Origin of the sequence: Methylophaga sp. UBA3603, assembly GCF_002375335.1 — a bacterium.
Lineage (GTDB): Bacteria > Pseudomonadota > Gammaproteobacteria > Nitrosococcales > Methylophagaceae > Methylophaga.
This window is the reverse complement of sequence record NZ_DFMC01000009.1, coordinates 1-57,671: the sequence shown is the minus strand read 5'-3', so window position 1 is coordinate 57,671 and position 57,671 is coordinate 1. Positions and strand designations below refer to the sequence as shown.

Below are 57,671 nucleotides of genomic sequence, written 5' to 3'. Positions count from 1 at the left end.
GAGTAAACGGGTTTGAATGGCCACTGTTTGCTGCGCATTATGTAAATTGAATTGCAAGCCATTAGTTGTCGCCTGAATATCACTGGCAAACACATTTGCTTTGGAATTACTGCAGCTATACTCCACACTGTTAATCTGATTTTTTTTAAGTAAAGACAATATCTGCTGACCAAAGTCATCGTCAGCATTGACTACTGCAGCCTCTAGCGATGCAAAATCAAATAAACGTTGTTTTGCCGCCGCGTACTCCAACATACTCTGGTGATAATCAAGATGATCCCGACTTAAATTGGTCAATACGGCATAGTTAATATCAACAAAATTCAGCCGTCCCTGTTCCAAAGCATGTGAAGATGCTTCCAGAGCGACGTACTGGATTCCGTTGTCACGCATTTCTGCAAGCATTGCTTGTAAACGCACGGGGTCCGGCGTTGTCATGCCGTGATCTTTTATCTCAGTTAGTCTTCCACTGCCCAATGTTCCTATAACACCACAAGGTTGACCGGCGTTTTCCAGTGCCTGAGCGATAAACTGGGTGACAGAAGTTTTACCATTGGTACCGGTGACCGCTATGACCGTCATTGTTGCCGAAGGATATTGATAGAATGCCGCAGCCAGGCGAGCGGTTTGCTCCTTCAAATCATTAACAGCAACCATTTCAATTTGCCGTTGTTGCAGATGTTTTCTCAGCTCTGGTTTCAAAGGTGCTTCTGCTGAATAGCAAACAGCTGCAATTTCGGCTTTAGCTGCCTGCTTAATATGTTGGTCTCGGATTTCCAGATCTGTAGCTAAGGCAAAAAACAAATCTCCTGATTTGAGCCGACGGCTATCCAGACTCAGACCGCTAACCACTGTTGTCGACACCGTGTCACTATCAACCAGTTGCATTAAATCAATAAGACGCATTTGATAGTTCATTGATGCGCCACCTGTAATTGCGTTTGGGGAAGTGCATCAGGCGCAATATTCAGTAAACGCATGGCACCCACCATAACATCAGCAAATACTGGTGCGGCTACTGCACCACCGTAATACTCTTCGCCTGTTGGTTCATCAATCACCACCACCATTGCCAAGCGGGGATTTTTGGCCGGTATCAAACCAGCAAACAGCGATTGATACTCACTCTCGGTATACCCTCCCGCCATAGCTTTTTTAACCGTGCCGGTTTTTGCGGCTACACTGTAATTTGGTACCGCCGCCCGTTGGGCAGTCCCACCTGGAAGCACAACCAATTCCATCAAACCGCGTACGGTTTCCATTAAATCTTTGGAAAAAACTCGACGTCCCTTGGGTGTTTTATCCTGTTTGATAAACGTGACATTGCGCATAATGCCGCCATTACCAATGATGGTATAAGCTCTGGCGAGTTGTAACGTATTTGTTGCCAATCCATAACCGTAAGCCAGCGTGGCCCGATCCAAGGTTCGCCATGTCCGCGGATCAGGTAAAGTTCCCATGGCTTCCCCCGGGAAATAGGCGCCACTTTCAGCGCCCATGCCAAAACTGGCAAAATCCTGCCACAATTCCATTGGTTCAAGTTCCAACGCAATTTTGCTGGCCGCAACATTACTCGACTTTTGAATTGATGTGGCCAAATTAATGATGCCGTAATCGCGGAAATCACGGATAGTATGCCCACTGACCCGCATCGTACCTGGATGTGTATTGATCATCGTGTTGAGATCAAATTTGCCTGATTTCAAACCACTGGCAACGGTAAAAGGTTTTACTGTTGAACCTGGTTCAAACAGATCGGTCACAGCACGATTACGTAAGTCAGCCGACTGCACACCATAACGATTATTTGGATTAAAAGCTGGTTGATTAACCATCGCTAAGACTTCACCAGTCTGAACATCCAGAATCACCGCAGAGCCTGATTTCGCACCATGCTTATCAACCGCGTTTTTAAGCGCGTTATAACTCAGATACTGCAAACGCAAATCGATACTTAACTGGATGTTTTCACCAGCTTTTGCCGGGCGAATAGGATCGCCACCACCAACAAAATTACCTTTACTGTCTCGCACCATGCGACGCAGTCCAGGTACACCGGTCAGTAATGGCTCGTAGGTAAGTTCCAGTCCTTCCTGACCAACATCATCAATATTGGTAAAGCCCACCACATGGGCTGTTACTTCACCTGTTGGATAATAGCGTTTGTATTCGCGTTGCAACGCAACGCCACCAATTTTTAATTGTTTTACCTGATCCGAGATTTCCGGCTTGACCCGACGTTTTAAATAAAGAAATTCACGTTCAGGGTTCTGATAAATCCGTTGACGAATATTATTGGCATCAATGCCCAGAATAGAAGCTAATTTGGTCAGCTTTGGATCTTCTGCATCTGTTACCTGAGGGTTTAACCAAACAGAATGGACTGGGGTACTTATCGCCAAAGGTTCGCCATGACGATCCAGAATCATTCCCCGATGGGCCACAATTGGAACATTACGCAGATGCCGGGCATCGCCTTGGTTACGCAGAAAATCAGGGTTTAACACCTGAATATCCACCAGTCGCCATAACAGACCCAGACCAATCAGGATAAAGGACAGTCTGACCAGATTCAGCCGCCAGCTGCCGGTTTGCTGATATCCGTTTTGCTTGCGCCGACTCATGGTTTGACCACCACGGTTTGTTCATTACTGGGTACCTGCATATTCAGGCGGGTACGGGACTGCTGTTCAACTCTGGCTGGACTGGCCCATGTGCTCTGTTCCAGTAACAATTTGCCCCACTCTTCATTCAATTGATCACGTCTGTTTTCCAATTGCTGCAACGCGACAAATTCGCTACGACCCGCATGCTTGGTATAGATCACTGCAACTGATGAGACCAGCACCAATAAAGTCATGACTAGCACAGGCAAATCAATACGGATATGTTCGAAAAACGTAGGCCAGATCATGCAAGTTTCTCCGCCACACGTAAGACCGCACTGCGAGAGCGAACATTCACCGATAACTCAGCTTCATCCGCTTTGATGGCCTTGCCGATAATTCTAAGACGAGGATTTAATTGGTCTGCTGTCACCGGAAAATGCGCGGGCAAATCATCACCTTTCGCCTGGTCGCGGAAAAAACGTTTGACGATGCGATCTTCCAGCGAATGAAAACTGATAACGACCAATCTACCGCCCACAGCCAGGATCTCTAAAGCCTGTTCCAGTGCACTGGTTAATTCTTCCAGTTCACTATTGATGAAAATACGAATGGCCTGGAAAGTACGCGTCGCCGGATGTTTGAATTTATCGCGGGTTGGACTCGCTTTATCCACCAAATCAGCCAACTGTTTTGTTGTGGTGATAGGGGTATGTTCACGTGTTTCCACAATGGCGGAAGCAATACGTTTACCGTAACGTTCTTCACCCAGCGTTTTAATCACAGTAGCAATTTCGCTCATTTCAGCACTGGCAAGCCATTCGGCCGCACTCATGCCGGATGTCGGATCCATCCGCATATCCAATGGGCCATCATGTTGAAAACTGAATCCACGTTCAGCCTCATCAAGTTGTGGTGAAGACACACCGATATCCATCAAAATACCGTTTACCTTCCCTTGCCAGAGCCGGGAATGGATAACCGTTGAAAGTTCAGAGAAAGCACAATGTTCAATCGCAAAGCGCGTATCCATTTTCGCCAATGCCTGACCTGCTTCCACTGCAGTTGGATCACGATCCAATCCTAATAAACGACCGTTTGCTGAAAGTTGTTGGAGAATGGCACGAGAGTGACCACCACGACCAAAAGTCGCATCCACATAGATACCGTCAGGCTGAATAAACAGTCCCTCGACGGTCTCTTTCAAAAGGACCGGTTGATGTGTTGGGAGTTGGTTTGTCATGACTCCGCCCTATATCGACAGCGTTTCGAGTTCGGCTGGCAGTATTGCGTCAAAGTCTTCCTGAAGACATGCGTCCATCAATGTATTCCAGCTTTGTTCATCCCACAGCTCAAACTTGTTTCCCTGACCAATCATCACGATATTTTTATCTAAACCTGCGAATTCACGTAGTTTTGCCGGCAACAAGATGCGACCGTTGCTATCCATTTCACACTCGGTGGCATAGCCGAGCAGCATGCGTTTGAGGCGACGAACCTGAGGATTCAAACTTGGTAGCGCAGATAGTTTTTGTTCAACCGTTTCCCATTCTGGCAGTGGATAAACCTGTAGACAGTGGTCTGAGTGATCGATGGTGATCACCAAACGGCCCTCGCAGCAGACATCAAGATGCTTACGGAACTTGGCTGGAATGGCCATCCGTCCTTTTGCATCCAGATTGAAAGTTGCTACGCCTCGAAACACTGTTAGTCCTCAAATTGAAGGATCCACAAAGATCCACTTTTCCCCACTTTCCGACACTATAGGAGTGCAACATAACGAAGTCAAGCATCAAAATTAAGAAAATCCTCTTTTTACGACAAGGACTTAGCGCAATTTCATGAAAGTGGGGAGAAAGTGGATCAAGGTGAAAACGAGGACTTATTTCTTATCAAAAAACTGGCATCGGAAGTTAAAGTAGATTCTAGAATAAAGGCAGAATTTGACTCGCAGAAAAAATATTTTCAGATGGGTGAAACAGAAAAAGTTTGAGATGGCCGATAAGCCGGGTTCTGTCGTGGACAATCATTCATCTGGGACAGATGTCACCATCTGCCTCAAGCAACCTACCCGGGAACCATGCGGGCCGCATGTCATGCCGAAGCATTTGTTCCTCTATTTGGTCTTGCTCCTGGTGGGGTTTACCATGCCACTTCTGTTACCAGAAGCGCGGTGCGCTCTTACCGCACCCTTTCACCCTTACCTGAACTTACATTCAGGCGGTTTACTCTCTGTTGCACTGGCCGTGGACTTACGTCCCCCAGGCGTTACCTGGCACCTTACCCTTTGGAGCCCGGACTTTCCTCACTTTTGCAAGCGCGATTGTCTGGCCATCTCAACGCACTATTTTACCGGAGCAGCATTATTTTTGCTGAAGTTTCAACGCCATTTCATAGGCTTTGTTTTTCTTGATACCGAGAATGGAGGCTGTAATGGCAGCAGCCTGTTTTAAAGACACCTCATCTAGCAGGATTTGTAACACTCTGACCTCTTCCGCCTCATCGCTATCGACAACTGCCGCCTGCCCCTCAACCAGCAACACAATCTCGCCTTTTTGGTGATTAGCATCATTGATAACAACGTCCACTAACTCTGCCAAAGGCAAGGTGACAATGGTTTCAAACATTTTGGTCAGCTCACGTGCCAGACAGGCTTTTCGATCGCCACCAAAGACTGTCAACATATCCTGCAAACTGGCTACCATGCGTTTAGGGCTTTCATAAAAAATCAGCGTACGGGGCTCATTTGCCAGACTTTTTAGGGCCTGGAGGCGTGCGGTCGATTTTGGTGGTAAAAAGCCTTCAAAGGCAAAGCGTTCTGCAGATAATCCTGAAGCGGATAACGCAGCGATAACGGCACACGCGCCCGGAATAGGAATTACTTTAATTCCCTGTTCACGCGCCATATTGACCAATCTATAACCAGGATCACTGATTAAGGGTGTGCCGGCATCCGAAATCAGAGCAATTGATTCACCTGCGGCAATGCGTGATAACAATAATTCACTGCGTTGCTGTTCATTGTGTTCATGCAATGAAATAGTGGAGGTTTCAATTCCATGATGCTGCAACAGATATTTGCTATGGCGGGTATCTTCAGCGGCAATCACATCTACTGAGGACAGAACTTCAATAGCGCGCGCTGAAATATCCGCCAGATTTCCAATTGGGGTGGCAACGATATAAAGTGCGGCTGTTGTATCTTTCACGGTAACTATCCTGAAAAAAAATATTGATTCTGGTCGTAATATACGCGAACAGGTAAGATGATGCCTTCTCCGAACTAAATTTGATGTAGCTTATGACGCAACGATTTTCCGCCCTGTTTATGTTGTTGGTATTACTGGCTTTAACCGCCTGCCAACCGATATCAATGGATACCAAACCATCAGCCCCAGAGATGACGTCGTTAATTTCTGAAGCAGAAAAACAGGGGGATTATGCGGTTGCTGCAGAAGATTATCTTGCCCAAGCAGCGGAATCTGAAGGTGCACTCAAATCGGCATTTCAATATCGCGCGGCAATGATGCAGTATGAGTTAGGTGAACTGGCTGAAGCAGATGCACTGCTCGCTGAAACCAACCTCGAACAACTTTCCTCACGTGAACAACTCACAGCCAATATGCTGCGCGCAGATATCGCCTTATTGAATCTGGATGGTCAGCAAGCACTAACCCATTTGGACAAGATTGATTTTGACAGTGCCAATGAAGCACAACAAAAACGCATTCTGGAACTGAGAATCACCGCTTACGATTTGACTGAAAACATGCTGGAAAAGGCTCTGGCTCATATCAAGTTAGATCCAATGCTGCCTGAGAGCGAACGGGAAAATAACCATCTCGCGTTGTGGCAGACATTACTGAAAATGACTCCACAGGCATTGGATTTATACAATCCTGGCCAACCACCCGCTGAAGATAGTGGTTGGTTTGCTCTGGCGTATGCCTTTAAGGCTTATGAAAATAATCCCGAAGCCATGGAAGTTGCGATTGAAGACTGGCAATACAGTTATCCAAATCACCCGGCTGATATTGAACAATTAAAAAAATCTATCAAAACGCCTCTTCGCCTTCCTCAACAACTGGATTTGATTGGTATCCTGTTACCTGATTCCGGCCCGGCGGCAAACGCTGCTCAAGCTATTCGTCAGGGCATCATTGCTGCCCATTTCAACGCTCGTTCCAATGTACGTTTGCAATTTTACGATGTTCAAACCGATAACAATGCTAATTCCAATAACGTGATATCACAATACGATAAAGCCGTTGCTGATGGTGCAAATATCGTTATTGGGCCGCTGGATAAAACCTCCGTTGAGTTGCTTGCGGCACATGACACATTAACGATTCCTGTGCTGGCTCTTAACCGAATCAATGAAGATATTGAGCAGAATAATTTTTTCCAGTTTGCTCTGGCGCCTGAAGATGATGCACGAAACCAGGCGGAATATGCCAATAAAATGGGATATAAACGGGCAATTGTCTTAAGTCCCCGCAGTGATTGGGGGGACAGGGTTGCTGAAGCATTTACCAATGAATGGCGCGATTCAGGCGGGCAACTTGTCACTCGTGCTAAATATGATGAAGCAGAAAATGACTATTCTCATATTCTGACACCAATATTGGGAGTAGACAGCAGTGTTCAGCGTTACCAAAACCTGCGTCGCACACTGGGGAAATCCCTGGAATTCGAACCAAGAAGACGTCAGGATGTAGATTTTCTGTTTATGGTGGGCAGGCCTTTAAAAGCACGCCAGCTATTAACCCAGTTACGTTTTCACCGCTCAGGTAAATTGCCAATTCTCGCTACATCCCATGCCTATGGTGGTGAGGCTAATGCACAACAGGATATTGATCTGAATGGGTTAATTTTTACCGATATTCCCTGGATGTTTACCGAGCAATCACAACAGGATCCTGCCTATACTGCTGTGCGTCGACAGGCCTCTGGTGATGTCGGCAGCTTTATCCGTTTAGCAGCATTGGGGGTTGATGCCTATCGCATGATTCCTTTCCTGACAGCGATGAGTGGTTCAGAAGATGAAAAATATAATGGAGCCACAGGGATACTGACTATTAATGAACAGGGTCAGATTGAACGTACTATGTCCTTTGCCACCATACGTAATGGATTGATTGAACCATTAAACATTGAATAAAGCCTATGGCAGAACATCTCCAGTCTGGTAAGCAGGCAGAACAATTAGCCTGTAACTACCTGGAAAAGCAGGGTTTAAAGCTTGTGCAGCGAAATTTTTATTGTCGTCGGGGTGAGATTGATTTGATCATGCAGGATGGACAAACCTTAGTCTTTATTGAGGTGCGTTATCGTCGTAATGGTTATCATGGAAGCGCTCTGGAAAGTATTACAAGCCGTAAACAATCACGTATCATCACCACAGCCCAACATTATCTGATGCAATCGGGATGGGCACACAACTGTCGATTTGATGCCATCGCCATCACCGCAAATCAACCCGATCAAATATTATGGATTCGCGATGCTTTTCAACTAAACTAACAGCATTTTTCAGCACCCACCCAACGAGGAAAATATTCATGTACCAATTCAGACTGGTTTTCTTACTGATACCCATTTTATTGTTGCAAGCCTGTGCAGCAGCAGTTGTGGGCGGTGCAGCTACCACGGCTGCGGTTGCCTATGACCGTCGGACAGCAGGCGCCATCCTTGACGACCAAAGCATCGAAATCAAAGCCAAATATGCCATTTTCCAGGATAAAGATCTCTATAACCAGAGCAATATTAATGTGACCAGTTATAACGGCTTCGTATTGCTCTCCGGCGAAACACCTACTGAATCACTTAAACAAAAAGCTACTACTTTGGTTAAAGATATTCCTAAAGTACGCAAAGTCTACAATGAGCTGGCGATTTCAGGCCCTAGCGCTTTAACTTCCCGTAGCAGCGACAGCTGGATCACCACCAAGTTAAAAACAAAAATGACCCAGGACGAAAATGTTGACCCTTTTTATGTGAAAGTAGTGACAGAAAGAGGCATCGTTTATCTTATGGGTAAACTCACCAAGGCTGAGGCAGATCAGGCTGTAGCCGTTGCTCGCTCTACCAAGGGTGTATTACGCGTAGTAAAAATATTCGAATATATAGATTGATTAATCTGTGTCATCAAAGCCCCTCTCCGAGGGGCTTTTTTTTAAAACGGTTTCACTACGGCCAGGATCATTACAGCAATTAAAATCAGTACAGGCATTTCGTTAAACCAGCGATAAAACACGTGACTGTGTTGATTTTTATCCGCGGCAAACTGTTTAAGCATTCGTCCACACATACCATGATATGCAAACAGTAATACCACCAGCGTCAGTTTGGCATGCAACCAGTGCATGGATTTTAATTGCTCCAGCGTGTAATAACTCATCAGCCAGATCCCCAGAACCAAAGCAACAATGGCACTTGGTGTCATGATGCCCCGGTAGAGTTTGCGCTCCATAATTTTAAAACGATCCCTGCCTTCCTGGTCTTCACACATGGCGTGGTACACATACAGCCTTGGTAAATAAAACAATGCGGCAAACCAGGTGACAACCGCCATTAAATGGAACGCTTTTACCCATAACATCTGCTATGACTCCTTATCAAAAAGAATGATAGTATCAGTCATATTAAACTGGAGATCACCGATGTCGGATGAACGAAGATATTTTAGTCGAATCCCTTTTACGGCGAATGCTCATATTTTAACGACTGAGGGTGATATGTATCTGAATTGTCGGGTCATTGATGTGTCACTTAATGGGCTGTTGATTGGCCGGCCAGAAAACTGGGCAGGCAAACTGACAGATCATTTTACCGTTGATTTGTTGCTCGACGAGGCACAGGTGGTGATTAAAATGCAGGCAGAAATGGCGCATATGGATGCCAACAGCATCGGTTTTCATTGCAAACTAATCGACCTTGACAGCATTACCCACCTGAAAAAACTGGTGGAATTAAATCTCGCTGACGAAGGCTTACTGCATCGCGAACTCTCGGCCTTAGTGGATATGCCCGAAAACTGAAGCCGTAATTACAACCAGCCATCTTTCAGTGCGTCAATGGCCTGTTGCAAATGATGTACAGCAATAACTTTAAGCCCTGGAATTGCTTTTCTTGGCGCATTGGCTGCAGGAACAAGTGCCACTTTAAAGCCATGTTTTCCTGCATCACGGATCCGTTCTTCCCCGGCCTGAACTGGCCGAATTTCTCCGGTTAGCCCCACTTCACCAAACACCACCCAGTCCTGCGGTATGGCTTTATTTCGTAAACTGGAAATCACCGCTGTCAGCACTGCCAGATCGGCACCGGTTTCGCTTAATTTCACGCCACCCACAACATTGATAAATACATCCTGATCATGGCAGGTAATACCACCATGTCTGTGTAGAATTGCCAATAACATGGCCAGACGATTTTGTTCCAGGCCGACTGAAACACGTCGTGGATTGCCCAACGGACTTTCATCAACCAGAGCCTGGACTTCAACCAGCATTGGCCGGCTGCCTTCTCGAATCACTGTAATCATACTGCCAGGAACGGCTTTTTCGCCTCGCGACAGAAATATCGCTGAAGGATTACTGACTTCTTTCAGGCCCAGCTCGGTCATGGCAAATACGCCGAGTTCATTGACCGCGCCAAAGCGGTTTTTGACAGCACGTAAAATACGGAACCGTGTCGAACTGTCACCTTCAAAATACAATACGGTATCAACCATATGCTCCAAAACCCTTGGCCCGGCTAAAGCTCCTTGCTTGGTAACATGTCCCACCAGAATCATCGTGATGCCACTGGATTTGGCAAACCTTACCAACTGGGCTGCACTTTCACGCACCTGTGCCACTGTTCCGGGCGCCGATTGCAACAATTCGGTAAATACCGTTTGAATCGAATCAATAACCATCACCTGCGGTTGACGCTGATGAGCAATAGCCATCATTTGTTCGGCATGAGTCTCTGCCAGTAAATCAACCGGGGTTTCCTGCAACTGTAAGCGTTCAGCACGCAAACGAATTTGCTGTAACGATTCTTCCCCACTGATATAAAGCGGATTAATACCACTAAGCTCGGCCATACTAGCCATAGCTTGCAGTAATAGAGTTGACTTACCAATCCCGGGATCGCCACCAATAAGCACGACAGAACCGGTTACCAGCCCTCCACCCAGAACCCGATCCAATTCCGGCAGTCCGGTAGACCAACGCACTGCCTGTTCAGAAGTAATGCTTTTTAATGCCTGTACAGTATTTTGTTGCTGGCCGGCATAACCCGTATGTTTGTTCATTGCCGTGGAAGGTTTGGCGCTACTCTGCACGGATTCTTCAAGACTGTTCCATGCACCGCAATCTGCACAGCGCCCAGCCCATTGTGGGGTCTGAGCGCCACACTCACGGCAGACATACACTCGCTTGGCTTTAGCCATTCAAATATTCCCTTTGAACTCTCGGTGTCACACAGGTTAATAATTCATAGGGTATGGTTCCGGCTTTATCGGCTAACCATTCAACCGCCAACTCGTTGGCCCCCCAGATAATCACCTCATCATCCAGTTGCGCCTGGGGACAATCATTCAGATTGACGCAGACGGTATCCATCGAGACGCGACCAATAATCGGCACATCTTTACCTCGAATCAAGACTTTGCCAAGATTGGATAAATGACGACTGTAGCCATCACCGTAACCAATACTGACCACGCCCATACGCACGGGTTTATCAGCGGTCCACTGACCGCCATAGCCGACTTCATCCCCAGCTTTTAATTGCTGCGTCGCAATCAATTTGGAGATCAATTGCATGACCGGCTTGAGTCCAACATCAGCCCCTGATTTATTGGCAAATGGTGAGGCGCCATACAACATCAGACCGGGCCTTATCCAGTCATAATGCGATTCAGGCAAACTTATAATCGCTGCTGAATTAGCCATACACACTGGCAAGCCTGTTGTTTCAGCCAGATTTTTCATAACCGTTAATTGTTGGATATTACGTGCATCATTTAATACATCCGAGTTGGCAAAATGACTCATTAAACCAAGCTTGCTCACCAGATCTGAACGTTGTTCAAGTGCATCAATAATCTTTATTACGTCCTGTTGCGGTAAACCTAGACGGTGCATACCGGTTTCCAACATCAGCCATAAAAAAGGTAATGGCTGATGGATTTGCGCTTTTAATAAAAACTCAAGATGCTGTTGCTGATGCAAGACCGGCGTCAACTCAAATTCAGCAGCCAACTGCCATTCTTCTAGGGTGCTGACACCTTCAAAAATGGTAATCGGCTGGACAAATCCATGTTTTCGTAACGTTAATGCTTCACTAAATCGGGCCACTGCAAATGCATCACTTTGCATGAGCGCCTGAGCAACCTGAATGACGCCGTGCCCGTAAGCATCAGCTTTAATGACCGACATCACTTTACTGTTTGGGGCGAAATGACGAACTTGTTGCAGATTATGTTTCAGTGCTGCCAGATCGATTCGGGCAAACGGATAGCGACTCACGATTCATTATCACCGTAATCTTGGTAGTACGCAGGGGCAAAGTTTTCAAACCGGGTGTATTTGCCCTGAAAGGTTAATGCCACGGTGCCAATAGGACCGTTACGCTGTTTACTGATGATGATTTCAGCTTTGCCTTTTTCTGCAGAATCTTCGTTATACACTTCATCACGATAGATAAACACAATGATATCGGCATCCTGCTCAATCGCACCTGACTCACGTAGATCCGACATAACCGGACGTTTATTTGGTCGCTGCTCCAGTGAACGGTTTAACTGGGATAACGCAATCACCGGCACATTGAGCTCTTTGGCCAGTGCTTTTAATGAACGGGAAATTTCTGAAATCTCATTGGTACGATTTTCTGCCTGACGACCGTTGGCACTGCCACTCATTAGCTGCAGGTAATCGACAATGATCAAACTCAGGCCATGCTCACGTTTTAAACGTCTCGCCCGGGCTCTCAGTTCAGAGGGAGTCAAACCACCGGTATCATCAATAAACAGCGGAGCTTCATTTAATAACGCTATGGCTGAGGTTAAGCGTGGCCAGTCATCATCGTTTAATCGACCAGTACGTAAACGATGCTGATCGATTCGACCTAGCGAAGACAACATCCGCATTGCTAATGAGTCAGCAGGCATTTCCATACTGAATACGGCAACGGGCTGTTTGCTGTGAATCGCGGCATTTTCAGCAATATTCATTGCAAAGGTGGTTTTACCCATCGACGGTCGACCAGCGATAATGACCAGATCGGCAGGCTGTAAACCAGATGTCTGATCATCAAAATCAATAAAGCCGGTTGGTAAACCGGTGATACCGCTATCCTGTTCAAACAGCGTATCAATTTTATCGACGACCTTACTCAGAACATCTTTGACCTGAATAAAACCCCCGCCACGTTTGGCACCTTTTTCTGCGATTTCAAAAACGCGTCGCTCAGCAGTATCGAGCATTTCTTCGCTATTACGGCCTTCAGGCGTAAATGCCATATTAGCAATATTATTACCAATCTGGATAAGCTGACGCAGAATCGAACGTTCACGAACGATCGAGGCGTAGGCTTTGATATTTGCAGCACTGGGAGTATTGCGCGCTAAGGCACCGAGATAAGCCAATTCACCGACTTTATCCAGTTCACCGCGCTGATTGTGCCATTCTGCCAACGTGATCACGTCTACAGGATTGGCTTGTTCCATTAATTCGGCTATGCCACGGAAAATAAGTTGATGGTCGTGACGATAGAAGTCCTGCTCAACCAGGAGATCAGATACCTGTTCCCAGGCACTGTTATCAAGCATCAAGCCGCCTAAGACCGATTGTTCAGCTTCAACTGAATGCGGCGGGACCTTCAGGGCCTGAGTTGCGCTGTCTTGATAGCTTTCTGGATAAGTTATCTGTTCCACAGCATTCGTCCAAGCTGGTTAAACAAGCATTTGATTCCATATTAGCGAATCACAAAATTACTGGGACATGGAACACCATGTCCCAATTTTTAACTAATTTTTACTGCTCTTGCTCTTTGGCAATCGCTTCTGCTTCTTCACGTGCAGCATCACGTGCTTTACGAGCTTCTTCAGCAGCAGCAATGGCAGCCAGCTCAGCTTCAGAAGTGATATTGACTTTCACACTCACAACAACATCAGCATGCAATTGCACATCAATGTTGTATTCACCAGTGTGGCGTAAAGGTCCTGTTGGTAAACGGACTTCATTACGGTCTACATCAGCGCCTTTTGCATTGACCGCATCAGCGATTTCTGCAGCAGTAACCGAACCGAATAATTTACCTTCAACACCAGCGTTAGCCATGATATCGACTTCACCAGCTGCAACCAGCTTTTTCTCACGTTCCTGAGCTGCAGTAAGTAATTTGGCAGCAGCCGCTTCAAGTTCAGCGCGACGAGCTTCAAATTTTTCTCTGTTGTTTTTGTTGGCAGGCAAAGCCTTACCCGCAGGAACCAGGAAGTTACGACCATAGCCAGCTTTTACACTAACTTCATCACCCAGATTACCCAGCTTTTGAACTTTTTCCAGCAAAATTACTTGCATCGTTCTAACCCTCATTCGCAGTCTCAGACTGCTTATAAAATAACCGCGTTACGCGATTGCGCGTTTGCGAAAATTAAACCATTGTTCCAATATGCCCAGTGTGGCAGTTAAAATCATCATTTGTGGCAGCATTAACACCATCAGCACATACATTACGACTAACCAGGCGACTGACTTTTGTTTCAATCGAACGATTGCATGTGCAACCGCAATACCTTGTAATGCAAAAAGCACTAACAGCACCGGTAAACAATCAACCAGCAACGTCAAAGACCCCGCCATTCCAGTCAGGGAAAGCCCCATCAAGACGGCTGTCACAGTCGCCAGTGTTTTACCCAGAGTAATTTGAGTAAACTCACTGCCAAATGCACCCTCGTTATATAACGAGGCTTGCCATGCACGGCCAATCAAAATGCCCAGAATAATATTGACACTTACTGCTGCGGCAATCAGACCGGTCATCATGCTGGCCATTTGTACCAGAAAGTTTTGCGTTTCTGTGGCGTTCATCTGCCAACCGGATTGTTCAGATAGTAATTGAACAAATGGTGTCAGCATTTCCTGCCACCACAATGCCGGATTAGGCAAAAAGATATGTGATATCAGTACCACCAGAATACCGACTCCGGCCGCAGCCAGAAGCGCCCGTTCCAAAGAACGACTGTATCCCAGCACCAGGGTCACCAGATAAGCCGGTAACCAACTGGTCAGCAATAACGCCAATGCAATCCAGAGTTGTCCGAATAACAGTCCGGCGACGGCAGCAAACACTACCAAGGTTGCGGCCATTACCCGGAGGCCTTCTTGAGGGCCTACACGTAATGTGGCCAGCACAATTACCCCGCTAGCGAGATAATTGAGTGGTGGGAGCAACATTGCAGCGACCGATAGCAAAGCAGCTGCCAAAGCAGCCTGCCAGCGACCTTTCATTGCAAAATCAGCGATTCCCCGCAACATAATATTTTGATCTTAACCTTACAACTGAAAAGCTAAATTACTTGTGCATGTCACAGTAAGGCAGCAATGCCAGAAACCGTGCACGTTTGACACAAGTTGACAGCTGACGCTGGAAACGAGCTTTAGTACCGGTAATACGACTTGGAACGATCTTGCCTGTTTCAGTAACGAAATTCTTAAGCAGGTTTACGTCTTTATAATCGATTTGTTTCACACCTTCAGCGGTGAAACGACAAAATTTTCTACGTCTGAAAAAACGTGCCATCGTGATATCTCCTGATTAGGCTTTTGAAGCGGGTTTTTCGTCGTCTTTGCGCATCATAGGAGAAGCTTCTGTAACAGCTTCGTCCATGCTGACAACAAGGTGACGGATAACGGCATCATTAAAACGGAAAGCAGTTGTGACTTCGTTCAATTGCTCAACATCACATTCAACATTCATCAACACATAATGTGCTTTGTGAACTTTGTTGATTGGATAGGCCAATTGACGGCGGCCCCAGTCTTCCAGACGGTGAACCTGACCACCAGCAGCGGTCAAAGTTTGGGTATAGCGCTCGATCATACCGGGCACTTGTTCGCTCTGATCAGGGTGGACCAGAAACACGATTTCGTAATGTCTCAATTTGAGCTCCTCACGGTTTATACAGCTTGCTGAAAAATTTCAGAAAGCAAGGAGTTTTACCTATCAAAGGCAATCTGGCATTTTACTTTATTTTACTACCTGCTCACAAGCGGCGTTGACGATCCGCTTCAAATAAGCAGACGCCTGCAGCAACAGATACGTTGAGACTCTCGGCGGCTCCCTGCATCGGGATATACATAACCTGATCACAATGATCTCTGGTCAACCTGCGAATACCCTGCCCTTCAGCTCCCAAGATGATCGCTAACGGCCCCTTGAGATCGGCTTGGTAAAGACTTAACTCGCTCTCCCCAGATGTGCCGACCAGCCAGATCCCTCTTTGCTGCAGATCCCTTAATACCCGCGCAAGATTGGTCACCTGAATAAACGGCAGGCGCTCAGCAGCACCACTGGAAATTTTGATTGCTGTCGGCGTTAACCCTGAGGCACGATCTTTGGGTGCAATCACGGCATGCGCTCCGGCCGCCTCCGCGGTACGCAGACATGCGCCCAGATTATGAGGATCCTGGACACCATCCAGAATCAACAAAAACGGTGTTTGCTGTAAATTATCCAGTATTGTGTCTAGATCCGTTTCATCCAACACAGCTAATGGATGACAGCGGGCAACACAGCCCTGATGACGACTTTCCGGCACCATATCATCCAGTTGATGACGTTGGGTTTTATGTAAACGAATCCCCTGATCGCCAGCCAGCTTGTAAATGGTCTCCACACGTTGATCATGGCGTTCGTCAGCCACCCAGATTTCGGCCACACGTGAAACAGGCGACTCAAGAGCCGCCTGTACCGCATGTAAACCAAAAATCAAATCCTGAGATGGTGCCTGATTTCTTTCTGATGTGCCTTTACGGCGTTTGGTAGGCTTCAGCTTCCTGTCCCTCAACAATAGGTTTAACAATAATTTCTACACGACGATTCAACTGTCGCCCGGCTTCGGTATCATTTGTGGCTCGCGGCTCAAGTTCACCACGGCCCATTGGTACCAGACGTTCTTTCAGCACACCTCGTGACGCAAAGTAGTTTGTTACCGATTGCGCCCGGCGTTCAGAAAGTTGCTGATTATAACTTTCTGAACCTTTGCTGTCGGTATGTCCAATGACATGAATTATCGTTTTCGGATAACGCTGCAACACATCAGCGACTTTATTCAGAGTCGGTTCAAAGGCAGGTTTGATGGCTGAGCTGTCAAAGTCAAAAGAGACTTCATTAGAAATATCAATTTTTAAGGATTCATCCTGCAATTGTTGAATTTGCAATTCATTGCGCGCCTGTTCATCGGCCAGCGCCTGATTCATTTCACGCTGCTGATTATCCATATATCGACCAACACCTGCACCTGCCAGAGTACCTACTGCGGCACCGGCAATAACACCACCAGCTCCATCATCAATCGCGTACCCGATTATTGATCCTGCAGCTGCGCCAATGGCAGCGCCACGCTTAGTTCGCATGTTAGGATCATCTGCGGCACAACCAGACATCATGATTGCGGTTGAGATTGCTGAGACTAATAAAACTTTTTTCATTGTTATGACTCCTCACTATTGCGTTGCATTCTAGACCCTACGTCATATGGTGACTATACTTGTTTTTAATCTTTACATACGAGAACCACTGCTCATGGACCGTGACTTTATTGCTGTCAGAATTGCCATCCTAACGGTTTCAGATACCCGGACTGAATCCGATGATGTATCAGGAAAAACCTTAAAAGACCGTTTGCTTGCTGCAGGCCATGAGCTGGCTGACAAAAAGATTGTTACAGATGATATTTATCAGATACGTTCTGTTATTTCGCAATGGATATGTGACGAAAAGGTGGACGTTATTATCACCACTGGTGGCACAGGACTAACGGGTAGAGATGGCACACCGGAAGCTGTCAGTGTTTTATTTGATAAAGAAATCACCGGTTTTGGTGAGCTGTTCCGGCAGATTTCCTATGACATTATTCGCACATCGACTGTGCAATCCAGAGCAATAGCCGGCGTGGCAAATGGCACGTTTATTTTTTGTCTGCCTGGTTCTTCAGGCGCTTGTAAAAACGCTTGGGATGATATTTTACAATACCAACTGGATGTTCGGCATCGTCCCTGCAATTTTGTTGAACTCATCCCACGATTGCGTGAGACATGATTCAACTGCAATTATTTTCTACCGCTGGTTGTCATTTATGCGAATTAGCGGTGGAGCAAGTTCATAACTTACCAGCTGCTGACAACATTCAATTGCAGATTATCGAAATTGGTGATGATGATCAGCTGGTAGAGCAATATGGCATCCGCATCCCGGTGATTAAATTTTCTGACGATAGTGAATTGAACTGGCCCTTCACACAGCAAGATATTCTGCAGAAAATTGCTGCTGCAGATCTGGAACTTTAAGTCGACTCACCGCTCTTAACTTTACTGTAAGTTAATCGCTCCGGAGTCACTTGATGAAAGCGTTAGTCTGGCCTCTTTTGGTTTTCTGGTCTGTTTCGACACCAATAATTGCCGCCGAATTTCCGGCTATCCCGGGCCAACGTTATGACGTGGGAGGTTACCAGTTACACATCAATTGCACTGGCTCAGGAAGTCCAACCGTTCTGGTGGATGTAGGGCTTGGCGATGATTCTACTGACTGGCTGCCAATTCAGCAGGCAATTTCTCAAAATTCCCGGATTTGTATATTTGATCGTGCCGGCTATGGCTGGAGTGATTTTGGTCCTGCGCCCAGAACCAGCAATAGAATTGCACAAGAACTGGAAATCTTATTAGAGGAAGCCGATATACCTGCTCCATATATTCTGGTTGGACATTCATTTGGTGGATACAATATTCGTATCTTTGCCGCTAACAATCCGGATATGGTTGCCGGCATGGTATTGGTTGACGCATCGCATGAAGATCAATACAACCAGTTTAAAATTAAACTGCCTAATAATTTCAATCGCCGCGGTACGATTATGATTTTGCCCAAATCGACTGACAGCATGGCGCATGCCAATAAGCCACCAATGTTACGTGAACGAGCATTTCATGCTGCCCGAGCAGAAATTTCTGCTCTCGAACAAAGCGCAGTTCAAGTTCAACAGAATTCTGCTATGCCTGTCGTGCCGCTGATTGTCATCAGTCGCGGTAAACCTGAATGGTATGGGGATCTGGTAATGCAGCAACGCGAAAAAACCTGGATTAATCTGCAGCAGGATCTCACGCATTTATCGCCCATCAGCCAACATATGTTTGCCCATCAGAGTGGTCATGCGATTCCCCATGAACAACCCGAAATCATCATTGAAGCCATAGAAAAGGTGCTGACCCAGGCGAACGCCCGCAATATCCTTTAAAAACAGTTATACTGAGCGCTTTTTTTAGCTGGATAACATGACTGTTCTTTACATTGATTCGGATGCTGCGTTAACACAATTTTGCTCGGAAATTCAGCACAGCAAATGGCTGGCCATTGACACGGAATTCCTTCGCGAAAAAACCTATTATCCCCAGTTGTGCCTGATCCAGATTGCCAATGACGATACCATTGCCTGTGTTGATCCCATCGCTATAAAAGATCTCACTCCTTTGCTGGATTTACTTTATCAACCGGATATAACACTGGTTTTTCATGCAGCCCGGCAGGATCTGGAACTGCTGTATCTGTTAAAAAATTCCCTTCCACCAAATCTGTTTGATACCCAGCTGGCCGCGACTATCCTGGGGGATGGCGATCAGATTGGTTATGGCAACCTGGTTAAACAACGTCTTGACGTCAGCCTTGATAAAGCCCATTCCAGAGCCGACTGGACACAGCGTCCATTAAGTCCTGAACAATTGGAATATGCAGCAGATGATGTACGTTATCTGCGCGAGCTTTATCATCAAATGTCTGCCGATCTGGAAAAACAACAGCGTACGGAATGGCTTAAAGAAGATTTTGCCGCCCTGTCCAATGCAGATAATTACGTTGCTGATCCTGAAACAATCTGGCGCAAAATTCGTGGCGCGGGTAAATTAAAAGGTGTTCAACTGGCCATATTACAGCAACTGGCAGCATGGCGTGAACAGCGCGCAATGGAGCGGGATCGCCCAAGGCGTTGGATTCTCAAAGATGAAGTGATGCTGGATCTGGCAAGATTTGCCCCTGAAAAACCGGAAAAACTCAGTCAAATCCGTGGGCTTGAAGCGCGTGATATTGAACGCAGTGGTCGAGCTATTATTGACGTTATCAGCAAAGCCAAACAAACTCCGCCCGAACAATGGCCAATATTGCTTAAACCTGAACCACTGAGCAATCAGCAGGAAGCTCTGATTGATGCATTGATGGCATTATTACGCAAATTCTGTGATGAGCAATCGATCACTCCAATTGCCGTGGCCAGCCGTAAAGACATTGAAAAGCTGGTACGTGGGGATAAAGATCTTACTTTATTAAATGGCTGGCGATATCAAATCGTTGGCCATCACCTGACTGATTTTATCAGTGGTCATCTGTCAGTTACTGCTGATGCACAACAGATTCATACAAAAGAGGTATAGCAACATGTCGGTACTTATCTGTGGCTCATTTGCCTACGACAATATTATGGTTTTTCCAGACCAATTTAAAAATCACATTCTGCCTGATAAAGTGCATATGTTGAATGTGGCGTTTCTTGTACCTGAATTACGCCGTGAATTTGGTGGTTGTGCCGGTAATATTGCTTTCAATATGAAACTGTTGGGTGATGAGCCAGTACCGATGGGAACAGTGGGCAGCGACTTCGCTACCTATGCGGCCTGGATGGATAAATTTTCGATTATCCGTCGTCATGTGCATGTTAAAGACGATCATTTCACTGCACAGGCTTATATCACTACCGATATTGATGATAATCAGATCACTGCTTTTCATCCCGGGGCAATGAACCTGGCTCATGAAACCAAAATCACCGAAGCGCAAAATATCAAGCTGGGCATTATCGCTCCAGATGGTCGTGATGGCATGATTCAACATGCCCAGCAATTTGCGGATGCCGGCATTCCATTTATTTTTGATCCGGGTCAGGGTTTACCGATGTTTGATGGTGAAGATCTGCTGCAATTTGCCAGACAGGCAACGTATATTGCTTTGAATGATTATGAAGCCCAGTTATTTGAAGATAGAACTGGTCTGCCACCCGAAGAAATAGCCAAACTTGTTGAAGCATTAATCATTACCCGTGGCGCTCAGGGCTCACACATCTACACAGAAGGTAAACGTATAGATATCCCATGTGCTAAAGCTGAAAAAGTTGTAGACCCAACTGGTTGTGGGGATGCTTATCGTGCAGGATTATTACACGGTATTTTGCATGGCAAGGATTGGGAAATGACTGGGCGTATCGCCTCGTTATTGGGCGCCATTAAAATTGAACAACATGGCACGCAGAATCATCAATTTACTAGTCAGAGTTTTGCTGAACGGTTTGAACAGAACTTTGGTATGCAATTAAGTTAAATACATTGTAGCTCTGAGACTGCAATCTGGCAGTTTCAGAGCAAATAATAGCTAAGCTGTAATATAAACGCGGCTAACACGCCAGCGATTACATCATCCAGCATAATGCCAAAACCACCATGTAATTTACGGTCGGCCCATGATATTGGCCATGGCTTCCAGATATCAAAGAATCTGAACAATACAAAGCCCAAAAGCATCCACTGCCAACCTGCTGGCGCGGCAATCATCGTCACCAGATAACCAACAATTTCATCCCATACCACAGCAGAAGGATCGTCCTTTTCAAGCCAATTTACTGCTTGCTGACAAATCCAGATCCCGGCGATAAAAGCAACTACCGTAATGAGTAAATAACTTAACAGCCCGACATCTTGTATCAACCAGTAGATGGGTAATGCGACTAATGTACCCATGGTGCCCGGTGCTTTGGGGGATAATCCCGAACCAAAGCCATAGGCCAGCAAACAGGCTGGTCTTTTGAGCAACTGTGAAAAAGTGACCTTATTATGCGAAGTGGTCATAGCCTGCCTTTATTTCTGAGAATGCCTGCCATTCACCTTGGGCATTCTGATAAAACATACCTACATCTTCAGTGATTTCACCAATCACTTGAATCATCTCAGGAAACTGTTGTTTAAGTTTCGCCACATTGCCCGCCGTCGCGGTAAAGCATAATTCGTAATCATCACCACCCGTCAAAGCCAGTTGCGTTGCCATTTCTGTGGGCAATTTTTTTAAGGCATCAGAAAATGGTAAAGCAGATATATCCAGCTTTGCCCCTTTTCCACTCGCATTAAGTATATGATTCAAATCAGCCAATAAACCATCTGAAATATCAATCGCCGCATGTGCTTTGCCGACCAGTTGCTGACCTATTTGATTACGCGGTGTCGGCATTTCCAACCGTTGTAATAGATATTCAAAATCTGTATCAGTTAACAATCCTGTTTCTAGTTGCCCCAATCTAAACTGCAGCCCTGCGGCGGCATCCCCCAGACATCCGGTTACACAAATCAAATCGGTTGATTCAGCAGCACTACGCTGCAATATATTTTGCTTGGCTACATGCCCATGCACCTGAATGGTAATGGTTAATGGACCACGGGTGGTATCCCCGCCCACCAGCTGGATTTGATATTTTTTAGCGATATATGCCAAGCCGGCTGAAAACTGTTTTAACCAGTCATCATTGATTTCAGGCAAGGTTAAGGCCAGAGTGAACCAGGCAGGTTGAGCACCCATAGCGGCCAGATCACTGAGATTGACAGCCAGAGCTTTGATACCCAGACGATACGGATCAACATCGGCAAAAAAATGTATGCCTTGTACCAAGGTATCAATTGAAACTGCCGTATAGGTATCCTGAGGATTGTTTAAAACGGCACAATCATCACCGATCCCCACAATCACATCTTCGCGATGAGTCGTTAACGCATGGAAATACTGCTGAATCAGTGAAAATTCGGGAGAAGGTTTCATTCAAAAAAAGCCCCGTCTGGATGATTTTATCTTTTCGGGGCAGTTAATCAATTCGCTTTTTTCTGAGCGCGAGCGGCTTTGGCAGCCTGATATTCTGGCTGGCGTAAACGGGCGCCCATTTTATCGAGAACCCCGTTAACGTATTTATGGCCCTGTTCACCCCCAAATGATTTGGCCAGTTCAACGGCTTCATTCAAGACCACGCGATACGGAATATCCGGACGGTGCATATATTCAAAAACGGCCAGACGTAATACTGAAATCTCAACAGGGTCAACAGTGGCTAAACTTCTGTCTACCGCATGGGTCAGTTCGGCATCAATGGTATCGATTTCTTTAGTAACACCTTCCACCAGAAGTTGAAAATAGTTTTTGTCGATTTTATTGGCGTATTCCGCCATGACAAAATCCATCGTGTCTTTTTCAGGAGCCTGATTATTGACCAAAGATTGATAAAGCGCTTGCACGGCAGCACGTCGAGCCTGAGTCCGGGGCAGTCCACCAGCCATTTACTTGGCAGCTCCGATTTGGCGCAACACGTTAACCATTTCAATCATGCCCATCGCTGCTTCAGCACCTTTATTACCGGCTTTAGTGCCAGCACGTTCAATCGCCTGTTCGATGGTATCAACAGTCAACACACCAAAAGCAATTGGAATATCCAATTGCAACGTCAGTTGGCCCAGCCCTTTTGAACATTCCCCAGCGACATATTCAAAATGCGGAGTACCACCACGAATCACCGCACCTAATGCAATGATTGCATCATACTTGCCTGTTTTACCCATACGTTGCACAGCCAGCGGGATTTCAACGGCTCCAGGAACGCGGGCAATTTCAATATCTTTTTCCGCAGCACCATGACGTAATAATGTATCTACTGCACCGGCAATCAGATTATCAACAATAAAATCATTGAAACGGCCTGCAACGATACCTACTCGTATGCCTTTTGCGGAAAAGTCACCTGAAAAGGTTTTGATATTGCTCATATTTCAGAAATGTCCAAAAGAAAAAAAAAGATATTGTACTGTGTTTAAAAATGAATGCCTAACAGTCAGTTACAGCCAGCGCTGTTTTTCAGCAGCCGTTTTATTGCCAGTATGCGGTAATCCATCGGCATCAGCTTCAACAACCGTCCATTGATAAGGCGTTTGATCAATTCGCACAGCCGTTAATTGCTCGCCCCAGACCGCGCCACTATCCAATGAAAACAGATTGTCATACTGACCGGTGCCCAGTTGTGACCAATGGCCAAAGACTATTTTGTCATTGACGCTGGCGCGATTGGGCATCATAAACCAAGGCTTCTGATCCTCTGGTTTATCCTTGGGCGCGCCTTTGAATTTCAGCGCCAGGCTGCCGTCTTCATTGCAGTATCGCAGACGTGTAAAACAATTGGTAATGAAGCGTAATCTATCCCAGCCGGTTAACTCAGCAGACCAGCGCTTGGGTTTGTTGCCATACATATGTTTAAAAAATTCACGCCAGTCGTCTGATTGAAGCACCGATTCGACTTCAGCGGCTCTTTCCAATGCCTCATCGATGCTCCACTCAGGAGGTAAGCCAGCATGCACCATTGAAAACTGTAATTCCCTATCATGATAAAACAAGGGTTGTTGGCGTAACCAGTTAATCAATTCATCACTGTCTTCAGCGGTCAAAACCGGTTCAATGGTATCCAGCCGATGAGTGAATTCATTATTTCCCGCAGCGTGGGCCAGCATATGCAAATCATGGTTGCCCAATACGACTTTTGCTGACTGCTCACCTAACTGTCGCACAAACCTGAGGGTGTCTAACGATTTTGGACCACGATTAACCAGGTCACCAGCTAACCAGATTTGATCCTGCTGCGGATCAAATCTCACAACCTCAAGTAATTTGATCAGCTCATCAAAACATCCCTGAACATCACCAATTGCATAGACAGCCATAGGATTAACGAATTAACGGCGACGGTATAACGGAACAGGTCTGAGCACTGTTGCCTGATAACTGTCACTGAAATCATCGAATGCCGCCAGGGCTTGCGTCAGATGGTCAGGGTTGGCCAGTTCAAAACTGTTGATACCGCATTGCGACATATAAAACAGCTGGTCGTATAGCACATCACCCTGGGCACGGATTTCACCTTTAAACTGGTACCTGTCACGCAACAGACGGGCGTAGGAATAGCAACGTCCATCAGTAAATGCTGGAAATAACAGTACAATCAGTTGAAAACGAGCCAAATCCGGCACAATTTCCTCAAGTGGGTCGTCGCCGGAAAGCCGAATGCCCAGACCACCTTCATGCTGGCTCAACGTTTCGTGCTGTTCCTGCCAACGGGTTATTGAAACCGTAATGTTGCCAGCAACCAATGCAGCTTCATCATCAAGATGCTGCCAATTGTCGTCAACGATCTCGCGATCTTTAATGATCTTCTGCATAAACACGCTCCTTGAAAGGATCTACGCCAACACGTCGTACCGTCGCGAGGAAGCTCTCATCTTCATGGCGCAGATCGATATAAGCATCCAATAAATGGGCAACAGTATCGACCACATCCGCTTTTGGAATCGCCCGGCCCAGACGCTCACCAAGTGACGCATCTGCTTCTGAACTTCCACCCAGAGTAAACTGATACCACTCTTCGCCTTTCTTATCGACGCCCAGAATACCTATATGCCCCACGCTTTGATGGGCACAGCCATTCATGCAGCCAGAAAACTTGATTTTGATATCACCCAGATCATGCAGATAATCCAAATCATCAAACCGTTGAGCAATCCCTTTGGATAACGGGATTGAAGTCGCATTGGCCAGACCACAATAATCCAGTCCTGGACAGCAGATAATATCGGTCAGAGTATTAATATTTGGTGTAGCCAAATCCTCTGCATTGAGGCGCAGCCATAAGGCATACAAATCCGCTTGTTTCACATCGGCAAACACCAGGTTTTGAGTGTGAGTGGAACGCACTTCACTAAAGCTGAATTCATCCGCTAAATCTGCTACTACTTCAAGTTGTTCGGAAGTAATATCACCTGGAGCCTGGCCCGGTTTTTTCAATGAAACATAGACCGCACTGTAACCTGGAACTTTATGGTCGGCAGTATTTTGTTTAACCCAAAGGGCAAATTCTTTATCTTGCGCGACTAAATCAGCAAAACTGCTATCAGAATCAGCCGCATCCCGTTCATAAGCCGGCTCAGTAAAATACTGTTTTACCCGTTCAATTTCTTTTGTATCCAGTTTTAACTGATCGCGAATATGTACCCACTCAGCCTCGACCAATTCGCGGATGTGGTTAATACCATGTTCCCGAACCGTGATCTTGATACGGGCTTTATATTTATTATCACGACGACCTAGGCGGTTATAAACACGCACTATGGCTTCGAGATATGACAATAGATCCTGTTTTTCCAGGAAAGGACGAATCTGTTCACCAATGATTGGTGTACGACCTAAACCACCGCCTACAAGGACTTCGAAGCCAACGTCGCCTTCGTGATTTTTTACCAGATGCAAACCGATATCATGCAACTTGGTTGCTGCACGATCTTCTTTTGAGCCTACAACAGCAATTTTAAATTTGCGCGGTAAATAAGCAAACTCAGGGTGGAAGGTAGACCATTGGCGAATCATCTCAGCCCATGGGCGTGGATCTTCTATTTCATTGGCATTCACCCCGGCGAGCTGATCCGAAGTGGTATTACGAATACAATTACCACTGCTTTGAATGGCATGCATCTGGACTGTCGCCAGCTCCGCCAGAATATCTGGCACATCTTCCAGTTTGGGCCAGTTCATTTGAAAATTCTGTCGTGTAGTGAAATGCACAAAGCCTTTATCATAACGGCGTGCAACTTCTGCAATTTTACGAACCTGACGGGATGACATCATGCCGTAAGGAACAGCGACTCGCAGCATCGGAGCATGGATTTGAATATACAAACCATTCATCAGGCGTAACGGACGGAATTGCTCTTCAGTCAATTCACCGGCAAGAAAACGACGGGTCTGATCGCGAAATTGAGCTACCCGCTGATCTATCATCGTTTGATCATACTTATCGTACTGATACATTTATGGTCTCTAAACGGTTTCAATGGACCGCACATTATAACGATGACGACATATAACAGGAAATTATAAATGGCTATATCGTTATTAATTGCCGCCCAAAAAGCCACTAAAGCTAACCAAGTCAGTCCATGATTCATCGACGATAACAATAGCTTGGGAGGATGAATATATCTGAAAACCGATACCTTCTGCGATAAAAGCTTCGCTTCCAGACCGGTCGGACTGATGGGGATTTGCCGACACCACAGATTTGAGATGTGCCATATTACGCAAAAAAACTTACTGCACTGTAAGCAACGCAACCAGATAAAATGGTTACGGCGAATATTGGGTGTCAATTGCACCTTTCTGCTAAACAACAGCCAGTAAACTATTGGATTGAGCTATTGGCGGAGCAAATCGATAATGTCTAAACCAAAGCGTATGCAACAACGAGTGTGGATCATATTTGGCTTTGCCATTCTGATCTTTATGGGCAGTTTTTATGAGCCCGCACCGCAGAATAATCCCCCCGCAACGGCCAGTAATATTGAACAGCTCATTGAACAACGGCAAAGTGATGTTCAAATTGAGGTGTCGGGTACAGTCACCCGGCTACTTTCCGACGACAACGACGGTAGTCGACATCAACGTTTTATTATTGAATTAGCCAGCGGACAAACCCTGTTAATTGTTCACAATATCGATTTGGCACCCAGAATTGACGATATCAGAGAAGGTGATGAAGTCCGTGTTTACGGTGAATATATCTGGAATGATAAGGGCGGCTTAATTCACTGGACCCATCATGATCCGGCCAACCGTCATCCGCATGGCTGGATAAGACATCAGGACAGGCTCTATCAGTAAGGCTATGGAAAACAATCAAATTCTGGAACTAGCCACCAGCTTTCCACCAATTATTGGCACAACACCGAAAATCCTTATTCTCGGTTCCATGCCAGGGCTGGAATCATTAAAACAGCAGCGTTATTACGCCCATCCACGCAATGCGTTCTGGCCAATCATTACGTCGCTTTATGGTCACTCGGAGAAGTTAGACTATTCACAACGCTGTGAGTTATTAAAACAGCAGCAGATTGCTGTGTGGGATGTGTTGAAAAGTTGTTATCGACCGGGGAGCCTGGATCAAAATATTGAAACGCAGTCAATGATTGCTAATGATTTTGTGGCTTTTCTGCAGCTTCATCCATCAGTAACACAAATCTTTTTTAATGGTGGTAAAGCAGAACAGGTCTTCAAACGCTATGTGGCAAAACAACTGGAAGCTGCGAGAATTTCACCGTTATTCCACAGGCTACCCTCCACCAGTCCTGCCCATGCCGCTATGAACTATGAAACAAAACAACGGATTTGGCATCAGGCCTTATCAGGGGCTATTACCCCTTCATAGCCGCCAACAGTGGTGGATATGAAAGATCAGCAAGCCCTAGCGCCACCAATCGGATGATACTGTTGCTAAAGATTCAAAACTTGGCCTGGCAAAATAAAATCCCTGGAATAGTTCAATTCCCATCTCTTGCAAAACGTGCAGTTCATCTGCAGATTCGATACCTTCCGCAATCACGGTAATATCTAAATCATCGCAAACCGCAATAATACCGCGAGTAATGGTCTGCCGGACTTTATCGTTATGAATATTGCGCACCAGGGCCATATCCAGCTTCACCAGATCGGTCTGCATATCTGCCAGCAGGTTCAAACCTGCATAACCGGCGCCAAAATCATCTATCGCCGTGATAAAGCCCTGTTGCTGATAAGACTGGATAATATCCTGCAGATGAGCGTGATCATTTATCTGCTCACCTTCAGTTACTTCAAAAATAATCTGTTCGATGGGAAAATTGTAAATTTCAGCTGCTTCCAGCGTTGTCCTTATACACAGTTCGGGTTTATAAACCGCATTGGGCATAAAGTTGATGCTGAGTTTGCTCTGAATATTGAGCTCTGCTGCAAGTTTGATGGCTTTGACCCGACAGGCCTGGTCAAAACGATAGCGATTATCTTGATTAACGTTCTCAAAAACCTGACCGGCCCCCTGTCCTTCCAAGCCTCGAACAAGAGCCTCCTGTGCATAAACCGTTTGGCTGGTTGTATTGACTATCGGCTGGAATGCCATCGAAAAATCGAAGCCCAATAAACCACTGTTTAAACACTCACCACAACCTATCTTTCGAAAATCTGCTTGTTCTTTCATTATTCACCAATCCCGGTTCCGCAGAATGTAACCTAAATCACTGACTGCTACTCAAACCGGTTCACATTATTCGCAAAAAATTTACAAAGTAACTTTAACAATCCTGTACAAGATTGCAAAAATGAAGGAAGGCTTCAATAACATAAAGCAAACCGCATCCATGTAACGGAAAAATTTAACGGGATTTGAATGATTCAAAAGCGGGAGTTTTAGTAATTGTTGCAGAACAATTGATCATAAAATCAGGCCGCAAGCACGGCCTGATTTATTTGGATTTTACTTCAGCAGATCACTGATATCTTTGGCATCCCAATGCGGGAAGTGCTTACGGATTAAGGCGTTCAATTCAACCTCGAATGCAGTGATATCAGTTGAAGTTGCAGTATCATTGGTGATGCCGCTAATGGCTTCAGTAATCATGCCAGCGCCAATCGTAACATTAGTCAGACGATCAATAATAATAAATGCACCGGTGGTACGATTACGTTTATATGCATCAAACACAACAGGTTTATTTAATGAAAATTCACATAAACCGATTTCATTGAGTTTCAGCTCAGTCACAACATTATGCGCCAGCGTATTTACATCAATCTGATGATCAATTTGTGTCATGACACCTGTACTGTCAGAAACGCCGACCTTGATGTTAAATTGTTTATTAGCCACCAGTGGTTGCTCTGTCATCCATACAACCATGGCTTTAAAACGACTGGATACATGTGGCTGATGATCACGATGCACAATCATATCGCCACGACTGACATCCACTTCATCCTGCAGGGTAACGGTAATTGATTCACCCGGTACGGCATGATCCAGTTCACCGTCGTAAGTGACCAATGCTTTTACTTTGCTTTCTCTACCCGAAGGCAATACTGTGATTTCATCTCCCGGCTTAAGGATACCGGCTGATAAAGTGCCACAGTAGCCACGGAAATTCAGATTCGGTCGGTTGACATATTGCACCGGGAAACGCGCGTCTTCGGTATTGGCATCTTTCCCAATCTCGATATTTTCCAGCAGCTCCATCATGGTGCTGCCCTGATACCAAGACATGTTTTCACTTCTGTTTACTACATTATCACCGTTCAAGGCAGACATCGGTACAAAGTGAATATCTTCAATTTCCAGTTCACGGGCAAATTCGCTATACGCTTTGCGAATATCGTTAAACACCTGTTCGCTGAAATCCATCAAATCCATTTTATTAATGGCCACGATGATATGTTTAATACCCAACAATGAAGCAATAAAACTGTGGCGGCGGGTCTGCGTCTGCATACCATAACGGGCATCAATCAGAATAACCGCCAACTGACAGGTTGACGCACCGGTGGCCATATTACGGGTATATTGTTCATGCCCTGGTGTATCGGCAATGATAAATTTACGTTTGGTCGTAGAGAAATAACGATACGCTACGTCAATGGTAATACCCTGCTCACGTTCGGCCTGTAAACCATCTACCAATAAAGCCAGATCAACCTGATTTCCTGTGGTTCCGGATTTGACACTGTCACGTGTCACTGCTTCCAGCTGATCTTCATAAATCATTTTGGAATCGTGCAACAATCGCCCAATCAGCGTGCTTTTACCGTCATCCACATTACCGCAGGTCAAAAAACGCAGCAGTTCCTTGTTTTCGTGTTGTTTGAGATAGGCTTCGATATCGGTCGCAATCAGCGCATCAGTTTCATATGTCATGTTGAGTGCCTGGTTTAATTATCTTTACGGGTCAAGATGCCAATCAATTTGAGCATCGTATTCAATTCTATTTATTGGTTAGAAAGGAACTTAATAATCCTTTCACCAACAAAATCAGAAATAACCTTCCTGTTTCTTTTTCTCCATCGAGCCGGCTTCATCATGATCGATGGCCCGTCCTTGACGTTCAGAAGTTGTTGTCAGTAGCATTTCCTGAATGATTTCTGGCAAGGTATCGGCATCGGATTTCACCGCACCGGTCAGTGGATAACAGCCCAGTGTGCGGAAACGGACTTTTTCCATCCGGATTTTTTCACCTTCCGGGATACGCATACGGTCATCATCGACCATGATGGTCAGGCCATTGTAATTGACCACTGGACGCTCGGCGGCGTAATACAGCGGTACAATCGGTATCTGTTCCAGATAGATGTATTGCCAGATATCCAGCTCTGTCCAGTTCGACAGCGGGAAAACACGAATGCTTTCACCTTTATTAACTCTGCTGTTGTAAATGTTCCATAGCTCAGGGCGTTGTGCTTTAGGATCCCAGCGATGGTTTTTATCGCGAAATGAATATACACGCTCTTTGGCACGAGACTTTTCTTCATCTCGTCGAGCACCACCAAAAGCCGCATCAAAGCCATGTTTACTCAGCGCCTGTTTCAAAGCATCCGTTTTCATGATGTCTGTATAGCGAGGATGGTCGAATGGGTTGATACCCGCTTCAACACCTTCCTGATTGGTATGTACGATAAGGTCCAATCCCAGCTCTTTTGCGCGCTGATCACGGAACCTGACCATTTCCTGAAACTTCCAGGTGGTATCAATATGCATCAACGGAAATGGCGGCTTGCCTGGATAAAATGCTTTCATGGCCAGATGCAGCATGACAGCAGAATCCTTACCAATTGAATATAGCATGACCGGATTTTCAAACTCAGCGGCCACTTCACGCATAATATGAATACTTTCGGCTTCGAGCTGTTTTAAGTGTGTCAGTTGTTTTTCAGTCATAATTTTTCTCTGTTACTTAGCCTTTACGTGTAAGCCACATTCTTTGGTTTCAGGATTTTCCCACCACCAGCGACCAGCCCGGATATCTTCGCCTGGGGTAATCGCTCTGGTACATGGCGCACAGCCAATACTGGCATATCCCTGATTATGTAATTCATTAAATGGAACATCAAAAGCGCGGATATATTTCCATACTTCGCCATTTGACCAGTCCGTCAGTGGACTGAATTTCTGTAACTCATGGTCTGCATCCCATTCAGATACCGGTAACTCATTTCGAGTAACCGACTGTGAGCGACGCATTCCCGTCAGCCAGGCCTTTTTACCAGCCAAAGCACGATTTAACGGTGCAACTTTGCGTATTCCACAGCATTGTTTTCGCAGGTCGACACTGTCATAAAATGCGTTTGGTCCATTATGTGTCACAAACTGTTCAATACTCAGGGTATCGGGATAATAAACCTCAACCTCAAGCTGATAGTGCTTTTTAGCCTGCTGCATTAAATCATAGGTTTCTTTGGGCAGTCGACCTGTATCCAAAGTGAAGATGCCGATTTGCGGTGCAAATTTGGCAATCAAATCCATTAACACCATATCTTCAGCGCCATAACTGGTCGCCAAGACTGCAGGGCTATAATCAGCCTCAATCTGCTCCAGCAACTGTTTTACAGCATCAATTTTCAGTTGAAGCTTTTCATTAATTTCTGTCATTTTGAATTACTTTTTCATTCGTTTAGTTTGTTAAAGCAAACATTTGATCCCAACCATTAATAAAATGATTGCCAGCAACGGCCGTAAAATCTTATCTGAGATTCTCACCCCCAGATGTGAGCCAATATAAATGCCTGGTAACGATCCCATCAGCAAATAAGATAATAATGACCAATCTACCGTGCCCACTGCAGAATGGCCTAATCCGGCCACTGCCGTTAAAGGAACAGCATGTGCGATATCGGTTGCCACAATTTCGACACCACGCATCTTCGGATAAAGAAATAATAAAACAACCGCTCCCAATGCGCCGGCCCCTACCGAAGATAATGTCACCATCACCCCTAACAAAGCACCGATAATGACGGTTGCCGGCGCCTTCAAGGCTTCATCCTGTCGTAAACGATATAGATAATTCACTAAAGGATGCCCCTGACGTGCTTTCATTATCCCGGCCAGCCAGTTTTTCAGCAGTAATGCACTAGACGTTAAAATCAAAGCGATGCCCAGAGCAACCGTTATCAGATCATTGTGCTTACCTTCATGAACACCGGTTGCACTGAGAAACCATAAAGTCAGCAAGGTAGCTGGTAGACTCCCTGCAGCAAGCCGCCAGACCACACGCCAATGCACCACGCCATGACGCCAATAAGCCCAGATACCACCTGCTTTAGTTACTGCCGCAAACAATAAATCTGTCCCTACAGCGATTGCAGGTTGGATACCATACCCAAAAATCAGAATTGGGGTCATCAACGATCCGCCACCAACGCCTGTCATCCCGACCATAATGCCTACGCCCAGGCCTGCCAGCAAATAACCCCATTCCATTAATAAATTGACCTTTACCCTGCTTAGTTTGCAGCAAGTTTACCAGTTGGCAATATTCAATCAATGAATATTATTTTCTATCTATATAACTTATGAGAATATAAAGAAATCCTTGCCATTTGAACTGAGAGCCAATCTTTAACATAGCCTTAACCTAAATTGACTGACACTGCTAATTGTTCACATTTCTTTCACGGTGTATAGACGAAGCTCTAACTCCAACTCCACTCTGGGATGAGAGGCTGAAGATGACAACTTATAGAATCTTGTTAGTTATGACAGCAGCATGTTCTGCATTGATAACATCTTTTTTTATTAATCCTGCCGATTCAAACCGGGTGTTTGAGCCTGCACAGATTATTTTTCCACCGGCTTCGATTCAAGCGCCGGAAACCTCTGATAATGAGGTTATAGAAAATGCAGATCCACTCACTTTGGCCATAAAAGTGTGTTTTCAAGATAAATGTGAATACCTGGCACAGTCTGAGATGCAAAATATTTTAACCCGGGAAGGTGAATCTATGGCTGAAAGCGAACAGTATCAAACAACTGTGCCTTTCCAGCTTCCTCAGCAAGGTGTTCCAATCATTGAAATGTAAAACGTAACGCACCATAACTGGTCTTTTATCACTAAAAACTTATATATTTACTCTTACTAATAATAATTACGGATATAGCGGATGAAGTTGCAACAATTGAAATATGTTCGCGAAGTGGCTCGTCGTGGCCTCAGTATCTCTGCAGCGGCTCAGGCACTGCATGCTTCTCAGCCAGGTGTAAGTAACCAGATTCAGTTACTGGAAGATGAGCTGGGGCTGCTAATCTTCGAACGACATGGGAAACGTTTATCGGCTATCACACCGCTGGGAGAATCCGTTATTGCCATGGCTGAGCGGGTGTTACAGGAAGTAGACAATTTACGTGAACAGGCGGCTGACAGTCGTCATGAGAAAAAAGGCACACTTTCAATCGGCACCACACACACTCAGGCACGTTATGCTCTGCCAAAAGCTATCAAGGCCTTTTCAGAACAATATCCCGACGTGCACTTAAATATGGTGCAAGGTACTCCACCTGAAGTTGCTGAAATGGCGGCCACCGGTAAAGTGGACCTGGCGATAGCAACCGAGGGATTATCAAAATTTGATAATCTGGCGATTTTGCCCTGCTACGAATGGAATCGTACCGTGATTACGCCACCGGGGCATCCGCTTTTGAATGAAAAAAAACTCACTCTTGAGGCTATTTCACAATATCCAATACTGACCTACGTAATGGGCTTTACCGGTCGCGCGCAACAGGATCAGTCTTTTATTGAACGTGGTCTTAAACCTAACGTTATTTTTACCGCCACTGATGCTGATGTAATTAAAACCTATGTTGAATTGGGCCTTGGTATTGGCATTATAGCCAGCATGGCATTTGATCCAGTAAAAGATGCTCCTTTACAGGCATTGGATGCCAGTGGTTTATTTAAACCAAGTACGACCCACATGGGAATTCGTAAAGGCAGTTATCTTCGCGGTTACAGTTATGCTTTTATTGAGTTTTTTGCTCCCCATCTGCAACGCTCAACTATTCAGAACGCGATCGCTTTGTGAATTTTTCCCTTTAGCATTTCGGAAGGTGATGGTAGTTTAATTGGGCTAAATGTTGGCATTACAAATGAAATATAAGAAGGAAATATGATGAAAGCTGTATTGAAAGTTCTGGTAACAGGCTTATTCCTGTTACCTGCGCTGGTATTTGCTCATGGCGCTTCACGTCTGCAAGTTGAAGAAACGGTGTTGATTAATGCTGATGCTGAAACGGTGTGGAACATGGTTAAAGATTTCGACAGCCTGCATAAATGGCACCCAGCCATTATTTCTACTAAAGCAGAAGGTGGGAATGAACCTGGCGCGACACGCGTTTTAACCCTTAAAAATGATTCAACCATCACTGAAACGTTGAAAAAGTTTGACGAAGAATCCATGAGCTTTATGTATCAGATTGATGAAATGAGTTCGGTTGGACAGGTTGATATTGAAGGCGAAATGCATGATATCCCTGCAGTGCCTGTCAGTAAGTATAAAGCCTGGTTAACTGTAGAAGCTGAAGGCGACCAAACCAAGGTCACCTGGTTGGCCAAATTTTTCCGTGGCTATACCGGCAAACATCATGAGCCTAAAGAATTAAATGACGAAACGGCTACCAATGCTATTGAAGGTATTTTCCGTTCAGGCCTAGACACTTTAAAAGCCAAAATTGAAAATTAAGTCAGTAGTAACTTGAACTTTAAGGCGTCTTCGGACGCCTTTTTTTGTATCATCTGAACAATCAAAGATGGGAAAACATCACTTTTTTCTGTATATTTCACCTACTTGCTAATACAAGCCTCGGGGTGGTCGAAAGGCCTGAGATTCACCAGTTGGTGAAGACCCGATGAACCTGATCCAGATAATACTGGCGTAGGGACAGGCGGCAAACCCTTCTTGCTAGATCAATGCAAATGGCGTGATCCCCTGTTCTTTTTAAGAATTTAAAAAGGATAGTCATGAAACTCACCCTGCTTTCCATCGCAGTCACCAGCGCATTATTTTCTCCCGGCGCAGTTGCACAAACCGAGACCGATAGCACTGATTTACCGTCCATGCTGGTCAGTGCAGATTTTCGTCCTGCAGAAGCCCAGGATATTCCCGTCAGTCTGACAACATTCGATGAGGAAATCATTGAATCACGTGGTGCCCAGCACATTGAAGATGTTCTCAATCTTGCACCCAATGTAAATCTTTCCAGCGGCGCTTCCCGTGGTCAGTTTTTTCAGATCCGTGGTATTGGTGAACGCAGTGAGTTTCTTGCTCCCCTAAACCCATCGGTAGGACTTTATATTGATGGTATCGATTTTAGTCGCAGTGGCGGCGCAGCCACACTATTTGATATTGAGAAAGTAGAAGTATTACGTGGACCTCAGGGTACGTTGTATGGAGCCAATGCATTAGCCGGTGTTATCAATATGCAAAGCAAACAGGCCACCAATGATCTGGATATGAATTTTCAGTCAACCGTAGGCAATTACGATACCCGAAGTGTCGGTGTAGCAGTAGGCGGTCCATTAATTAAAGACACTTTACTGGGGCGAATAGCTGTGCATACCCATCGTTCAGATGGCTACATGGATAATGATTTTCTAGGTCGTGACAATACGCAAAATCAGGATGAAATGACTGCCCGCGGACATTTGAAATGGCTGGTCAATAATGACCTGACCATTGATCTGAATTTGCTGCATTTAAATATCGACAATGGTTACGACGCATTCACGCTTGATAACAGCCGTAACAGTCTTTCAGATGAGCCTGGCAATGACAAACAGCATACCAATGCATTTGCACTCAAATCCGACTGGCGAGCAAGCAGTAAAGTGCAATTACAATCTACTTTGACCTATTCCAAATCTGATTTGGAATATAGCTATGATGATGACTGGTCGTATAAAGGTCAGTTTGATCCCAGTTTATTTCCTTACAGTGGTTTTGATCAGTACAAACGCGAACGGGAAAACTACTCTATAGAATTCAGAGCCCTTTCCAATGAAGAGGGTCGTATTTTTGCTGATACAACTGATTGGTCAGTAGGTATTTATCTGGCCGATCAACGCCAAGATCTCAAGCGCAAATACTTCGATAACGATACACCTGATGTCTACCCTCTAAATAACACTTATGAAACATCTAACAGTGCCATTTTTGGGCAATTAGATACCGCTTTAACGGAAAAACTGACCCTGATAACTGGCTTACGTGCTGAACATTGGGACGCTGATTATGACGATTCGCAAGGATTGGATCTGGATGACAGCGATGTGTTATTCGGGGGGAAAGTCGGTTTGAATTATCAGTTCCGTCCACAACACCTTTTATACACATCATTATCCCGTGGCTACAAAGCTGGGGGGGTTAACACGGAAGCAGATCTGGCGCCAGGCTTACGCAAATTCAATAATGAATATTTATGGAACCTTGAAGCCGGTATGAAATCACTATGGCTGAATGGAAGCTTGGTGACCGATATCACGGCATTTTATGGTTTGCGAAAAGATGCCCAGGTAAAAACCTCTGTAGGTGTGCCACGCGACAGTGGTGGTACCCGTTTTATTGATTATCAGGATAATGCAGCGAAAGGCCGCAATATGGGGATTGAAGCAAGTGTTGATTGGTTGATCAATGAACGCTTAAGAACCTTTGCGGCAGTAGGTCTGTTGCATGCGACATTTGACGAATATGACAACCCTGAACTGGATGAGTCTGGATTAAATATTCAGGGCAGGAGGCAAGCTCATGCTCCTGCCTACACATTTAGTATTGGCAGTGAAGTCTATCTGACCCCACAATGGAATCTTCGCGCCAATGTTGAGGGCAAGGATGAGTTCTATTACTCCAACAGCCATAATGCGAAATCCAGTTCTTACGCCATTACCAATGCAAGTTTGCAGTACCAGCAGCAAAACTGGACATTTACCCTGTGGGGTCGCAATCTGTTTGATAAAGACTATTACACTCGCGGCTTTTTCTTTGGTATCGATCCATCAGCTGGCTATGAAGATCGAGTTTATACCCAATATGCTGATCCCCGTACTTTCGGTATGACTGTATCTTACGACTACTAATTTAACTGAGGTGCTTTAGTGCCCCTCCTTTCTTAAGGAAACTATCATGCGAATTTCTGTAGATATCAGCCTTTATCCGCTGACAGAGCAATTTGTTAAACCAATTCTGGCGTTTATTGCCAAGTTGGAAAACAATCCAAAATTGATCGTGCACCGTAATACATTGAGCACGCAGATTTTTGGCGAGTATCGTGATGTGATGGATGCGATGGACAGTGAAATTGAAGCGGTGTTTGCCCAGATGCCGCATAGCGTTTTTGTATTAAAACTGATCGGTAACGATCGTCATCAAGTCAAAGACTAATGTCTGAATCAGGCTGGTGGAATATTACGCTAGCTGGGCTGGCGTCAATGAGTGGCTGGGAAGTATTTGCCGCTCTGCTGGGAATTGGCTATATCCTGTTTGCTGCCCGAGAATCACAATGGTGCTGGCCATTAGCGTTTATCAGTACCATTATTTACACCATCCTGTTTTGGGAAAACCAGTTGCCAATGCAGGCCCTGCTAAACCTGTATTACATTGGTATGGCGATCTATGGCTTTATTCTCTGGCATCGTCATGAAAATCAGACCGCAGAACTGAATATTCACAGCTGGCCATGGCAATATCATCTGATCTTTATTGCCACTGGTGGATTTCTCAGTTTAGTGTTTGGCTATTACCTATCGGCTCATGCTACTCAATATCCCTATCTGGATGCATTTGTGATGGTGTTTTCGGTGATGAATACGTTATTGATGGCACGTAAAGTATTGGAAAACTGGTTATATTGGCAAGTTATCAACAGCTCAGCCATTGTGCTTTATGCATTAACCGGCTTTTACGCCACTATCGTGATGTTCAGTATTTATCTGTTTCTCGCTATGGCGGGGTATTTCAAATGGCGTAAGTTATTAGCAGCCCAACACCAGACTCGAACGGCTTAACTAAACCGTTCGGGATGGTTGAGCCAGGAATTCAAATCTGTCTCACCTAAAACATTCATCAAAAATAGTAATAATCGATAAGGCAACCGAACATTCGTCAGATCTGGGATGACCTGATAATTCTGATATTCAGCAGCAAACTGTTCTGCCTGTGATTGATCCAGCAAATATTCGAGCAAAACAAATTCTAACGTTCTTGGACCATAGACAATCGCATCCAGATCAACCAGTGCAGAAAGCTTATCTTGCTGCATCAAAAACTGATCCCACCGTAAATCGGGCATGATGGGCACAAATGTGTTTTCACATAGTAGTTCGGCCTGCTTCAAGGCCTGTTGTAAAACAGTTTGTTCAATTGAATCAGATTGTTGCTGCAAGGTTATTTTCAGACGCCGCGGCCAATCTTCTGCTGTATATTCTGGCTGTTGCAGACTCCCCCATCGTGGATGCTGCTGCTGATGCATCAAACCGATATGGTTAGCCAATGATTTAATCGTCAACGCTGTTACGGAAGATGGATCCACATCTTCACCAGGTAACCAACGAGCCAGCACGAATTCCGCTGCCATCGAATTAATCAGTGACGGGATGACCAAAGGACTAATAGTGGAAATACGTTGATAAACTTCTGCAATATTCCCCAATGATGTCGGAAAATTGATGGCAAACAGGCTATTCATTTTTTGCCAGAAAGCCGACTGCTCGATATTGGCATGATCACACAGCTTCAAAACCATCGGTCCATCGACGGTTTCACAAAACCAGAGTTGATGACTACTATCGCTAAACTGGGCAGGTATTCTACTTGGCGGCTTTTGCAGGTCCGGCAAGGCTTTTTGCTGCTGTTGTGAAAGCGATGGGTAGTTTACCAAGGCAACACTTCACCATTCATATGCCAGAAAGTACCGCTATTATCAATATTCAACTCTGCCATCCGATCCAGCAAGCCTTTTGCTGATTCATCCGCATCAATCAGACCACCATGTCCGGTCATATCAGTTCTGACCCAGCCCGGATGCAATATAGCCACCGCAATACCTTTGGGTTTCAAATCAATAGATAACGATTTGCCTGCAGCATTAACAGCAGCTTTGGACATGCGATACGCATAACTACCACCGGAGTCATTATCGGCGATAGATCCCATACGGCTGGTAATTATGCCTACCTTGCTACCCTGGGACATATGCTCAACTAACGCCTGAGTGGTTAACAAAGGACCAAGACTGTTGACTTCAAACATGCTTTTAAAACTATCAATGGCATTGGAGTCGATATCATTAAGCCCGAGACCTGCCGCGATACCGGCATTGTTAATCAACCAGTCGATCTTACGATCGCCAAGTTTTTCGGAAAGCGCTTTAAGACTTATAGGGTCGCTGACTTCTACATCTTCAATAATCTCTACATCCAGTTCAGCTAAAGCTGGAGAGCGATGGCGACAGGTCGCAATCACATCAAAGCCACGTTCTTTTAATTGCCGGCATAACTCAAACCCGATACCTCGGTTGCTACCGGTGACAAGTGCGGTTTGTGACATATCCTGCTCCTTAATTATGCTTATGAAGGTTTTTCATTGTAGTCGTTGAGGGTGACAACACAACGCCTGCTTCGGTGACAATAGCGTTTATCAGCTCTGCCGGTGTGACATCAAAGGCCGGATTCGACACCTTCACCCCATCCGGCGCAATTTGCTGGTTGGCAATATGAGTCACTTCCCTTGATGGCCGTTGCTCGATTTCGATTTGTTTTCCGGTTTCAATTTGCCAATCAATAGTTGATAACGGTGCGACTACCATAAATTTTACCTGGTGGTATTTTGCTAATACGGCTAATGAGTATGTACCGATTTTATTCGCCACATCCCCATTGGCAGCAATTCGATCTGCACCAACAATAACCCAATGGATATTACCAGAAGCCATTAATGAAGCCGCAGTGTCATCTGCCTGCAAAGTCGCGGGAATTTTGCCCTGCATTAATTCCCAGGCAGTTAAGCGCGCACCTTGCAACCAAGGACGAGTTTCATCCACATAGACGTGTTTTATTTTGCCATCTGAATACCCCTGACTTATTACACCTAATGCAGTCCCCACTCCGCCAGTCGCCAATGCACCAGCATTACAATGGGTTAATACCATACTGTCGGGAGCAATCAAATCCGCTCCCAGTTTCCCCATGGTTTGGTTGGCCGCAATATCCTGCTGATGAATGCGGAGAGCGGCTTCCAATAAGGCAGTTTCTGGAGAATAGGTTTCGGGCAAGTTGAGATAAATCGCTGTCATTTGTTCGATTGCCCATGACAGATTTACCGCTGTAGGACGCGATGCTGCGAGTTTGGCCAGAGGCTCATACATTGCCTGCTTCCAGTATACACCCCCCTTATTCCAAGCATCCCGGGCAGCTAAAACCACGGCATAAGCTGCTGTTATGCCAATTGCCGGTGCGCCTCTCACCACCATTTCACGTATAGCATCACTCACCTCACTTGCATGTTCGTATTTTAGCCAGAGTTGCTGTGTTGGAAGTAAACGCTGATCCAGCAAATGCAGCTGTTGGTCTTGCCATTTGATGGGTTGAATCATTTCACTGGTGCTTTGCACTGTGTTCTCCTGCCGATGGCGGTTATAATCGAACGCTATGAAAAACGTCGATCTGATCATTAATGCCCGCTGGTGTCTGCCGATGACGGCAGAACAACTCATTCTCGAAAATCATTCTATTGTTATCAATGAGGGCAATATTGTAGCGCTATTACCGCAAAATCAGGCGGAACAGCTTTATCAAGCTACTCAGACACAAGATATGGCTGAACATTGCGTGATGCCGGGATTAATTAACAATCATGGCCATACCGCTATGACATTATTCCGCGGTTTAGCTGATGATCTACCTCTGATGACCTGGCTAAATAATCATATCTGGCCCGCTGAGCAACAATTTGTTGGTGATGCTTTTGTAGAATCCGGTTCTGCTCTGGCTATCGCCGAAATGATTCGTGGTGGTACCACCTGTTTCAGTGATATGTACTTCTTTCCCGAAGCAACTGCCCGGGTGGTTGATAGCAGCGGTATCCGTGCCAGCCTCGGAATGGTTGTTCTTGAGTTTCCCACAAACTGGGCAAAAGATGTAAATGAGTACTTACATAAAGGCCAGGCCCTACATGATAAGTATCGGCACCATCCGCGTATAACCACCAACTATGCACCACATGCCCCTTACACGGTTTCAGACCAAACCCTGCAAGCCATTATCATTAATGCCGAAGAACTGGATTTGCCAATCCAGATGCATATTCATGAGACCGCTGCTGAGGTATCAGACAGTGTGGCCCAGTATGGTAAACGTCCATTGGCAAGGTTAAAAGATTTAGGCCTGCTTTCCCCACGTTTGATTGCGGTACATATGACGCAGTTGACGGAAGAAGAAATGGACTGGTGCGCCGAAGCGGGTGTTCACATTGTGCATTGTCCAGAATCTAATATGAAACTTGCCAGTGGATTTTCTCCAATCGCCGAGCTCATCAAGCGTGGTGTCAATGTCAGCATCGGTACTGATGGCGCGGCATCTAATAACGATCTGGATATGTTTGCCGAAATGCGTCAGGCCGCGATGTTAGCAAAAGGTGTGGCAGGTGATCCCAGTGTGGTGCCTGCATATCAGGCATTACAGATGGCCACCATTAATGCTGCTAAATCCCTTGGCATTGATTCCGTCACCGGTTCACTTGAAATAGGTAAAGCCGCTGATATTATCGCTATCGATCTCAGCGACATAGAAACACAACCTTTTTATGATCTACCGTCACAATTGGTTTATGCCACTGGGCGCGATAAAGTTTCTGATGTCTGGGTAGCTGGAAAACAATTATTAAAACAACGCCAGCTCACCACATTAAATGCACAACATGTCTCTGCCCAGGCCCAACAATGGGCAAAAAAAATAAGGTCTGTCTCATGACAAAACATAACGTCGATCCAGCAGAAGTCGCTAAATTCGATGCACTGGCATCGAGCTGGTGGGATCCGGAAGGACAATCCAAACCGCTGCATGAAATTAATCCGCTGCGGCTCGCGTTTATTAATGAAAGAGCTCAGTTGAAGAATACCAAGGCAGTAGATGTAGGTTGTGGCGGTGGTATTCTCACTGAAGCCTTGGTCAAAAGCGGTGCTGAAACTTTTGGCATTGATATGGGCGAAATGCCACTCAATGTCGCTAAACTGCATGCGCTGGAAGCTGGCCTGAAAATCAAATACGAACTGACGACCGCTGAAGCCATGGCGGAAAAACATCCGGATGAATTTGATGTCGTAACCTGTATGGAAATGCTGGAACATGTGCCCGATCCACAGGCGATTATTAATGCCTGTGCGACAATGGCAAAACCGGGTGGTGATGTGTTTTTCTCCACCTTGAATCGCAATCCAAAAGCCTATCTATTAGCGATTGTCGGTGCTGAATATATTGCCAAAATGCTGCCCAAAGGCACCCACGATTACGCACGTTTTATTCGACCGGCGGAACTGGCACGTTGTTGTCGCGAGGCTGGTTTGCATGTATATGACATCACCGGTATCAGCTACAATCCGCTGACACGTCGTTATAAACTCAGCAGAGATGTTGATGTTAATTATCTTGTACATTGTCGACGGATCTGATGTTTATTTCTCCCTTTAATGTCGTGCTGTTTGATTTGGATGGCACATTGGTCGATACGGCACCTGATCTGGGCTATGCATTAAATACCTTATTAGAACAAGAAGGTCATCAGCCGCTGGATCATGCACGAATTCGTCCTGTGGCCAGCCATGGTAGTGCCGGTCTATTAAAACTGGGATTTGGCATTGAAAAAGAAGATCCTGTTTATCCGGCCCTACAACAGCGATTTTTAAGTCTTTATGCAGAAAATATCGCCCGCGAATCCGCTTTATTTATCGGCATGCAACAAGTACTTGATGGTCTTGCAGCCAATGAGATTCGTTGGGGAGTGGTTACCAACAAACCGTCCTTCCTGACAATGCCACTCATGGAAGCATTGCAATTAACCGATTCTGCCGCGTGCATTGTTAGCGCCGATACCACACCCTATAGCAAGCCGCATCCAGCGCCAATGTTACATGCCTGTGAGCTGCTGGATGCCAAGCCTGTGGATTGTATTTATATTGGTGATGCAGAACGTGATATTCAGGCAGCACATAATGCCCAAATGCGTTCCGTCGTCGCTTTATATGGTTATATTTCCGAAACTGATGAGCCGGAGTCCTGGCAGGCAGACTGTCTGATTAATCATCCACATGAGATTTTACAATGGATTTAAGTCCCGAGTTTTTTTTGCAACACCAGGACTTATTGATCGTTTTGTTGGTTGGTATTTTGCTGGGCATTGTTATCGGTCTGTTTATTCGCAGTGGCAAAATTCGCACACTGGAAAAAAACAATGCTGAGCTGGATCTGACATTACAGCTGGAGCAAAAAAACAAACGGCAAATGGACGAGCTTCTATCTCAAACCCGTGAGCAATTAGCCAATACTTTTAATCAACTTTCCAATGAAGCGTTAACACGAAATAACACCAGCTTTTTGCGACTGGCTGAAGAAAATCTGAAACGTTTCCAAAGTGAAGCTAAAGCGGATTTGGGGTCGAAAGAAAAAGCCATTGAGCAAATGCTTAAACCAATCAATGAAGCATTGCAGCAGACCAGCAAGCAAATTCAGGAAATTGAAAAGGATCGCAAAGAGGCTTACGGCAGCCTGAATACAACCATTACCCAAATGAACCTGAGTCAACAACAGTTGCAGCAGGAAACTCAAAATCTGGTGCAGGCACTACGCCGCCCAGAAGTCCGCGGCCAATGGGGAGAAATGACCCTAAAACGTCTGGCAGAGCTTAGTGGAATGGTGGCACATTGTGATTTTTACGAGCAGACACATACTACCACTGAAACAGGTAGTATCCGGCCCGATATGATTGTTCGCCTACCGGAAAAACGCGAAATCATTGTCGATGCTAAAACACCGCTGGATGCTTATTTATCGGCTATCCAGGCCAAAGATGATATGACCCGTAAACTGGAATTAAAGCGTCACGCTCAAATCATTCGCGGCAGGATTAAAGAACTGTCCCGCAAAAATTACTGGGCGGAATATTCTCAGTCTCCCGAATTTGTCGTGTTATTTATTCCTGGCGAACAATTCCTCTCGGCAGCATTGGAAGTGGATCCTGCCCTATTGGAAGACAGTATGAGTCAGAATATTATTCTGGCCACCCCCACCAACTTCATTGCCTTATTACGAGCCGTTTCCTATGGCTGGAAACAACAGGCATTGGCAGAAAATGCTGAAATCATTCGCGAACTTGGCGAAACACTTTATAAACGATTGGCTACTTTTGGTAATCATTTAAGCAAGCTGGGTAACAGTCTTGGCCAAAGCGTCAATCATTTCAATAGTGCTGTCGGCTCACTTGAGCGTCAGGTATTGCCGGGCGCGCGCAAGTTCATCGAGATGGGTATCAGTACCAAGAGTCAGATCACTGACTTACCTCCTCTCGAGCAGCAGCCACGCCAGGTGCAAGACAAAAACGATGCCGACTGATCGACAAGTTCAAGCCGCCTACCACTATTGCCAACAATTCGCGCGCGGTCACTACGAAAATTTCCCTGTTGCCTCACTTCTATTGCCAAAAAAACTGCGATTGCCGGTAGCGGCAATCTATACCTTTGCAAGACAAGCCGATGATATTGCTGACGAAGGGGATGCGACGGCAACGACAAGACTGCAACAGCTGGATGAATTCCATCGAGAACTTCAAGCAATAGCAAACCAAAATCTGACCACTGTTGCCCCGCTTTGGATAGCGCTGGCTGATAGCATTCAGCAGCATGACTTGCCTGTTTTACTATTTGCAGATCTGCTGAAAGCTTTTCGACAGGATGTCAGCGTGAAACGATATGCGAATTTGGCAGAGGTGCTTGAATATTGTCGTTATTCAGCTAATCCGGTAGGCCGTTTGGTATTACATCTCAATAACAGTCTTACCGACTCACAGTTGCATCAATCAGATTGCATCTGCACAGCGTTACAGTTGATCAATTTTTTCCAGGATATCGAGCAGGATTATCTGGAGAAAAATCGTATCTATTTACCGCAAGATCGTCTTGAAGCCGCAGGCATTGATGATTCACAACTGCTTGCCGGAGATACAAGAAAATTGTCTGTAGTTCTGCGCCCTCTTTATCAATATACGATGCAATTGATGCAAGAAGGGTATCAGCTTGGTATGACATTAACCGGCCGCCTCGGCTGGGAGATTCGTGCCATGACATTGGGTGGCATAGAAGTTCTATCATTGTTAATTCAGCAGCCAGACAATGAACTGCTTAGCCGACCAAGATTAACCAAACGGCAACATCTCTGCGTCCTAATAAACGCCTTATCAAAGCGTCGTTATCTTGCTCGCACGAACTGCTTGCTGCAGCAAAAGCATCTTCCTTTTTAACAACAAAAGCTTGCACCAGACTTTGAAAATCTTCTAATTAACTGCTCTGTTAGTTCTTATGCCTCGCACAAATTCATTAATTGTCATTACCGAGGGAATAAGGAATTAATATGCCTGCAAAAAAAGCATCTTCTTTCGCTAGCTTTATACTGTTCCTGCCGCTGAATACAAACCAGAGCTGAAACCTCTCTCGGCATTACAAAGCAAGTAGAAGCGCTTCAGCAGCAATTCAAAGCAGCTTAGAGCTGTCAAAAGGCCGAACAAAGTGCAGAACAAGCAGAAGTTTCAGTGGTCAATGAAAATTGGTGGTGCTATGCGTGCTAATTACGTTATCAGTGATTATCCCAGAAATGACTCTGGTGCTGCCTCGCGTGCTGGTGAAGATGGAGGATATATTAAGGTGGCAGACACCCATTATTCAGCGAACGATGAATACCGAAATATGCTCATGCTCTGCCAGATGGCTGGCATTGGCATGGAACAGATGATTCATGAAACCCGGAACATGTGATGCCATGACTACCAGGTCAGCACCGACTTCATTACCGACTTTTTCCAGCGCCCGATCCAGTTCTGCCACTGGATCATTGCAAGTCACGGCTTTTGACTCCATCGGATAACCACATTGTTCAGTGTGTGACTGGGTGAACTGATCCAGTTTCTGTGCGAACTCCTCCGGATTGTGAGCAACGCTGCTCGGGGCGGAGCTTACTACCCCAACTAGTATGACTTTAGAGTGGTATAGCTTACCAATATCAGCAGCGGTTCTGATTGCTTTTTCCATGGTGGCGGCATGTTCCAGATCTACCGGAACCATAATAGTTGAATACATGACTTTATCTCCTGCTCTGTCATTGAGAATCAAAGTAAAATTAAATTCCATTGTAATCCCCCCAATAAATAATTGAGTTCAAAAGTAGAATTTTCTCGTAAACTAAAGCGCAGGAGATTCTGCATGAAGACATCAAAATTTACAGATAGCCAGATCATGGCGATCCTCAAACAAAACGAAGCAGGGATAAGTGTTCAAGATCTTTGTCGAGAGCACAGCATCAGTAGTGCCACCTTTTACAAATGGCGAGCGAAGTATGGCGGCATGGACACCGCAATGATAAAGCGCCTCAAAGAGCTTGAAGATGAAAATCGCCGTTTGAAGAAAATGTATGCTGAGGAATGCTTGAAATCGCAGATCCGCCAGGAGGCACTTGAGGGAAAGTGGTAAAGCCATCTCTGCGTAAAGAGATGGCGCAGCAGGTCGTCGCCAAACTCGGCCTTAGTATTCGCCTTGCCTGTGAGATCTTCGGGATCAGTGAAACCTGTTATCGCCACCAAGCCAAGCTATCCAACGAAAATGCCGTTATTGCTGATTGGCTATTACGTTTAACCACTGCTAATAAACGCTGGGGCTTTGGTTTGTGTTTCGATCATTTACGTAATGTTAAAAAATTTAGCTGGAACCATAAACGTGTTTATCGCTTATACCGTGAGTTAGAACTGAACTTACGCATTAAGCCCCGGCGGCGGATTAAACGGGATAAACCTGATGCACTGAGCGTTCCGACTGGCATGAACCAGGTATGGTCGATGGATTTTATGTCTGACGCACTGGATAACGGTCGTAAGTTTCGTACATTCAACGTCATTGATGACTATAACCGCGAAGGCTTGTGTATTGATGTGGACTTTTCTATGCCGAGCCAGCGAGTTATTCGGTCATTAGAACAGGTCATGGAGTGGCGTGGTAAGCCTGCTGCAATACGATGTGATAATGGTCCGGAAAACATCAGTCAGGTGCTGATTGATTGGGCAAATAACCAGAAGATCACCCTGATGTATATCCAGCCGGGTAAGCCAACACAGAATGCTTACGTCGAACGCTTTAACCGAACCGTACGTCACGAATGGCTTGAATTACATTTATTTGAGTCTGTTGAACAGGCACAGCTGCTCGCCACACAATGGCTTTGGACATACAATAATGAACGGCCAAACTCAGCAATTGGTCGCGTACCGCCAAGGTAGTTGCTGAGTCCAGCTTAACCCTCTACTTTTAATTGCGGTTATTAATGGGGGGATTACACCATCTTTAGCTTTTCTTTGACACTTTGACACCAAACTAAGGTTTAAAAGAGACTTTGTCCAATAAGACATTATCTGTTTAGAAATTGATCATGTTCAAAAAGTCCGATGCTCCAATTTTAAATGGGGCAAATTCTGGCCGCTGACTCTAGCAAGAAATACAACAGGCTGCCTCAGGTCTTGTCCTGCGAAGGCTCTTGTTTCAAACCGTACATCAAGTGATGACGACGACAAGAGGGTAAAGCGACTCTTTTTTGACAGGGATGATGACACGAGGATTGTGATCTTATAAATCTGCAACAGTTTGCACAGTTCAAGGTCGCTACTGTAGAGTTGATGTGAATTCACAGCTGTTTAAAGCAAGCGTGCAATCCATCATTAGCCACAATAGATAAGAATTCGATAGATGACCTTACTTACCTGCCGTCCCCCTGTTCGGGAAGAATTAAATTCAATCTCATCACTAAAAAAATGGGCTCATATCCCCTTTTTGAGTTTTCTTCTTTTCACTTCTGGAGCCGCTTTTGCTGCTAGCGAGGCAGAACTCAAAGAGCGTATTCAACAGCTAGAAGCCGAATTAAACTCGGTCAATGCTGAACTTGAAAGCATTCAAACCGAAAATAAAAATTTGGCGGAAACTAATGCCAAGCTCACCGATGCTGATGCGCCCATTAAGATAGGCAATTGGACAGTGGGCGGTGCTATTCGTGCCTTGTACACAGTAGGTGATTACACCGCCAATGATAGCGGTGCTCCTGGTCGAGCCTGGGAAGATGAAGGTAATGTTGGCCTAGATACGCTGCGTGCAAATTTAGATTATAACAACGGACCTTACTCGGCTAAAATCGAGTATCGTTGGTATGATGGCTATAATTTCTTGCATACTGGTTGGGTGGGTTACAGCCCGGACGACCATAGTCAGATTCAACTGGGCGTTAATCGTGTGCCCTTCGGTCCCGGTGCATATGGTATCTCACAGGCTTGGTTATTTGACCAACACTACTACCTTGGCCTGTCGGATGATATGGACCTAGGGATTAAATACAGTACGCAACACGGTAAGTGGGCGTGGGATGTGGCCTATTACTCCAGTGACGAAGGCCATTATGCCGGTGCCAGTCGTGATAGCGCCCGCTATTCATATGATGTCGTCGATGAATCCGGTAATGGTTATGAAGAACGCAATCAAATCAATGTTCGGGGGATCTATTCGTTTAACAGCAGTGATGACAGCTCAACCGACCTAGGTTTCTCGCTTCAAGCAGGTGAACTCAAGAGCCGCGGGGTACAATCCGACGGTAACCACTACGCCGCCTCGGTACATATGGTCAATCAATGGGGCAACCTTAAGTTGGCTACACAACTGACACGCTACGAATTCGATGTCGACGTTGACCAGGCACTGGGTACAGATGATCTGGTGCAATTTGGTGCCTATGACTTCCCAAGTACAGCGGCTGCCAAAGGGTGGATACCTGCTGTTTCTTTAAGCTATTACCAACCTACCAATAACATTTCTTGGCTGGACTACGTTCTGCCTTATCTGGAATACAGTTCTATCGTGAAAGATCAGAGCGGATTCAACGACAGTGAAATGATCGTTGCCGGTGTGGCTCTGGCTCGCGGTGGTTGGTATATCTACAACGAAGTTGGCTTTTCCAACGGCAACGAGTTTGTCGGTGGTGATGCAGCCTTCGGCGATCGCCTCGGTGCCAACACCGACGACGAGTGGCAGACCCGCTTCCTGATCAATTTTGGCTATTACTTCTAAACCCCAATTTCTTAATGAGGATCGCCAACAGGCGGTGCTGAATTCTTGTAGTGTGCTTACACTTATACAAAAACTCTTAAATAAAAGGATAGCAACGTGAGTAGTCAATCCGATAACTCCGCTGAACCTGAATCAGCAGGTGTACGCGCACCCAATGGCGCTACCAATTTGATCGATACCGATTATCAGATTGGACAAGATAACTACCGAGCCAAACATTTCGGAATCACTGTTGATCTTCATGGTGTCGTTTTTATCTTCTCGGCAATTGTTGTGTTGGCTTTTGTCTTCCTGTCGCTAGCCTTACCCGAACAATCCACTACGATCTTTGAGGCTAGTAAAAACTGGATCAATACGCACATGACATGGTTTTTCCTGTTGTCTGCCAACATATTCGTTGTCTTATGCCTGGGCTTGATTATTTCACCATTGGGTCGTATTCGCATCGGCGGGGTTGAAGCCAAGCCAGACTTTTCTCGGCTTTCTTGGTTTTCTATGCTGTTTGCAGCTGGCATGGGTATTGGACTAGTTTTCTACGGTGTATCGGAGCCGCTGTCTCACTATAACAGCGCTTTTGGTGGAACCAGCGTGGGCACTGATGGTCTGAGAACCGATTGGGCACCACTCGGTGGCGCAGCCGGCGACCCTGAGGCTGCAAGAAAACTGGGCATGGCCGCTACTATTTTTCACTGGGGTCTGCACCCTTGGGCTATTTATGCCATTGTGGCGCTGTCACTGGCGATTTTTTCATTCAATAAAGGCTTACCACTCACGGTCCGTTCTATCTTCTACCCTATATTAGGAGAGAGAATTTGGGGCTGGCCTGGTCACCTTATCGATATTTTGGCGGTATTTGCCACACTCTTCGGTCTGGCAACCTCATTGGGGCTTGGTGCGCAACAAGCGGCCTCAGGGTTAGATCATCTGTTTGGCGTAGGCGATGGAAACGTAGTACTGGTTCTACTAATCGCAGCCATCACCGCAATCGCCATTGTCTCAATTTTGGCTGGTGTCGACAAAGGTGTAAAACGGCTATCAGAAATTAACATGGTACTGGCATTTGTACTGCTCATGTTTGTGGTTTTTGTTGGTCCCACCTTACTTATATTTTCAAACTTTTTTTCTAACTTAAGCAGCTATTTAACTGAACTTCCTGCATTGTCGAATCCCTTTGGTCGCGAAGATGCTAACTTTAGCCAAGGTTGGACGACATTTTACTGGGCATGGTGGATCAGCTGGTCCCCTTTTGTGGGCATGTTTATTGCCAGAGTGAGCCGTGGTCGTACAGTGCGTGATTTTTTAATCTCTGTAATGTTGATTCCATCTCTTGTCTCGGTTTTCTGGATGACCGCATTCGGCACAAATGCGATCACGCAACTGCAATCTGGCTTTGACGGTGTTGTTTCAGCAGATCTGCCGCTAAAACTTTTTGTGATGCTGGAACAGCTTCCTCTCACTGAAATCACGTCGTTTATCGGCATAATCTTGGTCATTGTGTTCTTTATCACATCTTCAGACTCTGGCTCTTTGGTTATCGATACCATTACCGCCGGTGGCAAAATCGACGCACCTAAACCGCAGCGCGTATTCTGGGGCGTTATCGAAGGCGCTATTGCTGTCGCCTTGTTGCTGGGTGGTGGACTCGCTGCACTGCAAGCGGCATCCATCTCTGCAGGCCTTCCTTTCACAATCGTCTTACTGGTAGGTTGTTATGCCATTGTTCGCGGTTTAATGACCGAGCCCAGGTAGCCTGAACAATTCACTCCCACAATTGACCAATGGCCGTTGTGGGAGAGTAATGCCTGGCCACCTGAGCTAAAAACAGCTCAGCCGTGGCCATGGCATCTACCTTGGCATGGTGAGCTGAATATGTTGGCAAACCATACCGCTGACGGCTATCATCGAGTCGAATTGACACAGGCTGTATACCCAACCTTTCTTTCAACTGGTTTTTCCAACCTCTGCGCTCCCAACGCGCTTCGATTGCCATGGTATCAATTAATGGGAATAAACAATGTTCTCCCCATAATTTATGGCAGGCCAAGTCCAGAAAAGGTCGCTCTATGTGTTGGTAATGAACAACCACTATACAACCACTCAATCTTTCCAGTAGCTCATCTAACACCTGTTCTAACGGCGGTGCAGTGGCCACCTGAGAGTGAGTAATACGATGAAAGGCAATAGACTCTTCAGACAGGTTACACTTCGGCTTCACCACCTGATAATAACCATCTGATGGTCGAATACTTCGCAAGGTAAAAGGCACTAGACCAAAGCTGACTATTTCGTTGTATCGTGGGTCTAATCCAGTTGTTTCAAAATCCAGAGCCATAAACGACACTTCTGACAGCGGCACCTCGGGATCCGTCAACGGCATTTGATAAAAGCGTTGTAGTATAGGATTCGCACAGGCTATCGCCTGCTGCGCTTGATAACGCTGCCACTCATCAATCACACTCTGTTGCGATCGTTTTTTAAACATTCACTATGCCGAGTATGGGTAACGATAAGGAAGAAAATTCTGTGCATTATTGACCACCTGGAAAGCCTCTTTCAAATTGTGACGCTCTGCTGTGTCAATATTTTCTGGTTCAATAGCGTTGTCTATCGCCTGATCATTTCGTAGTTCAAACGCTTGATGACGCATGCGCACTAAAGCAATAAACTCCAGCGCATACTGTAGTTTATCGACCTGGCCAGCAGGTAAAATGTTTGCCTGCTCAATATCCCGCAAACGTTCAGCGCTGTTCTGAGCTTTCGAGCCAACCGCTAACGCATGCACACGAATCACATCCGTTATAGGAGCCAAACCTCGACCCTTGATATTAATTACCTTGTGCTGACGACCATCGGTTTCCATTACAAAGGTACGAAAGAAACCCAAAGGTGGTCTTCGATTCGAGGCATTACGTGCCATTGCACCCAAAAAACGTGGATTATAACGCGCTTTGGTTGCAATCATATCTTGCAGGTTTTCCACTAAATATTCTTCACCATACACAGCATCCAGGTCGAAAAAAATACAGCTGTGTAAAAGCCGTTGAGGATCGGGATCGGCAATCCACTCATCGAAATAGCGTCGCCATTGCGCGAGGGGTTGCCGCCATTGCTCATTGGTGGCCATAATCCCGCCTTTACAGTATTCGTAGCCACAGGCATCCAAACCATCGCTGACTTTTTTCGCCAACATTTTAAAGTATTCATCGTGATGCTCCGGATCGAAACTATCATGCAATACAAGCGCATTATCCTGATCCGTTATTACTGATTGCTCGTGGCGAGCCAGAGAACCATGCACCATAAAGCAATAAGGTATAGGCGCTGGTCCTAACTCATCTTCAGCCAGCTCGATCAAACGCCGCATCAGGCTACGGCCGATACTGGACATTGCGTCGCCAATCATCTTTGCGTTAGATCCATCATCTACCAGGCGTATGAAAGCGGCGCGTATTTCTGGAATCAACCGTGACAAATCACGCACAGAGTTCCGGCTAAAAATATTACTGGCCAAATACAGGCTACTATTGGTTTCGTAACGAACGATATCAGACAGATGCAAAACACCAACCGGGCGACGTCGATGCAGCACTGGTAACCGCTGAATATGATTACGCAACATCATCAACATGGCTTCGTTGACCGATTCATCAGACTGAATAGTAATTAAGCGGCCATCACTAAGTTGACCTACTGGCCTATCCGTTTGAACTCCGGCAGCAACAACCTGAGACCTTAAATCTTCATCGGTAACCATGCCTTTCAGCCGCCAGAGTCCACCATCATCACCTCTAAAGACACCATCACTATCTTCCTCATCTGCGGGCTCAATTAAAAGTACTGAAGAAACCACATTTTCTGTCATCAGGCGAGCAGCCTCCTGAATCGACACTGTGATTTCCACCATCAGGGGCAAACGACTGATCAACTTTCGTACCCGCGTCGTCATCATGTCATTTTCACGCAGGCTCTCGTCTATCGTGCTTTTTAAGCGTGAACCAGAGAGCTCAACGAAATCAGCAAAGCTATCATTGTCACATAGGCGATCAAAAATAGTCTTGGGGATTTGATAAAGCAAGGTATCCTCTATGGCCTTTACTGGAAAGCGGACCTTACCTTGTCGCAAAAGACCAAATTGACCAAAAATATCCCCTTCTTCCAAACGGTTATAGAGCTCACCATTATAGTGATAGGTCTCGACAGCGCCGCTGCGAATATATGAGAGTGCATCGATAGACTGCCCCCTGTTGAGGATCATCGAGCCTGCCTTAAAATAGGTAATCTCAATATTGCCCACAACATCATCTAACAAGTCATCCAGCAATTTATCAAATGGGGGATGTAAACTCAGGTGGTCGCGTATTTCTCGAAGTTCTGCTTCCATGAAAATCTCTAATAAACAGTGATAATGGTCGATTAACCACAGCGATATGTAAACTATAAGTATAGGTCAAGTAAATCAGGTCGCCGCTCAGTAGAAAAACCTGAGCCTATACCCGCAGGGTGGGCGATAAACCGTCACTATTTTGTTGAGGCCTTTGGCTATGATAGACGATCATTTAGCTAATTACAGTATGCTTGGCCTCAACAAAAGATTAACAGCAATTTAATAAATTGCCTTTCAGTACACTGGTATCTGGGATAGCCACAATGTTTGTCGTGACATTTTTTGTAACTTCATAGGATTCCGGCTCATTAGTTATTGATATCATCATTTACGGTGATTATCTCCCCGTACGACTACGCATATTCTGGGCTTTATCCAAAGGTCTTGTTCTTGTTATTGCAGTATTACTGATGGTAGGTGGCTAGGTGGCGTTTCAAACCGCCTACATTATGGGCTTCTTTCCCTTTAGCATGCTCATGTAGATGATGTTTTACGTTTTGTATAAGGGATTAAAAATGAGGGGATAAAGCGTCGTATTATGGATATGCGCCTGCCACCACTTTAATTCTTATCAGAAAGTTGAGGACTAACCATCAGTATCAGCTATTGGTAATACGATCAATTTTTATCTGCCAACGTTTTAGTCAATAAGCTGGGCATTTCTCAAAAAAAAATGTCTGAAAACTTCATGTCTTTACTCTTTAACCATATAGAATGAAATACGGTTATTGATGGTAACGCAGTGCAATATCTTCAATACAAGTGAAAATATTGTGACTGCTGCAAAAGCACTTTTATGTTAACGTCTCATTTCTTTCTATACTGATTCTAAAATCCTTTTGAACCCGATATATTTATTTGCCCCTCTGGTTATTTTGTTGCTTTGTGTTTCTTTACTTAGTTTATCAAGTAAAGAAATATGGTGGGTTCGTGTACATGATTTTCCGCGAATGCAATATTTTGTATCCGCGATTCTATTGTTGATTGGCGAAATCCTCTTCATGGATTATGCAAATCTATGTTTCTGGTTACTGCTCTTACCCACATTATTTGTTATTGCTTTTCAGTTATGGTGGATACTGCCTTACACTAAGTTTTATTCACAAGAAGTATGTGAGGCTTCTACTCTGGACTCTGAAAACAGTATAAAAATCATGACTGCAAATGTTCTGATGACTAACAGAAAAGCGGAGAAGCTGATTGAATTAATACAGAATAATAATCCAGATATTTTAGTTACCCTAGAAACAGACCAATGGTGGGAAACCCAACTCAAACCAATTGAAGATGATTATCCTTATCGAATGAGCTGTCCTCAGGAAAACTTGTATGGTATGCATGTCTATTCTAGATACCTGTTATCGGAGTCGACAACTGAGTTTCTGGTGCAAGATGATATTCCATCAATGCACACATTGTTAACCTTGCCATCAGGCCAAAATATTCGTGTACATTTTCTGCATCCGGCTCCACCCAGTCCGACAGAAAATGAAGAGTCTTCTAAGCGTGATGCCGAGCTAATTATGGTTGCCAAAAGCTTAGCAGACGCTGAATTACCAATAATCGTTACCGGTGATCTCAATGACGTCGCCTGGTCCAACACAACCAGGTTATTCCGCAAAATCAGTAAATTATTAGATCCACGCATTGGTAGAGGTATGTTTAATACCTTTCATGCTGATTATTGGTTTATGCGTTGGCCGTTAGATCATTTATTTCATAGTGCGCATTTTACGCTTTATGATATCCGTCGTTTATCCCATTTTGGCTCTGATCATTTTGCTTTGTTTACACAATTAAACTTTGTTCATTCTGATACCATCAAATCACAGCCCGAAGTTAAGGCTGATAACGATGATAAAAGATTTGCAAGAGAAAAACTGACCTCAGAAGAGGTGAGTGAAAGCGATGTACCTACTCCAAGTTAGCGTAGTGCATATTTGTATTTAATAATTTACTTTAAGGAATTCCATTTTGAATTTTCATAAATGGCTATCAGCAGGACTCATTTTAATTTTTGGTATGTTGTCGGGATGTGGGCACTATAAGCATGGACACATGCCACCAGGCCATGACCCAGCCGGTCCGGGAAACAGCGAAAACGCTCCAGGACACAATAAAGATAAAAAATATTAATTTAAATATGGTTGAACCATTATTACTAATGATTAGATCTAATATTGAAGCGATTTCTATTTAACTATTTGAAGTCACGATACATTCTTTTGAATATAAAAGGGCTCGCCTAAAATAACTGCCTTTCATCTTGTCAGGATACAATCAACAGTGACCTAATTTAGGGGGCCCCACTTTCATACATCTGCGTGTCCATGAATGACTTATACCAACCGAGAAGCTTGGTGGTTATGTCGACCTACTCTGATGAAGTGCATCCCTGCATCTCGCTCTTCGAGCACCTATCGGCATCCTTTGTCGCTGCTGGCGATTATGTCACCTGCTTTGTGCTCAGACTCATGTGCAATGATTACAATCTGGCTAGACAAAAAAATACCCGGGCCTCTATGAGGAGAACCGGGTATTTTTTGTATTAAAGCCTGGCAGTTATTCACAGGGATGTGATGTATGCCGATAACGCAGGAGCAGTTATCGGTGACCTACTTTATCAACCACCGCCCTGTGGCTGCCCCCTTCGGGCTCGCTTCGCTCATGCAAAAACGCTTATCTCCCTGGATGGAGTGTATGCAGAAGCAATGCTGGGAGCATTTCCTGTCCTGGCGTTTTTGTTATTTACAGGGAAGTAATATCTGTCGGTTTTGCAGGAGCAAAAACTGACTACTCCGTTCAAGTAGGTCACATTGTCTCAACTACAGATAATAAAAAAGGCCACCTGAAGAAGTAGTTTTGTGCTTTGACCTACTTTGACTGAGCCCAGCCATGGACTCAGCCCTTCGGACGCCTGGCGGCGTCCATTATCGCTTATCTCCATGGATGGAGTGTATGCAAAGCCATGTCTGGAACCTGGCTTGTCCCGGCGATAATGTCACATGGGGAGTCACATGCTCAGGCAGGATAATGCAAACCTTCAAGCCAAAAAAAAGAGCCCATCCGATTGGATGGGCTCTTTTTTTTGTATTAAAGCCTGGCA

The 57,671-nt window shown here is 45.3% G+C and carries 60 protein-coding genes, 1 other RNA gene and 1 riboswitch (1 of these 62 running past the window's edge); of the genes, 26 read left to right on the top strand and 35 right to left on the bottom strand.

Annotated features, from left to right (window positions below; genetic code table 11):
• From B4F66_RS07505 to rsmI, 7 genes are all read right to left on the bottom strand, one after another.
• Positions 1 to 918, bottom strand: the 5' portion of a protein-coding gene (locus B4F66_RS07505) for a UDP-N-acetylmuramoyl-L-alanyl-D-glutamate--2,6-diaminopimelate ligase (RefSeq protein ID WP_292357832.1). 603 nt of this gene lie to the left of the window's left edge; the window shows 918 of its 1,521 coding nt (coding positions 1–918); the start codon lies at positions 916 to 918; the stop codon falls past the left edge of the window.
• Complete coding sequence (locus B4F66_RS07500; protein ID WP_292357830.1) at positions 915 to 2,624, bottom strand: peptidoglycan D,D-transpeptidase FtsI family protein; 1,710 nt, start codon at positions 2,622 to 2,624, stop codon at positions 915 to 917. The genes B4F66_RS07505 and B4F66_RS07500 overlap by 4 nt, the downstream gene beginning before the upstream one ends.
• A complete protein-coding gene (gene ftsL, locus B4F66_RS07495; protein ID WP_292357828.1) occupies positions 2,621 to 2,914 on the bottom strand; it encodes a cell division protein FtsL in 294 nt (97 codons plus the stop codon). The genes B4F66_RS07500 and ftsL overlap by 4 nt, the downstream gene beginning before the upstream one ends.
• A complete protein-coding gene (gene rsmH / locus B4F66_RS07490) occupies positions 2,911 to 3,849 on the bottom strand; it encodes a 16S rRNA (cytosine(1402)-N(4))-methyltransferase RsmH (protein WP_292357827.1) in 939 nt (312 codons plus the stop codon). Before rsmH ends, ftsL begins: the two co-directional genes overlap by 4 nt.
• Before the next feature lie 9 nt (positions 3,850 to 3,858).
• Entirely contained in the window at positions 3,859 to 4,311 is a 453-nt protein-coding gene (gene mraZ, locus B4F66_RS07485) for a division/cell wall cluster transcriptional repressor MraZ (RefSeq protein ID WP_292357825.1), read from the bottom strand.
• Between the two features lie 281 nt (positions 4,312 to 4,592).
• An RNA gene (gene rnpB / locus B4F66_RS07480) (RNase P RNA component class A) lies at positions 4,593 to 4,945 on the bottom strand.
• Between the two features lie 24 nt (positions 4,946 to 4,969).
• Positions 4,970 to 5,815, bottom strand: a complete 846-nt coding sequence (rsmI, locus tag B4F66_RS07475; protein WP_292357823.1) for a 16S rRNA (cytidine(1402)-2'-O)-methyltransferase — start codon at positions 5,813 to 5,815, stop codon at positions 4,970 to 4,972.
• A 92-nt stretch (positions 5,816 to 5,907) separates the two neighbouring features.
• On the opposite strand from rsmI, the gene B4F66_RS07470 reads away from it, so the two are divergent.
• The 3 genes from B4F66_RS07470 to B4F66_RS07460 are packed head-to-tail and all read left to right on the top strand — an operon-like array spanning position 5,908 to position 8,740.
• Complete coding sequence (locus B4F66_RS07470) at positions 5,908 to 7,767, top strand: penicillin-binding protein activator (protein ID WP_292357821.1); 1,860 nt, start codon at positions 5,908 to 5,910, stop codon at positions 7,765 to 7,767.
• 5 nt (positions 7,768 to 7,772) lie between these two features.
• Entirely contained in the window at positions 7,773 to 8,129 is a 357-nt protein-coding gene (locus B4F66_RS07465) for a YraN family protein (protein ID WP_292357820.1), read from the top strand.
• 38 nt (positions 8,130 to 8,167) lie between these two features.
• Positions 8,168 to 8,740, top strand: coding sequence for a BON domain-containing protein (locus tag B4F66_RS07460; protein ID WP_292357818.1), 573 nt, complete (start codon positions 8,168 to 8,170; stop codon positions 8,738 to 8,740).
• 41 nt (positions 8,741 to 8,781) lie between these two features.
• Here the strand turns inward: B4F66_RS07460 and hemJ are convergent, their stop codons facing one another.
• The gene (gene hemJ / locus B4F66_RS07455; RefSeq protein WP_292357816.1) at positions 8,782 to 9,207 is read right to left on the bottom strand and encodes a protoporphyrinogen oxidase HemJ; all 426 of its coding nucleotides are present in this window, start codon (positions 9,205 to 9,207) and stop codon (positions 8,782 to 8,784) included.
• A gap of 61 nt (positions 9,208 to 9,268) precedes the next feature.
• Here hemJ and B4F66_RS07450 point away from each other — a divergent pair, with 61 nt between their 5' ends.
• Positions 9,269 to 9,646: a PilZ domain-containing protein gene (locus tag B4F66_RS07450; RefSeq protein ID WP_292357815.1), complete on the top strand. Its 378-nt coding sequence runs from the start codon at positions 9,269 to 9,271 to the stop codon at positions 9,644 to 9,646.
• A gap of 8 nt (positions 9,647 to 9,654) precedes the next feature.
• Here B4F66_RS07450 and radA read toward each other — a convergent pair whose 3' ends face one another.
• The 9 genes from radA to B4F66_RS07405 all read right to left on the bottom strand — a co-directional run bounded on the left by radA (position 9,655) and on the right by B4F66_RS07405 (position 17,311).
• Complete coding sequence (gene radA, locus B4F66_RS07445; protein WP_292357813.1) at positions 9,655 to 11,043, bottom strand: DNA repair protein RadA; 1,389 nt, start codon at positions 11,041 to 11,043, stop codon at positions 9,655 to 9,657.
• The gene (gene alr / locus B4F66_RS07440) at positions 11,036 to 12,124 is read right to left on the bottom strand and encodes an alanine racemase (RefSeq protein WP_292357811.1); all 1,089 of its coding nucleotides are present in this window, start codon (positions 12,122 to 12,124) and stop codon (positions 11,036 to 11,038) included. Before alr ends, radA begins: the two co-directional genes overlap by 8 nt.
• Positions 12,121 to 13,533: a replicative DNA helicase gene (gene dnaB, locus B4F66_RS07435; protein ID WP_014706209.1), complete on the bottom strand. Its 1,413-nt coding sequence runs from the start codon at positions 13,531 to 13,533 to the stop codon at positions 12,121 to 12,123. The genes alr and dnaB overlap by 4 nt, the downstream gene beginning before the upstream one ends.
• Positions 13,534 to 13,633: 100 nt before the next feature.
• A complete protein-coding gene (gene rplI / locus B4F66_RS07430; protein ID WP_349676187.1) occupies positions 13,634 to 14,179 on the bottom strand; it encodes a 50S ribosomal protein L9 in 546 nt (181 codons plus the stop codon).
• Between the two features lie 48 nt (positions 14,180 to 14,227).
• Complete coding sequence (locus B4F66_RS07425; RefSeq protein WP_292357808.1) at positions 14,228 to 15,136, bottom strand: YybS family protein; 909 nt, start codon at positions 15,134 to 15,136, stop codon at positions 14,228 to 14,230.
• Between the two features lie 37 nt (positions 15,137 to 15,173).
• Entirely contained in the window at positions 15,174 to 15,401 is a 228-nt protein-coding gene (gene rpsR / locus B4F66_RS07420; RefSeq protein WP_292357806.1) for a 30S ribosomal protein S18, read from the bottom strand.
• 15 nt (positions 15,402 to 15,416) lie between these two features.
• Positions 15,417 to 15,761 (bottom strand): 30S ribosomal protein S6, encoded by a 345-nt coding sequence (rpsF, locus tag B4F66_RS07415; RefSeq protein ID WP_292357805.1) that lies wholly within the window; start codon positions 15,759 to 15,761, stop codon positions 15,417 to 15,419.
• A 103-nt stretch (positions 15,762 to 15,864) separates the two neighbouring features.
• Positions 15,865 to 16,593, bottom strand: coding sequence for a 23S rRNA (guanosine(2251)-2'-O)-methyltransferase RlmB (gene rlmB, locus B4F66_RS07410; protein ID WP_292358134.1), 729 nt, complete (start codon positions 16,591 to 16,593; stop codon positions 15,865 to 15,867).
• A gap of 37 nt (positions 16,594 to 16,630) precedes the next feature.
• Positions 16,631 to 17,311 (bottom strand): YiaD family glycine zipper/OmpA-like lipoprotein, encoded by a 681-nt coding sequence (locus B4F66_RS07405; RefSeq protein ID WP_292357804.1) that lies wholly within the window; start codon positions 17,309 to 17,311, stop codon positions 16,631 to 16,633.
• A gap of 94 nt (positions 17,312 to 17,405) precedes the next feature.
• Between B4F66_RS07405 and moaB the strand changes: the two genes are divergently transcribed.
• The 5 genes from moaB to B4F66_RS07380 are packed head-to-tail and all read left to right on the top strand — an operon-like array spanning position 17,406 to position 21,239.
• A complete protein-coding gene (gene moaB, locus B4F66_RS07400) occupies positions 17,406 to 17,921 on the top strand; it encodes a molybdenum cofactor biosynthesis protein B (RefSeq protein ID WP_292357802.1) in 516 nt (171 codons plus the stop codon).
• A complete protein-coding gene (locus B4F66_RS07395; RefSeq protein ID WP_292357801.1) occupies positions 17,918 to 18,169 on the top strand; it encodes a glutaredoxin family protein in 252 nt (83 codons plus the stop codon). The genes moaB and B4F66_RS07395 overlap by 4 nt, the downstream gene beginning before the upstream one ends.
• 53 nt (positions 18,170 to 18,222) lie before the next feature.
• Positions 18,223 to 19,113, top strand: coding sequence for an alpha/beta fold hydrolase (locus tag B4F66_RS07390; RefSeq protein ID WP_292357799.1), 891 nt, complete (start codon positions 18,223 to 18,225; stop codon positions 19,111 to 19,113).
• 37 nt (positions 19,114 to 19,150) lie between these two features.
• The gene (gene rnd / locus B4F66_RS07385; protein WP_292357797.1) at positions 19,151 to 20,299 is read left to right on the top strand and encodes a ribonuclease D; all 1,149 of its coding nucleotides are present in this window, start codon (positions 19,151 to 19,153) and stop codon (positions 20,297 to 20,299) included.
• Between the two features lie 4 nt (positions 20,300 to 20,303).
• Positions 20,304 to 21,239 carry a carbohydrate kinase family protein gene (locus B4F66_RS07380; protein WP_292357795.1) on the top strand — a complete coding sequence of 312 codons (936 nt, stop codon included), beginning with the start codon at positions 20,304 to 20,306 and terminating at the stop codon, positions 21,237 to 21,239.
• A 35-nt stretch (positions 21,240 to 21,274) separates the two neighbouring features.
• Here B4F66_RS07380 and B4F66_RS07375 read toward each other — a convergent pair whose 3' ends face one another.
• The 7 genes from B4F66_RS07375 to B4F66_RS07345 form a co-directional block, all read right to left on the bottom strand.
• The gene (locus tag B4F66_RS07375; protein WP_292357793.1) at positions 21,275 to 21,763 is read right to left on the bottom strand and encodes a phosphatidylglycerophosphatase A family protein; all 489 of its coding nucleotides are present in this window, start codon (positions 21,761 to 21,763) and stop codon (positions 21,275 to 21,277) included.
• Entirely contained in the window at positions 21,747 to 22,721 is a 975-nt protein-coding gene (thiL, locus tag B4F66_RS07370) for a thiamine-phosphate kinase (RefSeq protein WP_292357791.1), read from the bottom strand. The genes B4F66_RS07375 and thiL overlap by 17 nt, the downstream gene beginning before the upstream one ends.
• Positions 22,722 to 22,768: 47 nt before the next feature.
• Positions 22,769 to 23,230: a transcription antitermination factor NusB gene (nusB, locus tag B4F66_RS07365; protein WP_292357789.1), complete on the bottom strand. Its 462-nt coding sequence runs from the start codon at positions 23,228 to 23,230 to the stop codon at positions 22,769 to 22,771.
• Positions 23,231 to 23,713, bottom strand: coding sequence for a 6,7-dimethyl-8-ribityllumazine synthase (gene ribH / locus B4F66_RS07360; protein WP_292357787.1), 483 nt, complete (start codon positions 23,711 to 23,713; stop codon positions 23,231 to 23,233).
• Positions 23,714 to 23,782: 69 nt separating this feature from the next.
• Positions 23,783 to 24,658, bottom strand: a complete 876-nt coding sequence (locus B4F66_RS07355; protein ID WP_292357785.1) for a symmetrical bis(5'-nucleosyl)-tetraphosphatase — start codon at positions 24,656 to 24,658, stop codon at positions 23,783 to 23,785.
• A 12-nt stretch (positions 24,659 to 24,670) separates the two neighbouring features.
• A complete protein-coding gene (locus tag B4F66_RS07350; RefSeq protein ID WP_292357783.1) occupies positions 24,671 to 25,153 on the bottom strand; it encodes a DUF934 domain-containing protein in 483 nt (160 codons plus the stop codon).
• Positions 25,137 to 26,795, bottom strand: a complete 1,659-nt coding sequence (locus B4F66_RS07345; RefSeq protein ID WP_292357781.1) for a nitrite/sulfite reductase — start codon at positions 26,793 to 26,795, stop codon at positions 25,137 to 25,139. Before B4F66_RS07345 ends, B4F66_RS07350 begins: the two co-directional genes overlap by 17 nt.
• A 405-nt stretch (positions 26,796 to 27,200) precedes the next feature.
• Here B4F66_RS07345 and B4F66_RS07340 point away from each other — a divergent pair, with 405 nt between their 5' ends.
• Entirely contained in the window at positions 27,201 to 27,644 is a 444-nt protein-coding gene (locus B4F66_RS07340; RefSeq protein WP_292357780.1) for a DUF3465 domain-containing protein, read from the top strand.
• A 4-nt stretch (positions 27,645 to 27,648) separates the two neighbouring features.
• Positions 27,649 to 28,188 (top strand): DNA-deoxyinosine glycosylase, encoded by a 540-nt coding sequence (locus B4F66_RS07335; RefSeq protein ID WP_292357779.1) that lies wholly within the window; start codon positions 27,649 to 27,651, stop codon positions 28,186 to 28,188.
• A gap of 36 nt (positions 28,189 to 28,224) precedes the next feature.
• On the opposite strand, the gene B4F66_RS07330 is transcribed toward B4F66_RS07335, so the two are convergent.
• From B4F66_RS07330 to B4F66_RS07310, 5 genes are all read right to left on the bottom strand, one after another.
• Positions 28,225 to 28,992, bottom strand: coding sequence for an EAL domain-containing protein (locus B4F66_RS07330; RefSeq protein WP_292357778.1), 768 nt, complete (start codon positions 28,990 to 28,992; stop codon positions 28,225 to 28,227).
• A gap of 276 nt (positions 28,993 to 29,268) precedes the next feature.
• Positions 29,269 to 30,699 carry a sulfate adenylyltransferase subunit CysN gene (gene cysN, locus B4F66_RS07325; protein ID WP_292357776.1) on the bottom strand — a complete coding sequence of 477 codons (1,431 nt, stop codon included), beginning with the start codon at positions 30,697 to 30,699 and terminating at the stop codon, positions 29,269 to 29,271.
• 114 nt (positions 30,700 to 30,813) lie between these two features.
• Positions 30,814 to 31,716: a sulfate adenylyltransferase subunit CysD gene (cysD, locus tag B4F66_RS07320; protein ID WP_292357774.1), complete on the bottom strand. Its 903-nt coding sequence runs from the start codon at positions 31,714 to 31,716 to the stop codon at positions 30,814 to 30,816.
• 12 nt (positions 31,717 to 31,728) lie between these two features.
• A complete protein-coding gene (locus tag B4F66_RS07315; protein WP_292357773.1) occupies positions 31,729 to 32,427 on the bottom strand; it encodes a phosphoadenylyl-sulfate reductase in 699 nt (232 codons plus the stop codon).
• Positions 32,428 to 32,457: 30 nt separating this feature from the next.
• On the bottom strand, positions 32,458 to 33,258 hold the full coding sequence (locus B4F66_RS07310) for a sulfite exporter TauE/SafE family protein (protein WP_292357771.1): 801 nt from the start codon (positions 33,256 to 33,258) through the stop codon (positions 32,458 to 32,460).
• Between the two features lie 248 nt (positions 33,259 to 33,506).
• On the opposite strand from B4F66_RS07310, the gene B4F66_RS07305 reads away from it, so the two are divergent.
• From B4F66_RS07305 to pnuC, 6 genes are all read left to right on the top strand, one after another.
• Complete coding sequence (locus B4F66_RS07305) at positions 33,507 to 33,857, top strand: hypothetical protein (protein WP_292357769.1); 351 nt, start codon at positions 33,507 to 33,509, stop codon at positions 33,855 to 33,857.
• 81 nt (positions 33,858 to 33,938) lie between these two features.
• Positions 33,939 to 34,859 carry an HTH-type transcriptional regulator CysB gene (cysB, locus tag B4F66_RS07300; RefSeq protein WP_292357767.1) on the top strand — a complete coding sequence of 307 codons (921 nt, stop codon included), beginning with the start codon at positions 33,939 to 33,941 and terminating at the stop codon, positions 34,857 to 34,859.
• A gap of 84 nt (positions 34,860 to 34,943) precedes the next feature.
• A complete protein-coding gene (locus tag B4F66_RS07295; protein WP_292411293.1) occupies positions 34,944 to 35,516 on the top strand; it encodes an SRPBCC family protein in 573 nt (190 codons plus the stop codon).
• A 111-nt stretch (positions 35,517 to 35,627) separates the two neighbouring features.
• A riboswitch (TPP riboswitch) is annotated at positions 35,628 to 35,733 on the top strand.
• Positions 35,734 to 35,794: 61 nt separating this feature from the next.
• Positions 35,795 to 37,906 (top strand): TonB-dependent receptor, encoded by a 2,112-nt coding sequence (locus B4F66_RS07290; protein ID WP_292357762.1) that lies wholly within the window; start codon positions 35,795 to 35,797, stop codon positions 37,904 to 37,906.
• A gap of 46 nt (positions 37,907 to 37,952) precedes the next feature.
• Positions 37,953 to 38,210: a YkoF family thiamine/hydroxymethylpyrimidine-binding protein gene (locus B4F66_RS07285; RefSeq protein WP_292357760.1), complete on the top strand. Its 258-nt coding sequence runs from the start codon at positions 37,953 to 37,955 to the stop codon at positions 38,208 to 38,210.
• The gene (gene pnuC / locus B4F66_RS07280) at positions 38,210 to 38,833 is read left to right on the top strand and encodes a nicotinamide riboside transporter PnuC (RefSeq protein WP_292357758.1); all 624 of its coding nucleotides are present in this window, start codon (positions 38,210 to 38,212) and stop codon (positions 38,831 to 38,833) included. The genes B4F66_RS07285 and pnuC overlap by 1 nt, the downstream gene beginning before the upstream one ends.
• Here the strand turns inward: pnuC and B4F66_RS07275 are convergent.
• Genes B4F66_RS07275 through mtnA form a run of 3 tightly spaced genes read right to left on the bottom strand, consistent with a single transcriptional unit; the run spans position 38,830 to position 41,436 of the window.
• Positions 38,830 to 39,705: a phosphotransferase gene (locus B4F66_RS07275; protein WP_292357756.1), complete on the bottom strand. Its 876-nt coding sequence runs from the start codon at positions 39,703 to 39,705 to the stop codon at positions 38,830 to 38,832. The two genes, pnuC and B4F66_RS07275, sit on opposite strands and share 4 nt — an antisense overlap.
• Complete coding sequence (locus B4F66_RS07270) at positions 39,699 to 40,373, bottom strand: SDR family oxidoreductase (protein WP_292357754.1); 675 nt, start codon at positions 40,371 to 40,373, stop codon at positions 39,699 to 39,701. The genes B4F66_RS07275 and B4F66_RS07270 overlap by 7 nt, the downstream gene beginning before the upstream one ends.
• Before the next feature lie 10 nt (positions 40,374 to 40,383).
• The gene (gene mtnA, locus B4F66_RS07265) at positions 40,384 to 41,436 is read right to left on the bottom strand and encodes an S-methyl-5-thioribose-1-phosphate isomerase (protein WP_292357752.1); all 1,053 of its coding nucleotides are present in this window, start codon (positions 41,434 to 41,436) and stop codon (positions 40,384 to 40,386) included.
• A 37-nt stretch (positions 41,437 to 41,473) separates the two neighbouring features.
• On the opposite strand from mtnA, the gene B4F66_RS07260 reads away from it, so the two are divergent.
• From B4F66_RS07260 to hpnC, 5 genes are read left to right on the top strand one after another with little or no spacing between them, the layout of a single operon-like run.
• Entirely contained in the window at positions 41,474 to 42,793 is a 1,320-nt protein-coding gene (locus B4F66_RS07260; RefSeq protein ID WP_292357750.1) for a TRZ/ATZ family hydrolase, read from the top strand.
• Entirely contained in the window at positions 42,790 to 43,491 is a 702-nt protein-coding gene (gene ubiG, locus B4F66_RS07255; protein WP_292357749.1) for a bifunctional 2-polyprenyl-6-hydroxyphenol methylase/3-demethylubiquinol 3-O-methyltransferase UbiG, read from the top strand. The genes B4F66_RS07260 and ubiG overlap by 4 nt, the downstream gene beginning before the upstream one ends.
• Positions 43,491 to 44,150, top strand: coding sequence for an HAD family hydrolase (locus B4F66_RS07250; RefSeq protein WP_292357747.1), 660 nt, complete (start codon positions 43,491 to 43,493; stop codon positions 44,148 to 44,150). The genes ubiG and B4F66_RS07250 overlap by 1 nt, the downstream gene beginning before the upstream one ends.
• Entirely contained in the window at positions 44,141 to 45,427 is a 1,287-nt protein-coding gene (locus B4F66_RS07245) for a DNA recombination protein RmuC (protein ID WP_292357745.1), read from the top strand. Before B4F66_RS07250 ends, B4F66_RS07245 begins: the two co-directional genes overlap by 10 nt.
• Positions 45,417 to 46,331 carry a squalene synthase HpnC gene (hpnC, locus tag B4F66_RS07240; protein WP_292357743.1) on the top strand — a complete coding sequence of 305 codons (915 nt, stop codon included), beginning with the start codon at positions 45,417 to 45,419 and terminating at the stop codon, positions 46,329 to 46,331. The genes B4F66_RS07245 and hpnC overlap by 11 nt, the downstream gene beginning before the upstream one ends.
• Before the next feature lie 418 nt (positions 46,332 to 46,749).
• On the opposite strand, the gene B4F66_RS07235 is transcribed toward hpnC, so the two are convergent.
• Positions 46,750 to 47,214 (bottom strand): universal stress protein, encoded by a 465-nt coding sequence (locus B4F66_RS07235; protein ID WP_292357741.1) that lies wholly within the window; start codon positions 47,212 to 47,214, stop codon positions 46,750 to 46,752.
• Between the two features lie 72 nt (positions 47,215 to 47,286).
• On the opposite strand from B4F66_RS07235, the gene B4F66_RS07230 reads away from it, so the two are divergent.
• From B4F66_RS07230 to B4F66_RS07220, 3 genes are all read left to right on the top strand, one after another.
• Positions 47,287 to 48,353, top strand: a protein-coding gene (locus B4F66_RS07230; protein ID WP_292357739.1) for an IS3 family transposase whose coding sequence is annotated in 2 segments (ribosomal slippage) — positions 47,287 to 47,542 and positions 47,542 to 48,353 — 1,068 coding nt in all. Because the reading frame shifts where the segments join, the coding sequence is not laid out codon by codon here.
• Between the two features lie 463 nt (positions 48,354 to 48,816).
• The gene (locus tag B4F66_RS07225; protein ID WP_292357737.1) at positions 48,817 to 50,181 is read left to right on the top strand and encodes a coiled-coil domain-containing protein; all 1,365 of its coding nucleotides are present in this window, start codon (positions 48,817 to 48,819) and stop codon (positions 50,179 to 50,181) included.
• Between the two features lie 96 nt (positions 50,182 to 50,277).
• Complete coding sequence (locus B4F66_RS07220; protein WP_292357735.1) at positions 50,278 to 51,930, top strand: BCCT family transporter; 1,653 nt, start codon at positions 50,278 to 50,280, stop codon at positions 51,928 to 51,930.
• A 10-nt stretch (positions 51,931 to 51,940) separates the two neighbouring features.
• Here the strand turns inward: B4F66_RS07220 and B4F66_RS07215 are convergent, their stop codons facing one another.
• Both B4F66_RS07215 and B4F66_RS07210 read right to left on the bottom strand, forming a co-directional pair.
• Complete coding sequence (locus B4F66_RS07215; RefSeq protein ID WP_292357733.1) at positions 51,941 to 52,663, bottom strand: 3'-5' exonuclease; 723 nt, start codon at positions 52,661 to 52,663, stop codon at positions 51,941 to 51,943.
• A 3-nt stretch (positions 52,664 to 52,666) separates the two neighbouring features.
• Positions 52,667 to 54,562: a DUF294 nucleotidyltransferase-like domain-containing protein gene (locus B4F66_RS07210; protein WP_292357731.1), complete on the bottom strand. Its 1,896-nt coding sequence runs from the start codon at positions 54,560 to 54,562 to the stop codon at positions 52,667 to 52,669.
• Between the two features lie 953 nt (positions 54,563 to 55,515).
• On the opposite strand from B4F66_RS07210, the gene B4F66_RS07205 reads away from it, so the two are divergent.
• A complete protein-coding gene (locus tag B4F66_RS07205; RefSeq protein ID WP_292411294.1) occupies positions 55,516 to 56,493 on the top strand; it encodes an endonuclease/exonuclease/phosphatase family protein in 978 nt (325 codons plus the stop codon).
• Positions 56,494 to 57,671: the final 1,178 nt, after the last annotated feature.

Excerpts from the sequence above, each read along its gene's own strand:
- B4F66_RS07500 (WP_292357830.1), bottom strand. The coding sequence starts at position 2,624 with ATGAGTCGGCGCAAGCAAAACGGATATCAGCAAACCGGCAGCTGGCGG.
- ftsL (WP_292357828.1), bottom strand. The coding sequence starts at position 2,914 with ATGATCTGGCCTACGTTTTTCGAACATATCCGTATTGATTTGCCTGTG.
- rsmH (WP_292357827.1), bottom strand. The coding sequence starts at position 3,849 with ATGACAAACCAACTCCCAACACATCAACCGGTCCTTTTGAAAGAGACC.
- B4F66_RS07470 (WP_292357821.1), top strand. The coding sequence starts at position 5,908 with ATGACGCAACGATTTTCCGCCCTGTTTATGTTGTTGGTATTACTGGCT.
- B4F66_RS07465 (WP_292357820.1), top strand. The coding sequence starts at position 7,773 with ATGGCAGAACATCTCCAGTCTGGTAAGCAGGCAGAACAATTAGCCTGT.
- B4F66_RS07460 (WP_292357818.1), top strand. The coding sequence starts at position 8,168 with ATGTACCAATTCAGACTGGTTTTCTTACTGATACCCATTTTATTGTTG.
- hemJ (WP_292357816.1), bottom strand. The coding sequence starts at position 9,207 with ATGTTATGGGTAAAAGCGTTCCATTTAATGGCGGTTGTCACCTGGTTT.
- B4F66_RS07450 (WP_292357815.1), top strand. The coding sequence starts at position 9,269 with ATGTCGGATGAACGAAGATATTTTAGTCGAATCCCTTTTACGGCGAAT.
- radA (WP_292357813.1), bottom strand. The coding sequence starts at position 11,043 with ATGGCTAAAGCCAAGCGAGTGTATGTCTGCCGTGAGTGTGGCGCTCAG.
- rplI (WP_349676187.1), bottom strand. The coding sequence starts at position 14,179 with ATGCAAGTAATTTTGCTGGAAAAAGTTCAAAAGCTGGGTAATCTGGGT.
- B4F66_RS07425 (WP_292357808.1), bottom strand. The coding sequence starts at position 15,136 with ATGTTGCGGGGAATCGCTGATTTTGCAATGAAAGGTCGCTGGCAGGCT.
- rpsR (WP_292357806.1), bottom strand. The coding sequence starts at position 15,401 with ATGGCACGTTTTTTCAGACGTAGAAAATTTTGTCGTTTCACCGCTGAA.
- B4F66_RS07405 (WP_292357804.1), bottom strand. The coding sequence starts at position 17,311 with ATGAAAAAAGTTTTATTAGTCTCAGCAATCTCAACCGCAATCATGATG.
- moaB (WP_292357802.1), top strand. The coding sequence starts at position 17,406 with ATGGACCGTGACTTTATTGCTGTCAGAATTGCCATCCTAACGGTTTCA.
- B4F66_RS07395 (WP_292357801.1), top strand. The coding sequence starts at position 17,918 with ATGATTCAACTGCAATTATTTTCTACCGCTGGTTGTCATTTATGCGAA.
- B4F66_RS07390 (WP_292357799.1), top strand. The coding sequence starts at position 18,223 with ATGAAAGCGTTAGTCTGGCCTCTTTTGGTTTTCTGGTCTGTTTCGACA.
- rnd (WP_292357797.1), top strand. The coding sequence starts at position 19,151 with ATGACTGTTCTTTACATTGATTCGGATGCTGCGTTAACACAATTTTGC.
- B4F66_RS07380 (WP_292357795.1), top strand. The coding sequence starts at position 20,304 with ATGTCGGTACTTATCTGTGGCTCATTTGCCTACGACAATATTATGGTT.
- B4F66_RS07375 (WP_292357793.1), bottom strand. The coding sequence starts at position 21,763 with ATGACCACTTCGCATAATAAGGTCACTTTTTCACAGTTGCTCAAAAGA.
- thiL (WP_292357791.1), bottom strand. The coding sequence starts at position 22,721 with ATGAAACCTTCTCCCGAATTTTCACTGATTCAGCAGTATTTCCATGCG.
- nusB (WP_292357789.1), bottom strand. The coding sequence starts at position 23,230 with ATGGCTGGTGGACTGCCCCGGACTCAGGCTCGACGTGCTGCCGTGCAA.
- ribH (WP_292357787.1), bottom strand. The coding sequence starts at position 23,713 with ATGAGCAATATCAAAACCTTTTCAGGTGACTTTTCCGCAAAAGGCATA.
- B4F66_RS07355 (WP_292357785.1), bottom strand. The coding sequence starts at position 24,658 with ATGGCTGTCTATGCAATTGGTGATGTTCAGGGATGTTTTGATGAGCTG.
- B4F66_RS07350 (WP_292357783.1), bottom strand. The coding sequence starts at position 25,153 with ATGCAGAAGATCATTAAAGATCGCGAGATCGTTGACGACAATTGGCAG.
- B4F66_RS07345 (WP_292357781.1), bottom strand. The coding sequence starts at position 26,795 with ATGTATCAGTACGATAAGTATGATCAAACGATGATAGATCAGCGGGTA.
- B4F66_RS07340 (WP_292357780.1), top strand. The coding sequence starts at position 27,201 with ATGTCTAAACCAAAGCGTATGCAACAACGAGTGTGGATCATATTTGGC.
- B4F66_RS07335 (WP_292357779.1), top strand. The coding sequence starts at position 27,649 with ATGGAAAACAATCAAATTCTGGAACTAGCCACCAGCTTTCCACCAATT.
- B4F66_RS07330 (WP_292357778.1), bottom strand. The coding sequence starts at position 28,992 with ATGAAAGAACAAGCAGATTTTCGAAAGATAGGTTGTGGTGAGTGTTTA.
- cysN (WP_292357776.1), bottom strand. The coding sequence starts at position 30,699 with ATGACATATGAAACTGATGCGCTGATTGCGACCGATATCGAAGCCTAT.
- cysD (WP_292357774.1), bottom strand. The coding sequence starts at position 31,716 with ATGACTGAAAAACAACTGACACACTTAAAACAGCTCGAAGCCGAAAGT.
- B4F66_RS07315 (WP_292357773.1), bottom strand. The coding sequence starts at position 32,427 with ATGACAGAAATTAATGAAAAGCTTCAACTGAAAATTGATGCTGTAAAA.
- B4F66_RS07310 (WP_292357771.1), bottom strand. The coding sequence starts at position 33,258 with ATGGAATGGGGTTATTTGCTGGCAGGCCTGGGCGTAGGCATTATGGTC.
- B4F66_RS07305 (WP_292357769.1), top strand. The coding sequence starts at position 33,507 with ATGACAACTTATAGAATCTTGTTAGTTATGACAGCAGCATGTTCTGCA.
- cysB (WP_292357767.1), top strand. The coding sequence starts at position 33,939 with ATGAAGTTGCAACAATTGAAATATGTTCGCGAAGTGGCTCGTCGTGGC.
- B4F66_RS07295 (WP_292411293.1), top strand. The coding sequence starts at position 34,944 with ATGATGAAAGCTGTATTGAAAGTTCTGGTAACAGGCTTATTCCTGTTA.
- B4F66_RS07290 (WP_292357762.1), top strand. The coding sequence starts at position 35,795 with ATGAAACTCACCCTGCTTTCCATCGCAGTCACCAGCGCATTATTTTCT.
- B4F66_RS07285 (WP_292357760.1), top strand. The coding sequence starts at position 37,953 with ATGCGAATTTCTGTAGATATCAGCCTTTATCCGCTGACAGAGCAATTT.
- pnuC (WP_292357758.1), top strand. The coding sequence starts at position 38,210 with ATGTCTGAATCAGGCTGGTGGAATATTACGCTAGCTGGGCTGGCGTCA.
- B4F66_RS07270 (WP_292357754.1), bottom strand. The coding sequence starts at position 40,373 with ATGTCACAAACCGCACTTGTCACCGGTAGCAACCGAGGTATCGGGTTT.
- B4F66_RS07260 (WP_292357750.1), top strand. The coding sequence starts at position 41,474 with ATGAAAAACGTCGATCTGATCATTAATGCCCGCTGGTGTCTGCCGATG.
- ubiG (WP_292357749.1), top strand. The coding sequence starts at position 42,790 with ATGACAAAACATAACGTCGATCCAGCAGAAGTCGCTAAATTCGATGCA.
- B4F66_RS07250 (WP_292357747.1), top strand. The coding sequence starts at position 43,491 with ATGTTTATTTCTCCCTTTAATGTCGTGCTGTTTGATTTGGATGGCACA.
- B4F66_RS07245 (WP_292357745.1), top strand. The coding sequence starts at position 44,141 with ATGGATTTAAGTCCCGAGTTTTTTTTGCAACACCAGGACTTATTGATC.
- hpnC (WP_292357743.1), top strand. The coding sequence starts at position 45,417 with ATGCCGACTGATCGACAAGTTCAAGCCGCCTACCACTATTGCCAACAA.
- B4F66_RS07235 (WP_292357741.1), bottom strand. The coding sequence starts at position 47,214 with ATGGAATTTAATTTTACTTTGATTCTCAATGACAGAGCAGGAGATAAA.
- B4F66_RS07225 (WP_292357737.1), top strand. The coding sequence starts at position 48,817 with ATGACCTTACTTACCTGCCGTCCCCCTGTTCGGGAAGAATTAAATTCA.
- B4F66_RS07215 (WP_292357733.1), bottom strand. The coding sequence starts at position 52,663 with ATGTTTAAAAAACGATCGCAACAGAGTGTGATTGATGAGTGGCAGCGT.
- B4F66_RS07210 (WP_292357731.1), bottom strand. The coding sequence starts at position 54,562 with ATGGAAGCAGAACTTCGAGAAATACGCGACCACCTGAGTTTACATCCC.
- B4F66_RS07205 (WP_292411294.1), top strand. The coding sequence starts at position 55,516 with ATGCAATATTTTGTATCCGCGATTCTATTGTTGATTGGCGAAATCCTC.